At 38.0% G+C, this 57,671-nt stretch carries 41 protein-coding genes (1 of these 41 running past the window's edge); 19 read left to right on the plus strand and 22 right to left on the minus strand.

The genetic code is table 11. From position 1 onward, the window contains the following. The 11 genes from ABR854_RS23680 to ABR854_RS23730 all read left to right on the plus strand — a co-directional run. Positions 1-2,372 (plus strand): DUF3289 family protein (locus ABR854_RS23680; protein ID WP_350268332.1); only part of this gene is annotated, 2,372 nt, incomplete at its 5' end. A gap of 11 nt (positions 2,373-2,383) precedes the next feature. Continuing rightward, positions 2,384-2,947 (plus strand): hypothetical protein, encoded by a 564-nt coding sequence (locus ABR854_RS23685; RefSeq protein WP_350268333.1) that lies wholly within the window; start codon positions 2,384-2,386, stop codon positions 2,945-2,947. Positions 2,948-3,123: 176 nt separating this feature from the next. Continuing rightward, entirely contained in the window at positions 3,124-3,300 is a 177-nt protein-coding gene (locus ABR854_RS23690; RefSeq protein ID WP_350268334.1) for a hypothetical protein, read from the plus strand. A 20-nt stretch (positions 3,301-3,320) separates the two neighbouring features. Continuing rightward, on the plus strand, positions 3,321-3,695 hold the full coding sequence (locus tag ABR854_RS23695; RefSeq protein WP_350268335.1) for a DUF6155 family protein: 375 nt from the start codon (positions 3,321-3,323) through the stop codon (positions 3,693-3,695). A gap of 116 nt (positions 3,696-3,811) precedes the next feature. Then, entirely contained in the window at positions 3,812-4,252 is a 441-nt protein-coding gene (locus ABR854_RS23700) for a thioredoxin family protein (RefSeq protein WP_350268336.1), read from the plus strand. A 127-nt stretch (positions 4,253-4,379) separates the two neighbouring features. Then, positions 4,380-5,225: a dienelactone hydrolase family protein gene (locus ABR854_RS23705; RefSeq protein ID WP_350268337.1), complete on the plus strand. Its 846-nt coding sequence runs from the start codon at positions 4,380-4,382 to the stop codon at positions 5,223-5,225. A 224-nt stretch (positions 5,226-5,449) separates the two neighbouring features. Continuing rightward, positions 5,450-6,736 (plus strand): aminotransferase class V-fold PLP-dependent enzyme, encoded by a 1,287-nt coding sequence (locus ABR854_RS23710; protein WP_350268338.1) that lies wholly within the window; start codon positions 5,450-5,452, stop codon positions 6,734-6,736. Between the two features lie 128 nt (positions 6,737-6,864). Next, on the plus strand, positions 6,865-8,004 hold the full coding sequence (locus tag ABR854_RS23715; protein ID WP_502881234.1) for an acyl-CoA dehydrogenase: 1,140 nt from the start codon (positions 6,865-6,867) through the stop codon (positions 8,002-8,004). Between the two features lie 45 nt (positions 8,005-8,049). Next, positions 8,050-8,409 (plus strand): hypothetical protein, encoded by a 360-nt coding sequence (locus ABR854_RS23720; protein ID WP_350268340.1) that lies wholly within the window; start codon positions 8,050-8,052, stop codon positions 8,407-8,409. 205 nt (positions 8,410-8,614) lie between these two features. Beyond that, positions 8,615-10,363, plus strand: a complete 1,749-nt coding sequence (locus ABR854_RS23725; RefSeq protein WP_350268341.1) for a GMC oxidoreductase — start codon at positions 8,615-8,617, stop codon at positions 10,361-10,363. 119 nt (positions 10,364-10,482) lie between these two features. Continuing rightward, positions 10,483-11,118 (plus strand): gluconate 2-dehydrogenase subunit 3 family protein, encoded by a 636-nt coding sequence (locus ABR854_RS23730; RefSeq protein WP_350268342.1) that lies wholly within the window; start codon positions 10,483-10,485, stop codon positions 11,116-11,118. A 160-nt stretch (positions 11,119-11,278) separates the two neighbouring features. Here ABR854_RS23730 and ABR854_RS23735 read toward each other — a convergent pair whose 3' ends face one another. The 6 genes from ABR854_RS23735 to ABR854_RS23760 form a co-directional block, all read right to left on the minus strand. Further along, complete coding sequence (locus ABR854_RS23735; protein ID WP_350268343.1) at positions 11,279-12,061, minus strand: L-fucose dehydrogenase; 783 nt, start codon at positions 12,059-12,061, stop codon at positions 11,279-11,281. A 115-nt stretch (positions 12,062-12,176) separates the two neighbouring features. Next, the gene (locus tag ABR854_RS23740) at positions 12,177-13,730 is read right to left on the minus strand and encodes a serine hydrolase (RefSeq protein WP_350268344.1); all 1,554 of its coding nucleotides are present in this window, start codon (positions 13,728-13,730) and stop codon (positions 12,177-12,179) included. A 215-nt stretch (positions 13,731-13,945) separates the two neighbouring features. Then, positions 13,946-16,243 carry a hypothetical protein gene (locus ABR854_RS23745; protein WP_350268345.1) on the minus strand — a complete coding sequence of 766 codons (2,298 nt, stop codon included), beginning with the start codon at positions 16,241-16,243 and terminating at the stop codon, positions 13,946-13,948. Between the two features lie 193 nt (positions 16,244-16,436). Further along, complete coding sequence (locus tag ABR854_RS23750) at positions 16,437-17,834, minus strand: prenyltransferase/squalene oxidase repeat-containing protein (protein WP_350268346.1); 1,398 nt, start codon at positions 17,832-17,834, stop codon at positions 16,437-16,439. 60 nt (positions 17,835-17,894) lie between these two features. Then, the gene (locus ABR854_RS23755; protein ID WP_064197789.1) at positions 17,895-18,620 is read right to left on the minus strand and encodes a YebC/PmpR family DNA-binding transcriptional regulator; all 726 of its coding nucleotides are present in this window, start codon (positions 18,618-18,620) and stop codon (positions 17,895-17,897) included. Between the two features lie 172 nt (positions 18,621-18,792). Next, positions 18,793-19,479 (minus strand): hypothetical protein, encoded by a 687-nt coding sequence (locus ABR854_RS23760; protein ID WP_350268347.1) that lies wholly within the window; start codon positions 19,477-19,479, stop codon positions 18,793-18,795. A 175-nt stretch (positions 19,480-19,654) separates the two neighbouring features. Between ABR854_RS23760 and dinB the strand changes: the two genes are divergently transcribed. Together dinB and ABR854_RS23770 are read left to right on the plus strand one after the other, a co-directional pair. After that, on the plus strand, positions 19,655-20,695 hold the full coding sequence (dinB, locus tag ABR854_RS23765; RefSeq protein ID WP_502881233.1) for a DNA polymerase IV: 1,041 nt from the start codon (positions 19,655-19,657) through the stop codon (positions 20,693-20,695). A 72-nt stretch (positions 20,696-20,767) separates the two neighbouring features. Continuing rightward, a complete protein-coding gene (locus ABR854_RS23770; protein ID WP_350268349.1) occupies positions 20,768-23,827 on the plus strand; it encodes an aminotransferase class III-fold pyridoxal phosphate-dependent enzyme in 3,060 nt (1,019 codons plus the stop codon). 48 nt (positions 23,828-23,875) lie between these two features. Here ABR854_RS23770 and ABR854_RS23775 read toward each other — a convergent pair whose 3' ends face one another. Further along, entirely contained in the window at positions 23,876-24,361 is a 486-nt protein-coding gene (locus tag ABR854_RS23775; protein WP_350268350.1) for a hypothetical protein, read from the minus strand. A gap of 87 nt (positions 24,362-24,448) precedes the next feature. Between ABR854_RS23775 and ABR854_RS23780 the strand changes: the two genes are divergently transcribed. After that, the gene (locus ABR854_RS23780; RefSeq protein WP_350268351.1) at positions 24,449-26,281 is read left to right on the plus strand and encodes a sensor histidine kinase; all 1,833 of its coding nucleotides are present in this window, start codon (positions 24,449-24,451) and stop codon (positions 26,279-26,281) included. A 78-nt stretch (positions 26,282-26,359) separates the two neighbouring features. Beyond that, the gene (locus ABR854_RS23785; protein ID WP_350268352.1) at positions 26,360-27,031 is read left to right on the plus strand and encodes a response regulator; all 672 of its coding nucleotides are present in this window, start codon (positions 26,360-26,362) and stop codon (positions 27,029-27,031) included. Positions 27,032-27,127: 96 nt separating this feature from the next. On the opposite strand, the gene secDF is transcribed toward ABR854_RS23785, so the two are convergent. Continuing rightward, complete coding sequence (secDF, locus tag ABR854_RS23790) at positions 27,128-30,151, minus strand: protein translocase subunit SecDF (protein ID WP_350268353.1); 3,024 nt, start codon at positions 30,149-30,151, stop codon at positions 27,128-27,130. Between the two features lie 120 nt (positions 30,152-30,271). Continuing rightward, positions 30,272-30,634, minus strand: a complete 363-nt coding sequence (locus ABR854_RS23795; protein WP_350268354.1) for a hypothetical protein — start codon at positions 30,632-30,634, stop codon at positions 30,272-30,274. 233 nt (positions 30,635-30,867) lie between these two features. On the opposite strand from ABR854_RS23795, the gene ABR854_RS23800 reads away from it, so the two are divergent. Beyond that, complete coding sequence (locus tag ABR854_RS23800; protein ID WP_350268355.1) at positions 30,868-31,545, plus strand: glycosyltransferase family 2 protein; 678 nt, start codon at positions 30,868-30,870, stop codon at positions 31,543-31,545. Positions 31,546-31,551: 6 nt separating this feature from the next. Then, positions 31,552-33,036 carry a cellulose synthase family protein gene (locus ABR854_RS23805; RefSeq protein WP_350268356.1) on the plus strand — a complete coding sequence of 495 codons (1,485 nt, stop codon included), beginning with the start codon at positions 31,552-31,554 and terminating at the stop codon, positions 33,034-33,036. Between the two features lie 75 nt (positions 33,037-33,111). Here ABR854_RS23805 and cysS read toward each other — a convergent pair whose 3' ends face one another. Beyond that, positions 33,112-34,599, minus strand: a complete 1,488-nt coding sequence (gene cysS, locus ABR854_RS23810; protein ID WP_350268357.1) for a cysteine--tRNA ligase — start codon at positions 34,597-34,599, stop codon at positions 33,112-33,114. 311 nt (positions 34,600-34,910) lie between these two features. Here cysS and eat point away from each other — a divergent pair, with 311 nt between their 5' ends. Next, positions 34,911-36,227 carry an ethanolamine permease gene (gene eat / locus ABR854_RS23815; protein WP_350268358.1) on the plus strand — a complete coding sequence of 439 codons (1,317 nt, stop codon included), beginning with the start codon at positions 34,911-34,913 and terminating at the stop codon, positions 36,225-36,227. Positions 36,228-36,251: 24 nt separating this feature from the next. Here the strand turns inward: eat and ABR854_RS23820 are convergent, their stop codons facing one another. The 3 genes from ABR854_RS23820 to ABR854_RS23830 form a co-directional block, all read right to left on the minus strand. Continuing rightward, complete coding sequence (locus ABR854_RS23820; protein ID WP_350268359.1) at positions 36,252-39,506, minus strand: VCBS repeat-containing protein; 3,255 nt, start codon at positions 39,504-39,506, stop codon at positions 36,252-36,254. A gap of 95 nt (positions 39,507-39,601) precedes the next feature. Further along, positions 39,602-41,203, minus strand: a complete 1,602-nt coding sequence (locus ABR854_RS23825) for a SusD/RagB family nutrient-binding outer membrane lipoprotein (RefSeq protein ID WP_350268360.1) — start codon at positions 41,201-41,203, stop codon at positions 39,602-39,604. Positions 41,204-41,216: 13 nt separating this feature from the next. After that, positions 41,217-44,300 (minus strand): SusC/RagA family TonB-linked outer membrane protein, encoded by a 3,084-nt coding sequence (locus tag ABR854_RS23830; RefSeq protein ID WP_350268361.1) that lies wholly within the window; start codon positions 44,298-44,300, stop codon positions 41,217-41,219. Positions 44,301-45,007: 707 nt separating this feature from the next. Here ABR854_RS23830 and lpdA point away from each other — a divergent pair. Beyond that, positions 45,008-46,399: a dihydrolipoyl dehydrogenase gene (gene lpdA, locus ABR854_RS23835; RefSeq protein ID WP_350268362.1), complete on the plus strand. Its 1,392-nt coding sequence runs from the start codon at positions 45,008-45,010 to the stop codon at positions 46,397-46,399. Positions 46,400-46,522: 123 nt separating this feature from the next. Here the strand turns inward: lpdA and nagB are convergent, their stop codons facing one another. The 9 genes from nagB to ilvC form a co-directional block, all read right to left on the minus strand. Further along, positions 46,523-48,445, minus strand: a complete 1,923-nt coding sequence (nagB, locus tag ABR854_RS23840) for a glucosamine-6-phosphate deaminase (RefSeq protein WP_350268363.1) — start codon at positions 48,443-48,445, stop codon at positions 46,523-46,525. A gap of 290 nt (positions 48,446-48,735) precedes the next feature. After that, the gene (locus tag ABR854_RS23845; RefSeq protein ID WP_350268364.1) at positions 48,736-49,542 is read right to left on the minus strand and encodes a phytanoyl-CoA dioxygenase family protein; all 807 of its coding nucleotides are present in this window, start codon (positions 49,540-49,542) and stop codon (positions 48,736-48,738) included. Positions 49,543-49,644: 102 nt separating this feature from the next. Beyond that, positions 49,645-50,619, minus strand: coding sequence for a glycoside hydrolase family protein (locus tag ABR854_RS23850; RefSeq protein WP_350268365.1), 975 nt, complete (start codon positions 50,617-50,619; stop codon positions 49,645-49,647). 43 nt (positions 50,620-50,662) lie between these two features. Next, entirely contained in the window at positions 50,663-51,547 is an 885-nt protein-coding gene (locus ABR854_RS23855; RefSeq protein WP_350268366.1) for a class I SAM-dependent methyltransferase, read from the minus strand. Between the two features lie 73 nt (positions 51,548-51,620). Then, positions 51,621-52,280 (minus strand): acetyltransferase, encoded by a 660-nt coding sequence (locus ABR854_RS23860; protein ID WP_350268368.1) that lies wholly within the window; start codon positions 52,278-52,280, stop codon positions 51,621-51,623. Between the two features lie 51 nt (positions 52,281-52,331). Continuing rightward, the gene (locus tag ABR854_RS23865) at positions 52,332-53,102 is read right to left on the minus strand and encodes a WbqC family protein (protein WP_350268369.1); all 771 of its coding nucleotides are present in this window, start codon (positions 53,100-53,102) and stop codon (positions 52,332-52,334) included. A 50-nt stretch (positions 53,103-53,152) separates the two neighbouring features. Then, entirely contained in the window at positions 53,153-55,180 is a 2,028-nt protein-coding gene (locus ABR854_RS23870) for a hypothetical protein (RefSeq protein ID WP_350268370.1), read from the minus strand. Between the two features lie 72 nt (positions 55,181-55,252). Then, positions 55,253-56,524, minus strand: a complete 1,272-nt coding sequence (gene ilvA, locus ABR854_RS23875) for a threonine ammonia-lyase (protein ID WP_350268371.1) — start codon at positions 56,522-56,524, stop codon at positions 55,253-55,255. A gap of 123 nt (positions 56,525-56,647) precedes the next feature. Then, a protein-coding gene (gene ilvC, locus ABR854_RS23880) for a ketol-acid reductoisomerase (protein ID WP_350268372.1) crosses the window boundary here: on the minus strand, positions 56,648-57,671 show its 3' portion. It continues 20 nt past the right edge of the window; only the last 1,024 of its 1,044 coding nucleotides appear in the window; its start codon lies off the right edge, out of view — the gene reads right to left on this strand; its stop codon occupies positions 56,648-56,650.

The following is a 57,671-nucleotide window of genomic DNA, read 5'->3' on the forward strand; positions in this document are numbered from 1 at the left end:
AAGCAAAAGATGTTTCTGTAAAAGGTAATGAATATGAAATTCGGGCAGAAGTAAAACAAACATTCGGGCTAATAACTTCCAAGCAATTTGTAAATGCTTGTAGAAGTGGATACAGTAAAAGCCAATTAAAAAACTTTGAATTATTCAACCGTTCTACTACTGTAAATATCATTAGTGTTGATAAGACCTGTAATACAGGAGGCTCAATAACAGTTCACTTTAAAGCTCCAACCTCACCCCCATATTCTATTACTATAAGTGGTGGAACCAATAAAACCGTAACCACAGATGGAGATTATACATTTGACGGCTTGAATGTTGGAACCTATCACATAGCAGGTAAAGATGCCAATGATTGTCCATTAGAAATATTTCCTAAAATAAATGACCCATTTGAAAGCTATTTTAATAAAGATGGAAAACTTAACTACACCGCAGATATTGAGATTAAGGACAAAGTTTTGACATTAGAGACAATCATTAAGCAACCTTCGTGCTCAGATAGTAACGGGCAAATAACAGTTATAAGCACAGGTGGAGCATCTACATTAAGTTATCTTAATAAAAGCGTCTTATATATCAATGGAACCAAAGAGCTAAACTTTATTGATAAATCATATAATAATGAAAAAACAACGTATGAGATTTTAAAAAATGCAGGACAATACGAACTAAAAATTAAAGATGCTTTTGGGTGTTCTGTAAGCAAAACTGTTAGTTTAGTTGCTCCCCCCGCTCTAACAACGGTTTTTGATAAAACTGATATATCTTGTGATGGACTTACCAAGGGAATCATTAGATTTGTTGCATCTGGTGGTACACCACCCTATACATATCAGCTTACTGGCCATGCTCGCAGAGACTTTGTGTTGTCTAAAGAAGAACCGTATTTTGACAATCTTGATGTAGGAAGTTATGAAGGAAAGGTGATTGATAAAAATGGCTGTGAGGCTGTCTTTAATACAAGTATTATTTCAAATACAGTACCATTAACAGTTAATACCACCACTACTGATGCTACTTGTAGTACCAACGGAAGCATTACCGTTACGGCACAGGGCTGCACCCCACCTTATAAATACAGTATAGACGGCACCAACTTCCAAGACAGCAATGTTTTTGAAAACCTAATAGCAGGTAATTATACCATAACTGTAAAAGAAAGTATGGGAAATGTTGTTACGGTGCAAGCTCCAGTTACAAAAAATACTGATAACGAAGTAGAAAGAAGTACTTACGAACCACCAATATTAGGCATTGCCAACGCCCGCCTTGGTGGCGAACCCATTATTGTACAATGGGATGCTAACACTACCGCTTATACTTTTACCCCAAAAGAAGGTATTTCACTAACTCGTATAGCAGGTACTGGTAAATTTCAATTAAGCACCACTAATCCAGAAGATAAAAAATGGGAAGGCATTTATGGTGTTTATTTTAAGAAAAATGACCATAATTCATTTATTGGGTTTTATAACGAAACAATGATTGGCATTTGTACGCCGAGTGGTTATACGCTGAATTGTAACCCTATGTGTAAGGAACGGTGGTTGCCTGAGGAGGTTTATGATAGCCCTCCATTTGAATTTTTGATAGCAAAAAGAACAGACCATCGTCCAAGAATGAATTGGAGAAGTCAGACTGACCATACATTGGTTGAAGCAGAAGACATGAAGTTTGGCAACCCTCATTTTACAAAAGATGAGTTATTTGATATAAATTACTTAATGACAAGTAATTACATTGATAATATTCCAGAAAATCATTTTGAAACATTGAAAACTATGGCTGATTGGCTATTTACTATAGGTAATTTACAAATAAATGGAGATGCCATGATTGAGCATTTTAAAAATGGCAATGGCACTGATTATTCAAACCCAATTTTAACAGAAGCCGCCAAAAATCATCAAGCATCAAGAGAGTTTATTAACCGTTTTAAAATTATTTTTAATGCAGAATTAGGGAGAAATAATGGTAATTATTTCTATTTTAAAGACAATCCTATTGAGTTTCCTTCGGAAACTTCTAAACCACCAAGACCCGCCATTCGTCCACAATATAGCACATGGTCAGATAGAATTACAGGTCTTACTTTTGCTACCAATGATATTTGGAGTTGGGATATAAAACTACTGAACTTCAAGAAAGTAGGCAACACCTATGAAGCAAGAATTAAGGTAGTTCTATACGACCACTTTGGTTTAGACAGACCTGACATAGAAATTTCTTTTGAGAATTGGAAGCTACAAGCTAAACCTGCTTCGTTTTTTAATGGCTTCTTGTCATGGTTTATTTTGCAACATTATTATGGTTACAAGCCTTTTGTAACTGTTATAGAGTGGGAAGAAAGAATAACAGGAACATTTTAAAATCGTCAAACATGAAAAGAAAAATTATAATTATTATAGCTGTAATTTCTATTCTTTTTTTTAAAAAAGAGCTGAAATATTATACAAGATTTATCTTTGAAATGGGTAAAGTACAATTTTTCTCTATTGATTCTTACCCCAATGAATACATAATAACAAATGCACCAAAAGACAACAAAGAGTTATTAAAGATAATTACACCATTCGTATTATCAGAAATTGAACGGAGTAACTACCAAAAAGACAGCTTATTCGTGAGTTATTATTTCTATAGAGAAACTCCAAACCTCGACAGGGATTTTAAATATGTGGAGTATGATGAATGGGGATGGAATTGGAATGCAGATAATTTAATGAATCATATTGAAGACTTAAAATGTGTTATTAGTATTAACTATAAAAATAATAAAGAAATTCGTTTTGATTTTCACTCTTATAACCCAGAAGACTCTAATTTTTACAAATATGGAATACCTTTATTAGATATAAAGCAGCCAGTTTGGATGATAAATAAAAAGTACTTTGATACCACCGGTAGAGAAATACTTTTACCCCAAAAGAAAGTATTTCACTAACTCGTAAAGCAGGTACTGGTAAATTTCAACTAAGTACCACAAACCCCGAAGATAAAAAATGGGAGGGGACCTATGGTGTTTATTTTAAAGCAAATGACCATAATAATTTTGTTGGGTTTTATAAAGATGGTGCATCGCCTTGTAGTGCAAGTGGTTATACAGTTGATTGTAAAACTATGTGTAAGGAAGGTTTTTTACCTAAACCAATTTTCGATAAAAACACATATATCTTTAAAGCTTTTGAAGAAAATGAAATCAGAACGGATGATTTATCTTCTGAACCCTTGCAAGGAGATAATACACCACAGGTTCAATTTTATAGTAATTTGGGCGAATTAGCAACTAAGACCTAATGACCTAAGAGGAGCGGCAAGTGGTCTTGAAAACCTATAAAGAAAAAATTTATAAGCAATTTTGGACACCGAAAGGTAATCCTAAAATGGCAAATAACTCTCAAATTAGAAGCTTAATCACCAAATTTGAGAAAATTGCGGTTTTCCCCTACGATGTTATTGACTTACTAATTTATCGAGTCGAAACAACCACTGACCACGCCAACGATTTCGGTGGCACTTCTGATGCCGATTATAATGCTTCTATAACAGCTTTCAAAAAGGCAGTAAAACTTATTAACGATAATAATCTAAAATCTTATTTTGATGCTCGTTGCCGAAGAATCTTTCAAGCCAGTAATTTAGATTATTGGTACATTAAGCAATTAGAGTATTTATATGAAGATTTGGCCTAAATCTTGCTTTTTCGCTACCGAAGAAACTAAAAACTTGTTTCTGTACGTTATTAATATCAATTATTAACCTTTCACCTGAACGCCTTACGGGCGGGCGGGAAAAAACTAACACTAAAATGAAGAAAACCATTTTTGTCGCTCTCATTGGCCTATTTTTCAGCGTAGCAACTTATGCTCAACATAGTAAAAGTGCCACAGGTATAAAATTTACCGAAGCATCTTGGAAAAAAATTATTGAAAAAGCCAAAGCTGAAAAGAAACTCATCTTTATGGATGCCTACACAACTTGGTGCGGACCTTGCAAAATGCTTCAAGCAAGGGTTTTTCCAGATAAAAATTTGGGAGAGTTTTTCAACCAAAACTTTGTAAATGCAGCCATTGATATGGAAAGTGACGAAGGCGTAAGACTTTCAAGTGTCTATGAAGTGCAAGGTTACCCATCATTGTTTTTTATTGACCCAAACAATGGTAAGGTTGTAAAAATGTTTTTGGGTTATACAGAAATCGACCAATTATTGGATGCAGGAAAGAAATTAGTGGCAAAGAGAAAAGTTTAATCAAAATCAAATATTAGTTTTTTTAGAAGAAGAGAGGAGGCATTCGATGTTTTCTCTCTTTTTATTATAAACCTTTTGCCACGAGTTGTCGTTTATATATGTATATACATCTAATTTTAAAAATCAAATGAAAAAACTCTTATTAACCTTTGCTCTCGCAAGTATCTCAGCGTTTAGTTTCTCACAAAGTTGTTGCGAATTAGTTTTTGCCAGTAATGATGGAAACATGGGCATTTTTGCTTCCGACAAAGCCTTTATTGCTTCTCACTTAGCCCCAATCGTTTATAAGCATACCAGCGAAGTTGGCGGTAAAATGACCGAATTTGCAACTCCCGACGGTAAAAAAGCCAATGCTTACTTCGTAAAAGCTAAGAGAAAGTCAGATAAGTGGCTTTTTGTGTATCAAGAATGGTGGGGATTGAATGACCACATCAAACGTCAAGCCGATATTTTCTACAAAGATTTAGGTGGAAACGTAAACGTTTTAGCCCTTGATATGTATGATGGCAAACTGGCAACCGATGCAAGCGAAGCAGGAAAGTATATGCAAGGTGTGGTTGAGGCTCGTCTCGAAAACATTGTGCAAGGTGGCTTACAATTTGCTGGCAAAAAAGCCAAAGTTGCCAACGTAGGTTGGTGTTTTGGTGGTGGCTGGTCATTGAAATCGGCTATCATTGGTGGTAAGCAAACCGTTGGTTCGGTAATGTACTACGGAATGCCAGTAAAAGACGTTGAAAAGCTAAAAACTTTGAATACCGATGTACTTGGTCTTTTCGCAACCGAGCAATGGATTTCAAAAGCAGTAATCGAAGAATTTGCAGCAAATATGAAAACTGCGGGTAAATCTCTCAACTATAAAATCTTTGAAGCCGAACACGCATTTGCCAATCCAAGCAATCCAAAATACGATGAAGCAAAAGCCAAAGAAGCCTACGGTATGGCCATCGAATATTTGAAAAAGAAACTTTTGTAAAAATCAAGTGGCTAATTCTGGGCTACAGTTGCCAATTATTAGGGTAGCATAAATCGCCCAAGTAAACCATTCGAAATTCGATTAATTCGTAAATTATATTTCTAATGAGTTGTACTCAATTTTCGCTTTCGAAAGCAAAAAATTGAGTACAACTCATTTTTTTATCAGCATATTTCTATAAATTCACTTCCCTAAAATCATCCAAACTAAAACCTCCCTAAACCATGCCCTCACGCCGTAGTTTCTTGAGTAAGGCCGCCATGCTTGCCAGTACCTCACTCGTTCCATCATTAAAAGCTTTTTCAAAAGAAGAATTGCTGACTTTGGCTGCTTACAAACCCGAAAAATCAGCCATCGAACTGGCAACCGACGAAGATTATTGGTGGCAAATACAGCAGGCATACACCGTTTCTCCACAAATTATTAACCTAAATAATGGAGGTGTGAGTCCATCGCCAATGGTAGTACAAAATGCTGTTGACCGTTACAATAAACTCGCCAACGAAGCTCCCAGTTATTATATGTGGCGAATCTTGGACCAAGGCCGAGAACCATTACGTGAAAATTTGGCAAAATATGCGGGAGTTTCGCCCGAAGAAATAGCCATCAATCGAAACGCTACCGAAGCTATCGACACCGTAATTATGGGATTACCTTTACAACGAGGCGATGAAATTGTAATGACTCGCTATGATTACCCAAATATGCTACACGCATGGCGTCAACGAGAATTACGTGATGGTCTAAAAATCAATTATGTAGAACTTGATTTACCCGCCGAAGACAGTGAATTAATCGTCAAGAAATATGTCGAGAAAATGACGCCAAGCACCAAAATCGTTCATATTACGCACATTATGAACTGGAATGGGCAAGTTATTCCAGCCAAACGCATTGCTGATGAAGCCCACAAACGAGGTATTGAAGTGTTGATTGATGGAGCTCATTCGTTTGCTCATCTCGAATACAAAATTCCTGATTTAGGTGGCGATTATTACGGAACAAGTCTGCATAAATGGCTTTCGGCCCCTATCGGCTCTGGAATGCTTTGGGTGAAAAAAGAAAAAATCAGTAAAATCTTCCCACTCATTCCCAACGATAAACCCAATTCTGATAATATCCGAAAATTTGAAAACCTCGGCACTCGTCCATTTATGATTGAGCAAGCCATCGGACAAGCACTTAATTTTCAATTGGCGATAGGCAATGCAAGAAAAGAAGCTCGTTTACGTTTTTTAAAAGATTATTGGGCAAAAGAGGCAAGTAAAATGCCTAAAATAAAAATGAACACATCGCTAAAACCCGAATTTTCGGGGGCATTGGCTCATTTTAGCGTAGAAGGCTTAGAAGCAGGAAAAATGGAAGGCGAGCTATTTGCCAAGTTTAAAATACATACATCGCCAACCAAATGGGAAAAACTCGACGGCGTGAGAGTTACCCCGCACGTTTACACCTCACTTCGAGATTTAGACAGACTCTTAGAAGGAGTACAGCATTTGACGAAATTATAAGACTTAAACCATAAAAAGCTCAAAATATTAGTATGCTTGCATACTAATATTTTTTTATATAACTTTGATTCATCAACAACATTAAAACAAAACCAAGTAAAACTATGGCAGCAACTACAATAGAAGGAATCAACTTTAACTTAACCGAAGAACATTTGGCGGTGCAAGCCGCTGCTCGTGATTTTGCCCAAAACGAACTTTTACCTACTGCCATTGAGCGAGATACCCATTCGGTATTTCCGTATGAGCAAATCAAGAAAATGGGAGAGCTGGGTTTTATGGGAATGATGGTTTCACCCGAATACGGTGGCGGTGGAATGGACACGATTTCGTATGTGCTGGCAATGGAAGAAATCTCGAAAGTGGATGCTTCTGCTTCGGTGGCGATGTCGGTTAATAACTCTTTGGTGTGTTGGGGTTTAGAGGCTTTCGGAACAGAAGAGCAAAAACAAAAATATTTAAAGCCACTCGCATCGGGTGAAATAATCGGAGCATTTTGCTTGTCCGAACCTGAAGCTGGTTCAGATGCCACTTCACAAAAAACAACGGCCGAAGACAAAGGCGATTACTATTTAGTAAATGGCACAAAAAACTGGATTACCAATGGCGGAACGTCATCGGTTTGTTTAGTAATTGCCCAAACTCACCCAGAATTGAAACACAAAGGAATTAACGCCTTGATTATTGAGAAAGGCACAGAAGGTTTTGTGGTTGGAAAGAAAGAAGATAAAATGGGGATTCGCTCATCAGATACACATTCATTGATGTTTTCTGATGTGAGAGTGCCAAAAGAAAACCGAATTGGAGCCGATGGTTTTGGGTTTAAATTCGCCATGACAACTCTCAACGGTGGAAGAATCGGTATTGCTGCACAAGCTCTCGGAATTGCAGCAGGTGCATACGAACTGGCCGTAAAATATTCAAAAGAACGTAAATCATTTGGAAAAGCCATCAGCGAACACCAAGCGATTCAGTTTAAATTGGCCGAAATGGCAACCAAAATTGAAGCGGCTCGTTTGTTAGTTTATAAAGCCGCTCGCCAAAAAGATGAAGGAAAAGATTACGTAGAATCGGCGGCAATGGCTAAACTTTTTGCATCAGATGTAGCCATGTGGGCAACTACCGAAGCCGTACAGATTCATGGTGCATATGGTTATGTAAAGGAATTCCACGTAGAACGCCTCATGCGTGATGCCAAAATTACACAGATTTACGAAGGGACTTCTGAAATTCAAAAACTTGTGATTGCACGAGAGATTTTGAAATGATAGCTTTGTATAAAATTATCATTTAAGCCATTTTTAAAAATCAACATGAAAAATCTATTTCTGATATTATTCGTTTGCATTGGTTTCTCAGCTTTTTCGCAAGAAACCATCACGGCCTCGCAAGCCAAAGATTTTGTGGGTAAAGAAGTTTTCTTAACTGGCAAAGTTGCTGGTTCAAGACTTTTTCAAAGACCAACGGGAGATATGCTTTTGTTAAACATTGATAAACCTCACCCAAGCAATGACATTACTATTGTTGTTGAAGGTGAAGTAATCTCAAAAGGAAAATTCTCAGAAGCTGCTTTGCAAGGGAAATCAATAAAAGTAAAGGGAATTGTGAGTATTTATAAAGAAAAAACCCAAATAAAGCTCGAAAACGAAGCAAATCTAACAATCATAGAGTAGCATAATTTTTCAAATTTGTAAATAGCAAGTTAGAAACTTGCACTATAAAAAAGGCTCAGTTTGAGCCTTTTTTAATATCTATATTGTATAAATTAAATTTTTTTAAAAATAAAATGTGTACTTCTTAGCAAAATAAAAATAAAAATTTCTATTTTAGTAGTTTGATTCTAAAAGCAATTAATTTCTATTTCATCCCTAATAAAAAATGAACTTATTCGAGATTAAAGAGCAGGCTAAAGTGTATGATGTTGTCATTGTTGGCTCGGGAGCTGGTGGTGGTATGGCAGCGTATCAACTCGCAAAAGCTGGTGCTAAAGTTTGTTTGTTGGAAGCAGGTGGCTACTTCGACCCCGCTGACCCAAAGTACATTACCCAAATGAAAAACCCTTGGGAATCGCCTCGTCGTGGAGCAAGTACTCGTCATCGTCCGTTTGGAGATTTTGATGCTGCTTGGGGTGGCTGGGACATCGAAGGCGAGCCATATACGGCCGCTCAAGGTACGCAATTCCGTTGGTTCCGTTCAAGAATGTTGGGTGGACGTACCAATCACTGGGGACGTATTTCGATGCGTTTCGGTCCTGATGATTTCAAAAGAGGCTCTTTGACTGGTATCGGCGACGACTGGCCAATCGACTACGAAGACCTCGCTCCGTATTACGATAAAGTTGATAAAATGATTGGCCTTTTCGGTACAAAAGAAGGTATCCGAAACGAGCCAGATGGTCATTTTTTACCTCCTCCGAAACCACGTTTGCACGAATTAATGCTTAAAAAAGCGGCTACTGGTATCGGAATTCCTGTCATTCCTTCTCGTATGGCCATGCTTACGAAGCCAATCAACGATTCTCGTGGTTCGTGTTTCTATTGCGGTCAATGCGGTCGTGCTTGTCAAGCTTATGCTGACTTCTCGGCTTCTTCGGTGTTGTGTATTCCTGCGGCAAAAACAGGTAACTTGACTTTGATAAACAACGCAATGGTGCGTGAAGTATTGACCGATGCAAACACAGGTCTAACAACGGGTGTTTCGTATGTCAATAAAATGGATTTGAAAGAATACACCATCAAAGGTAAAATAGTGGTTTTGGCTGCAAGTACTTGCGAAACTGCTCGTATTCTTTTAAACTCAAAATCTTCAAGATTCCAAAAAGGATTGGCCAACGATAGTGGCGTGGTGGGTAAATACCTCAATGACTCGACTGGTGCGAGCCGTTCGGCATTTATTCCTGCATTAATGGATAGAAAACGCTACAACGAAGACGGTGTTGGTGGTATGCACGTATTTACACCGTGGTGGTTGGATAACAAAAAACTCGACTTCCCACGTGGATATCACATCGAATATGGTGGTGGTATGGGAATGCCAGGCGGTGGATTTGGTGGTGGAATTGAGCGTGTAAACGGACTTTATACTGATAAAAATGGTAATAAAAAACGTGCAGGTGGCTACGGTGCAGCGTTGAAGGAAGACGTGATTCGTACGTACGGTGCGTATATCGGTATGGCTGGGCGTGGAGAACCTATTCCGTTGGAGTCAAATTACTGCGAAATCGACCCAAATAATGTTGATAAATACGGCATTCCGACGCTTCGCTATAATTACAAATGGAGCGAAAACGAAATCAAGCAAGCTAAGCACATGCAGGATACGTTTGAGCAGATTATCCACGAAATGGGCGGTATTGCTTTAGGTAAAAAGCCAGATGCGAGTACTAATTATGGCTTAGCACAACCTGGTGAAATTATCCACGAAGTTGGAACGGTTCGTATGGGCAATGACCCTAAAAAATCGGCATTAAACAAATGGCAACAAGCACACGATGTGAAAAACTTGTTTGTGGTTGATGCAGCTCCGTTTGTTTCGCAAGGTGATAAAAACGTTACTTGGACAATCTTGGCAAGTTCGTGGCGTACTTCAGATTACATCATCGACCAAGTGAAAGCTAAGAATTTATAATTTAGACATGAGATTTTAGATTCGAGATATGAGATTTTTTAATTGTTTGATTATCAATAGTTTATAGATAAAATCCCGTATCTCGAATCTTGTGTCTCGCATCCAAATAAAGAAAAAACATGAAACGTAGAGATACATTAAAAGCAATATCTTTAGGCACTTTCGGGATGGCTGCTTTACCAACTACCGATTTGGTAGCGGCTGCTCCAGACCCAAAGCCTTTTAAAACCACGCCAGCACGTGTACCCGAAGAAATTGAGCGTGATAAAAAATTAATGGCCGAGAAGTTTTTCACGGCAGCCGAACTAACAACTATCGGTATTTTGTGCGATATTATTATGCCTGCCGATGCAAAATCGGGTAGTGCTACGCAAGTAGGTGTGCCTGCTTACATTGAGTTCATGGCAAAAGACCAACCTGCGTATCAAACTCCACTTCGTGGCGGTTTGAAATGGTTGGATAATGCTTGTTTGAAGCAATTTGGAAAGGTTTTTTCTTTGTGTTCGGCAAAAGAACGAATTCAGATTGTTGATGAAATTGCATATCCAAACGATGTAAAACCAGAATATACACAAGGAGCGGCATTTTTTACACAAATAAGAAACCTAACTGTATCGGGTTATTTTACAACACAAACAGGTTTTGAGGTATTGGGTTATGTAGGAAATCGCCCGAACCAATGGGATGGTGTGCCACAAGATGTATTAGACAAATACGGCTTGAAGTACGACCCAATTTATGACAAAAAAGATTGATTTTTTTAGTCACCGGTCGATAGTTAATTGACGATAGTTTAAAAGGCTCGGTAGATTTTTTCTGCTGAGCCTTTTAGTTTATATACTTTAAATAAACGAACGTCGGCATGGCTCGAAGCCATGCCGACGTTAAATTAAAAGTGAAGCTATTTTCTGTTTTTTACAACAAAGCTCTATCTAAATGCACATAACCACCATCAACGTGAATCAGTTGGCCAGTTGTGTGGCTTGATTTGTCAGAAAGTAAGAAAACTACCATATTGGCGATTTCTTCGGCGGTTGTCATTCTATTGCCCAACGGAATTTTTGAATTAATTTTTTCCAAAGTTTGGGCTGGATTTGGCAATGTTTGTACCCATTTTTCGTAGAGAGGGGTATAACATTCGGCCACAATTAAAGAATTTACTCTGATGCCGTATTTCAATAATTCAACCGCCCATTCACGCGTGAGGGCATTCCTACCACCGTTGGCTGCTGCGTATGCCGATGTGCCGCCTTGACCAGTTTCGGCAGTTTTTGAACCAATATTTACAATCGAACCTTTTGAGGCTTTCAAAGCTGGCAAAGCGTGCTGAACGATTAGGTAATAATGCACCAAATTTTTATGCAAAGATTCTATAAATCTTTCATAATTACCATTTTCGAGTCCGACACCATCATTTACACCTGCATTATTTACTACGCCATCAATTCTGCCAAATTTTTGATTGATTTCGGCAATGGCTTTTTCACATTCACTTGGCTGCGAAAGTTCCGCCACAACGTGCTCACATTTTTGACCTAAAGTAATTATTTCGTTAACTAATTTTAAATTATCGGCTTCATTACGGCCAATGATTACAGGAATTGCTCCTTCATTTGCCAACACTCTCACGATGCCTTCTCCGATGCCTTTTGCTCCGCCAGTTACGATAATTACTTTGTCGCTTAAATTAAGATTCATTTGTTTTAAAATGGATTTTTGAGGTTGAATTATATACTAAGAAAATAGATTTTAGACAAAAGACAAGAGATATGTCATTGATAATAAGCATAATACAAATCTCTTTTTTTAAAAACTATTTGACTACATGAAATTCTAAATCTTGAAAATCGAAGCTAAAATCAGTCAATGGAGAAATCGCTTCCATGGTCATTCCTGCGGCTTTGCCTTCGGTATCTAAATTAAATTTTACATAGGCATCAGCATCGAGACTTCTATCGTTCCATTTTGCAACAAATGTATTGCCCTTGTAATAAAGCATTTCGCCCGAAATTTTGGGTGAACGCTTTGATGCAAACATTAATTTGTCGTTTTTCAACGAAATCGTTACATCGCCAAACCACGCATCTTTGTACGTACCAACAAATTGATTGAGGTCGATTTTTGTGTTATTTTTTTGCTGAGCATCAATGGCTTTCCAAATATCATCGGTGATTTTCTTAGCATTTTCGTTGCCAGCCACTACACGGGCGTGATATTCAGCCACACGGTCAACTTTTGGCATTCCTAAGTAGCTATCTTTAATTGTGTTCGTAATGGCCGTAAAAGCTGCACCGACTTGTTGGTTAGTGAAAACAATGATTCCGAGTTTTAATTCAGGCAAAATCGTTATTTGTGTTACTACACCAGCCAAGCCGCCTGTGTGGGTAGCTTGCTTGTAACCTTTTACATCGCTCAAAAACCAACCTAAACCGTAAGCCGAAAAGTGAGTATTATAGGCCGTTGGCCCACGAACGGGGATAATCGTTTGCGGTGTCCACATTTCTTCGTGAACCTCTTGGCTGAAAAGTCTTTTTGAACCATCGCCATATTTGCCGCCATTTATTTGAGCAATCACCCATTTGCTCATGTCCGAAACACTGCTGCAAATTCCACCTGCTGCATTGGCGGTTTCGCTCCAATCAATATCAATGGCTTGTACTTTTCCGTTTACTGGGGCGTGCGGAGAAATTATATTCGATTTGTCTTTCAGTCTGCTAATAGAAGCTGCGGTTTTGGTCATACCGAGCGGTTGCATGATGCGTTTTTCAACAAAATCTTCCCACGAAGTTCCCGACACACGAGCCACTACTTCGCCCGCTACGATGTAAAGATTATTGTCGTAATCATATTTTGAACGAAAACTTGATACTGGTTTTAAATAACGAAGATTATGGATAATATCGGCTTTGGTAAAATCGCTCGAATCGGGCCACATCATTAAGTCGCCTGCACCTAAGCCCATTCCGCTGCGGTGACAAAGCAAATCTCTGATAGTAAACTCTTCGGTTACGTAAGGATTGTATAATTTAAACTCAGGAATGATGTCGGTCACCTTTGTGTCCCACTTAATCTTTTTCTCATCAACCAACATTCCCAAAGCAGCGGCGGTATAGGCTTTGCTATTGGAAGCTACACCAAAAAGCGTGTTTTCATCAACTTTTTGCTGGGTTCTTAACGAACGAACGCCATAACCTTTGGCATGAATTACTTTGTCGTCTTTGATAACTGCTACGGCAATTCCTGGCACATCAAAGGTTTTTAGGGTTCGCTCAACCAAGGCATCAATTTCGGCCGAAGTAATGGTTTGGGCTTGGCTCGAAAAAATGCTTGATGATAAAATGATAAAGACAAATAGGATTTTTTTCATGGGTAAAGAATGAAGATGAATATAATGCCCGAATTTATCTTAATTTGGGGAGAAATACAATTTATGATATTTCTGATAAGCCATTGCGACCAAAGCAGTTGTGTGGGCATCAAATGTGAAATAGAGTTGTAGAATGAGTTAAATTAAAGCTCAGGACAAAATATTTAGAAAAAGGTTCTTACTTACATATTCTTCTTACAAAATTACCAACCCTATCAACTTCTTTCAGTTGTAAATGGAACTACATCATTGATAGAATTTTGAATCCCCAGTTCTCTAAATTCTGAATCTATATTGATTTGGATGATTTCTCTCACATTCTTCCAATGAATAACGCATTTAAATGCTAATGCAATTTGAACCTGTAATTCTTGTATATTAGATTCAGTTTTCTGAGAAAATTCATCATTTAATAGTTTGTTTTCGGGTCTATTGATATCAATAACCGACCCAAACAAATGTAGCTTTTCATTTAATTGTACAAGTTGTAACTTCTTTATTTCACTTGCATCTAAATCCAAGTGCTCTATGGCTGGTAGATGTTTGTTCCTCAAAACAAAAAATGTGTCGTAAGAATTGTAACCTATTGATGGTATATAGACAATTAAGTTCTGATAATTACTTGTTTTAATAATTTCTTTCAACTCAAAGTTTATTCCAACCCCAATAATAACAGCATCTGTTTCTTTTTTGATTATTTTAGAAAATGCTTCTAAAAAATTCTCTTTGTTCAATAAATAACTTTTAGTTTTTGTAATAAATAAACCAGAAGGTATTATCCTATTAATTTTATTGCTTACTATAGAATTTGCAAGTATACTTTCATAGTTTAAAAAAGGCATGTCGTTATCTATAAATGCTGATTTAGGCATTAAAAAACGTTCGCCATTGACGGTAAGCTTAAACTCTCCAGATAAATGTTCATTGTCTTTCTCAATAAATATGGGTTTAAATTCTTCAAATGCATTAGTAATTATTGCATTAGATTCTTCATAAAAACTATTGACCTTTATTTCTGACAAACTCTTGGATAACTTTTGTTGGCCAATTGTACCATTTATAGATTCTCTTAATTTTAGGATGAATTCGAAAAACTCATCAGTTTTAGTTTTTATCAACTCTTCAAAATTAAGTACTTTAATTAGGCTTTCATTTGAAAAAATATTTTTTAAATGTTTTTCAAAATTAGAAATACTATTAAGCCATCCATATAGTTCTGAAATTTCTGTTGGTAGGTGTGGTGATGCTTTAAAGTCTTGATAAGTATAATACTGACTTAATGTATATTGTCTTAGAAACAAAATTGTTATGTAACTACATATCCAAAAGTTTACCTGTCTTCTATTTCCTAAATTATCTAATTCTGGGAAATAATAAATTAAGTCAATGGGTGTTGGGTGTTTAAATTCATTATCGAAATGTTCAAACCAAAAAAAAATGTCTGTCATTGAATCCGGCAGTAATGCATAATTTGGAGGTGAAGATTGTGAATAAGTAAAAATATAACTAAGAGTTTCGTATTGCCCTCTATATAATAGGAGTCCACCTAAAGCATAATGAAATTCAAGAAACCTATTTCGTTGACTATTTCGTTTATCCACATGGGCTTGGTTGATAATTTGGTGTTGACCATTATTGAATGAATACTCAATGTTAATTTGTTTTAAGCCTATTAAAAAAAATTGATGGGTGTTCCCCCAAAACTTTTTAACCAATCGAGGATTGTCACATATTGTATAAATGTTACGCCAAAGCCATCCATAAGTATTTTCAGAAATAATAATTTCTTGGAGACCATTTCCAATAAGCCAATTTCCACTAACGGCTCCATATACGATTTCTTTGAGCTTTTTTTCCTCTTTTGCAACTATCTCATGTATTTTATAGATTAAAAAGTATAGGTCAATAGGATATTCTAATGGTTTAGATATATCATGATTCATTTTTATACTACTAAAAACTGATAAATAAAACTCAACTAACGTAGTTTGAAGGTGTTCGTCTTGTTTTTCGATAGCATAATATGTAATTTCATTAATTGCTTTTAAATGGTAATTTTTGATTTCGTTTTCATGCTTTAAATTGTTATATCGTTTAATTATATAAGTTAAGAGTAGTTTAGATTTTCCATTGAATAGTGCAACTTTATCTAACCATATGAAAAAGAACACAATTAATATAATTGTAAATGTAATTACTATAAGTTTTGCCGAGTTGCTAATAAACCAATTGTTCTCCCAATCAGGATTAGGTTCAGTTTTAAAGATAAGAAAGATGAATGAAAAAAGGGTTGCGAAGAGTGCTAGTTTGAAAAATTGAACCTCAAAAGTCTTTTTAAATACATTAATTTTTACTCTACTTTGAGGAAATTCACTATTAAATATTACAGATAAATATTCTGATGAATATTTATCTCCAATATTTGATATCTTATCTATAATTATAGGATAGGATATACTTAATATTGCTATATCAATTGCGATACAAATTTCATTTATATTGTCAATAACCATAGTGGTATAAATCTTTTACAAAGAATAATAAATAATAAAAGTTTTTAAATTACAAAAGAATCAATTCACCTCCAAAAATTTATGTATGAAGTAGTTATGCACCAATTGCACTCCTCTGAAGGTATGAAGGATATCTGTTTTTAGGAAACGGATTGATAGCATTTTGCACTTTTAAATCAGAAAATATTGTTTTTTACCTGTCAATTTGTCTTAGATATTTCTGATAAGCCATTGCTACCAAAGCAGTTGTATAAGCATCAGAAGTAAAGTAGAGAATATTCCGAACAACTGTCCCGCCAGAAAAAAATACACCGCCTGTCCAATAGGCTTGGTTTTGCTCGATTTTCTTTTGAGAATCTATAAATGAAATGGCTCTGCTGATTGATTCTTGCGGTACATCCAAACCTGATTCTTTCAGATAAAGCATTGCCAGCAGGGCATAAGTAGTTGATTGTAAGACATCTCGCTTATTTACGTGCTTCCAGCTTTCATAACTTCCGTCGGGCTTTTGACTTTTTTGTAGGTGAACCAGAAGTAATTTTGCAGAGTTTTTCAGAGCAGTATCGCCCGCCGCTAATGCTCGTCCAACTGCAAAATGAAAATGATAGCGATTTGGGTAATAAATGCCCATTCTATTCCAGCGTCCACGTTTGGTGTGTTTTTCTATCAGTTGGTGGGCCGCTTTACTGCCTTTACTCTTATCGATTGAACCTTTTTTTGTTAAATAAGTAAGCACATTGGCGTTTACTACCACATCAACATCATTTGTTCCCCACGGAATATACGGTACATACGGGTGTGGATAACACACACTAAAAGGTAGAAAAAACACTAAATTGTGCATCACGGTTTTGTGAAAACGCCAATTTTCGAAAGTAGATTCTTGAGCAAGCCAAGTCATATAAGCTCCCGATTTCTTGAAACCATGATACATATAATTATACCAATGTCGGTTCTGACGATTTTTATCAAGAAATTGGTCGAAAATGCTGTGTTTTATGAGATTTATAGAATCTTTTGTGCCAAAAATCTTTTGGTGATACCAAATCGCCAAATTTCCGAGGGCTGTATCATCGGCATCGTTGGCTACATTTGCGGCATTATTGATGAAGCGTTCTTCGAGGTTGAAAGTTGTTGGTCGCCTGACCAACGGAACAGGATTCGGTTCTTTTCCCCAACGTAAATCTCGACGAGGTGGTAATTTCTTCCAAAAATTAAATTCATAGCCAGATGACGTCGGAGTACCGTAACTCAGAATTTCGGGGTAAACCTTTTGTAACATTGGCAAAATATGCTTTTGACTCGTATCTGCCAAATACATTTCGGCCAAAATATTATGGATGCCCGCCATCGTGAAGCAGTTAGAATCTCGGTAGCGATTTTTGGTGCCGAGCAAGAAAAAAAAGCCTTTCATTTGCATGTAGGCTATCCATTCGCCTGCATACTGTTGGCCTTCGATGGTTTGGGTAGTTTGGTTTTGAGCTAAATAATATAGACTTCGCTCAATATCTTTTTGCAGAGAATCGGGCGAAGGTTGCTGAGAAAAAGCCGTAAAGTTTATCAGAAAGAGTAGAAATAGAGCGTTTTTCATGGTTTTACAAAAAAATAGCCTCCGTGAAAGAGGCTATTTGATATAGTTTGATGCAATTGACTATTCTTTCACAACCATGTTATGATAGATATTCTGCACATCGTCGTCTTCTTCGAGTCTTTCAATGAGTTTTTCAATGTCGGCGGCTTGCTCTTCAGTGAGTTCTTTGGTGTCAGTCGGAACTCGCTCGAAATCGGAATGAAGTAATTCATAGCCTTTTTCTTCGAGGTGTTTTTGTAAAGCACCAAAGGCCGTAAATTCGCCATAAATATTGATTTGGTTGGCTTCTTCATCTAAGAAAACCTCTTCCGCACCAAAATCAATTAATTCAAATTCTAATTCTTCGATGTCGGTCTTTCCGTCATTCGCAATCTTGAAAACAGATTTACGGTCGAAGATAAAATCCAACATTCCCGAAGTGCCGATGCTTCCTCCACATTTCGTGAAATGACTACGAATATTGGCAATCGAACGGTTAGTGTTATCTGTAGTACATTCCACCAAAATCGCTACACCGTGTTGGCCGTAGCCTTCATACACCATTTCTTTGTAATCTTCTTGGTCTTTTGATGAAGCACGTTTGATGGCATTATCAACCGTTGCTTTGGGCATATTAGCTGCCTTTGCATTTTGGATTAAGGCACGCAAACGAGAGTTACTACTTGGGTCTGTACCTCCAGATTTTACTGCAATCGCAATATCTTTACCAATTCTTGTGAAAGTTTTTGCCATCTGCCCCCAACGTTTCATCTTGCGGGCTTTTCTAAATTCAAACGCTCTTCCCATTATTTATGAAAATTCTAATATTTTGTATGTCTTAATTTTGCTGCGAAATTATGAAATTTTACGCAAAAACGCACAAATATATTTTATGTTGGATGTTAATACCATTACTTTCAACGTCTGCAAGGTTAAACCCACAGTGGAACTGCTTGCCGACGTTCTGCGACAACAAAAACTACTTGGTTCGATAAGGTAAATTTTTAGCTACTTGATGGAGCAAGCTCGTAGAAAGTTGGTGTGGCGTATCCATTCTGTTGTTGGGGTGATTAGAAAGAACCGTTGACCAAACCAATTCTCCACTGGCAGCATCAAAAAGTTTTATATCGGTTTCTACACCATCGTTGAATCTCGTATTGTTCATCATTACGGGCGAGATTGACATCGAGCGGTCGGTTGGGCGACTGATTTTAACCACCAATTCGCCAAAAATAACAGCATCAACATCTAAGAGTTTCGCCAAATCTGCTTTATTCTGAAACCTTACATCTTCTAAACGAATACCATTTGCTGCCAAAACTTTGTTGGTGCGAGTAAAATCTTGAAACGCAATTTCGTAACGCCCTTTTTCTACCTGCTTCGCAACAGTCATAAAAAACTCTTTTTGGGCATCAAGGCTTGCTTCTTGTTCTTGCTTGCTGAATGGGCGTCTTACCTGCTGAACTGGACTTCCTTTTTTCTCTTTTGAATAATCAAGTGGATTCTGAAACTGAACCCCAAAAGGCAAAATTGCTATTTTTTTATGCGTATTTTTGATAGTAGCGAAGTTTTCGGCAACAAAATCTTTTGACGAAGCACAGCCCGATAAAATCAAGGCGATAATTCCGAAAGCAAAAATGCTTTTATTTATGCTGAACGTTTTCATTTTTAAAATTGGTTTTATGGTGGAAGGAAAACTTCGCTGGGCGACACTCGCTCAAAGCGAAGCCTTCCTTAGAAAGATACTTTGTTTATTATTAATGAAATTTATGACCCAAAAGTTGTATTGAAAAATAAATAATTGAAGCAAGCCTTTGCAGCGAAAAATCATACATATTGATATGGACGCATTTTTTGCGTCGGTGGAACAGCGTGATTTTGTAGAATTGCGTGGCAAACCTGTGGCCGTAGGTGGAAGTAGTGAGCGTGGCGTGGTGGCAGCGGCCAGCTACGAAGCCCGAAAATTTGGTGTTCGTTCGGCCATGTCTTCACGGATTGCCAAGCAAAAATGCCCAAATCTGATTTTCGTAAAACCTCGTTTTGAGGTTTATAAACAAGTTTCAAGAGAAATTCGTGAGATTTTTCTGGAATATACACCTTTGGTTGAGCCGTTATCACTTGATGAAGCTTATTTAGACGTAACTGAAAATTTGAAAGGAATTTCGACAGCCACCGAAATTGCCCAAGAAATAAAAGTCAGAATCAAAGAAAAAACTACTCTTACGGCTTCGGCGGGAGTTTCGGTCAATAAATTTTTGGCAAAAATCGCTTCTGATTATCGAAAACCTGATGGACTTTTTGTAATAAAACCTTCACAAGCCGAGGCTTTTGTAGAAACGCTCGAAATCAGTAAATTTCATGGAATTGGTAGAGTTACGGCCGAAAAAATGCACAAAATGGGTATTTTCAACGGAAAAGATTTACGAGCAAAAAGCGTAGAGTTTTTGGTCAATAATTTCGGAAAAGTGGGGCGGTATTACCATGATATTGCTCGTGGAGTGGATAATCGAGCCGTAAACCCCGACAGCATCAGAAAATCGGTAGGTGTAGAAAACACATTCGACCGAGATTTGACCGAACCCGACGACCTTTATCTCGAACTCGATGATATTATCGAACAACTGTGGCGAAGAATGCAGCGAGCCAATGCCTTCGGTAAAAGTATTACGCTAAAAATAAAATTTGCCGATTTTGAGAGCATTACTCGCAGCCGTACGACGCAAATTGCTGTTTTTGAAAAAGATTTTTTGGCGAAAATCGCTTACGAAATGCTCAATAATTTGCTTCCGATGCCCAAGGGTGTGCGTTTGATGGGCGTATCTTTCTCGAACCTCGAATTTGCCGACGAAATGATTGGTCGGCAGCTTACGCTAAGTTTCTGATTCTTTGCTCAAAATCTTCGAGTTTTAAATCTAAACCATTTAATTTGTGCGGTTAAAACTCTAATCTATCCAATGACCGAATCAACTTATCAACAACTACAAATATCAACCTCACTTGCCGAACAAATTGCTTTTGAGTTTTTCAATATTAAAGGAATTGCAAGCCCTTTGGCGGGTGAAATTGACTTTAATTTTAAAATCACCACTTCCGAGAAATCGTATATTTTAAAAGTGAGTCGCCCCGATGCAGCTCTCGAATACCTGACTTTTCAAGATGCAGCTCTCGAATACCTGACTTTTCAAGACGAATTACTGAAACATCTCGAACAAAAATCTCCAGATTTTAAGTTTTCAAAATCGTACAGAAATGCTGATAATCAAGGTATTTTCGACTATGTTGATGCCCACCGAAATAACAGAAAAGTACGACTTTTGGAATGGATTGAAGGGCATTTGTATTCTGCCATAAATCCCAAAAGTGAAAATCTGAGGTTTTCGCTTGGCCAAAAATGCGGACAAATAACCAACGCACTTTTAGATTTTAATCATGCGTTGGCACATCGCACTTTCGACTGGAATTTGGCCGATGCTCTTTGGGTAGAACAATACATTGGGCTATTTTCGGAAAAAGAACTCGAAATTGTCAGTTTTTTCATCGAAAAATTCAAAGCTATTCAGCCACAGTATCAGAATCTCAGAAAAAGTACGATTCATAATGATGCCAATGATAATAACATCATCGTTTCGCATCAATTACAAAATCCAAGTGTTGAGGCTATTATCGACTACGGCGATAGCGTTTATTCGCAGATTATCAATGATTTATCGGTCGTTTTGGCTTACGGAATCATGGATTTTGAGCAACCTTTGGAAGCCGCAAAGGCAATCATATCGGGTTATCATCAACAGTTTCCGCTTTTAGAGGAAGAATTGCAGGTGCTTTATACCACAACCGCCATGCGATTGGTGATTAGTGTTACGAAATCGGCTATTAATAAAAAGAAAGAACCTGAAAATGGCTATTTGCTGATTAGTGAAAAGTCTGCGTGGCGACTTTTAGAGCAATGGAAAAATATTTCGGAAAATTATGCCTATTACACGTTTAGAAGTGCGTGCGGTATGACACCTTGCAGCAGCTACGAAGCGTTTGTTAATTATGCCCAAAACTCTAATTGGACAATTGAAGATTTGATTCCCGAGAGCAAAAACAAAACTATCGTTCCATTTGATTTATCCATTGCTTCGAGTTTTATTGGCAACTTCAGTAACTACATCAATTCGGCGGCACTTGATGATAAAATCAGTCGGAAAGTGAAGGAGGAAAACGTGCTTTTGGTGGGTGGTTATGGCGAAGCAAGACCGATTTACACAACCGATGCGTTTAAGATAAAAACCAACGAAGGCTACGAGCATCGCACAATTCATATCGGAGTAGATTTTTGGATTTTGGCTCATACAGCCATTCATGCTTTAGAAGATGGCGAGGTTTTTAGCTGCCACAATAACGACCACCCAAAAGATTACGGCCCAACGCTTATTCTGAAACATCAACTCAACGATTTGGTGTTTTATACGCTTTATGGACATCTGACAAAAGAAAGTTTAGCCGATAAATTTATAGGAAAAACCATCAAAAAAGGCAAAAAAATAGCTGAGATTGGCGTTGAAGCTGAGAATGGAGCATGGTCGCCACATTTACATTTTCAGATAATTTTAGATATGTTGGGGCATGAAAATGATTTTATTGGCGTGTCGAGTCCGAGTAATTGGCCGATTTTTTCGAGCATTTGCCCTGACCCAAATCTTCTTTTCAAAACACCATTACTTAACTCAAAAAAACGCACCGACGAACTCGACCAAATCAATTATCGTAAACAGCATTTGGGCAAAAGTCTGAGTTTATCTTACGACAAACCGCTGAAAATAGTCAGAGGCGAAATGCAATATTTGATTGATGAATTTGGGCAAAAATACCTCGACACGGTTAATAACGTAGCTCATGCAGGTCACGAACATCCAAAAGTTGTAGAGGCTGGGCAGCAACAAATGGCAGTTTTGAATACGAATACTCGTTATTTGAATGATGAAATTTTGGAATTTGCCGAAGAATTGCTCGCTACTTTTCCCGAAGAATTATCGGTGTTGCATTTTGTGAATTCGGGTAGCGAAGCCAACGAACTGGCTCTCCGAATGGCCCAAGCAATGACTGGTGAAAAAGACATCATTGCCTTAGAAATTGGCTATCACGGAAACACGCAGGGTTGCATAGATATTAGTTCGTATAAATTTGATGGAAAAGGCGGTAAAGGTTGCCCCGAAAACACGCACATTGTGCCGCTACCCGATGCTTTCCGAGGGATTTATCAAGGCGAAAATACGGGAGAAAAATACGCCAAGCACGTGCAAGAAGCAATTTTGAAAATACAATCAAAAAATAGAAATGTAGCAGCTTTTATTGCCGAGAGCATTGTGAGTTGCGGCGGTCAAATAGATTTACCCGAAGGCTATCTAAAAGACGCTTACCGATACGTACGTGAGGCGGGCGGCGTTTGTATTGCCGATGAAGTTCAAGTTGGTTTTGGGCGAGTTGGTAAAGCCTTCTGGGGCTTTCAGTTGCACGATGTAGTGCCTGACATCGTTACGATGGGCAAACCAATCGGCAACGGGCATCCACTGGCGGCCGTTGTCTGCACAAGAGCGGTGGCCGATGCTTTTGCCAATGGCATGGAATATTTCAATACTTTTGGTGGAAATCCAGTTTCGTGTGCCATCGGGCGACAGGTTTTGCAGGTAATCAAAGAAGACAAACTCCAAGAAAATGCCTTAGAAGTTGGCGAATACTTAAAAAAACAGCTAAAAAGCCTACAAATGTCTTACCCAATTATAGCCGATGTGAGAGGCGAAGGTTTGTTTTTGGGAATAGAATTAGTTGACGAAAACAAAACGCCGCTACCCGAACAAACCAATTATTTGGCTAACCGCATGAAAGATTTTAAGATTCTGATGAGTGTAGATGGCCCGCAGCACAATGTACTTAAAATCAAGCCACCCATGTGTTTTTCAAAAGTCAACGCCGATTACATGCTGGAGGTTTTGACACAGGTTTTGAACGAGAGTTTTATGGAATTTTAAGCAAAAACAGCAATGTCAATATTAAACGACATTGCTGTTTTTATATCATTAGCGACTAAAACTATACCCAAATGTGTAAGTTTTACCACTTTCTGTATAGGTTTCAACAACTTTTAGCGAGGTTGATGTTAGCTCATTTATTTGCCATATCGAATCATCGCTTGAATTAGAACTTGTTTTTATTCTGATAACATTTTCGCCTGTTTCAAATGCCCAAGTGCCTTGCGAGTATATTTGTGGGTCTGCGGGGTCGCATTTGGTAGCACCTTCATCGTGCGTAAATTTATTGGCAGACGTAAACGTATAAATATCATCTTGCCAGCATTTAGGAGCTTTAGTAAAATAATCACCGTTGATGGGTTTTCCATCGCCAAAAATATCATAAGCAGGAGTAACCGTCCCAGCCACCCATTTCCATGTACCTCCCGTAAGCATTTCTGTACGAGTTGGAGGAGTAGGTTCTGTGGGTTTCTTACAAGCAGCAGCAAAAAGCAGTATTGAGAAAGTTACATAAAGGGTAATTTGTTTTTTCATGGTTTTACGAATTTTGATTAATGCAACAAAATTCATAAATTCACCATTCGGCTTCAATACGGCAAATAACGTATTTTGTTTTTCTACATGAAAAATCCTGTTCTATTTACTCTATTTTATTTGCTAAACTGTCAGTTTGTTTCGGCTCAAAAAGAACAAAAAATTTCGGTTTGGTACTTAAAAGATGTTCATTCAAACTATACGATTGATAGTTTATTGAAGAAAGAAAAAGATTTTAAATTACTTTCTAATAATAAACTCAGTTTTGGTCACGGAAATAATCCTTTTTGGCTCAAGATGTCATTCAAAAATGAAGATTCGGTGGCGTACAAAAAATTATTAGAAGTAGAATATGCCTTTCTGGATGAAGTAAATCTATTTCTGGAAAATAATGGAAAAGTTGTTTACAAATCAGACACACTCGGCTGGCAACACCCATACAGCGAACGAGTTTTTAAGCACTACAATCCAGTTTTTCCAATTACCATCAACGGTAACAGTACTCTAACCGCCTATTTTCGTATTTATCGAGGTTCATTGTCAATGATTCCACCAATTAAGATTTGGAACGAAGACGTTTTTTATGAAAATGAAATCAAACGGAAATTTATTTGGGGCGGTTTTGGTGGAATTTTACTTTTTGTAGCTATTATTGGAGTTTTTCTTTTTCTATATTTTCGCAAGAATCTTTATCTTTTTTATGCAATTTATATTCTGATGTCGTTGTTTTATGTTCTTTTAAACAAGGGCTTTTTCTTAGAATATTATCAAGATGGCTTTTTGATTTTTTACAGCAAAAACATTCGCCAAGTTTTTTTGATTTTGAATATTCTTTTTACACAATTATTTATCAGAGAATATTTATTTTCAAACTATAAATTCCCTAAATGGCTGCTGCTTTTATTCAGAATCAGTATTGCTATTTGCTTGTTAGGGGTTGCCATGCTTGGGTATGAAAAATATGCGGGTGAACACCAAATTCTGATTCCGTCCAAAGCAAGAGTATTGTTTCCATTTACTTTATTACTACCGATTTTCTTTAGTTTTTACCTTGTTTTTTATAGTTATTTCAAAAAAATAGATACTGTTGCCAGTAAATTTTACCTAATCGGTATTTCGCCCATCGTGATTTTTGCAACTTTATCAACGGCTCGAAACTACGGAATTGTCTCGAATCATCTACTGCTCGAAACCGAAGGCTCAATGCTTTGTTATCTTTTTGATATTCTAACATTGGCTGTTGGTTTGGGCTATCGATACAAAATACTTCGAGATGAAAAAGAATACCAGCAAAGACTCGCTTATGAGGCAAAACTTCGTCTTCTTTATGAGCGAGAAAGCATCTCCCGTGATTTGCACGATAATGTTGGTTCTCAGCTTTCAGTTATTTCGTCGAGTTTGGATAACATCGGTTTTTTAGCTGAAAAACAAAAATTAACTTCCGAAAAAGTAGAAATTGTCAATGAATTTGTGCGTGAAGCCATTCAAAGTTTAAGAGATACCATTTGGGCTACTAATCAAGAAACCTTTTCTTTGGCTGAGTTTCGGGCGAGAGTGCAGCAGTATATTTTGAAGTACTATCAATCACTTGAAAAATGCCAAATCGTTGTGAATTTTGATGAAACTGAAAAAACGCTGAATTCTTCAAAAACCCTTAATCTTTTCCGAATCATTCAAGAAGCCCTTAATAATGCTGTAAAATATGCTGATTCTACGCTTATCACAATAAATCTGAAGATAATTAGAAGTCAAGTTCATTTAGAAATCATAGATAATGGAATTGGTTTTGATGTGGAGGCAACCAAGAATGACCCTCATTATGGCTTACTAAATATGCAAAAAAGGGTAAATGAAGTAGAAGGAAAACTAGGCATAAAATCGATAGTTGGTGAAGGAACAAAAATAGAAGTGATTCTTTAAATACGATAAATGACGTATTGAGTTTTGTTCATTAATTGTTGAGTTTTGTAAAATCAAAACACAGTTAAAATAGAATAAATGCCAATCAGAATAGCCATCATAGATGATAACATCAATTTGTTGCGAAGTATTTCTCAGAATCTCTCAAATTTTGAAGAAATTACACTCGTCTTTAAGGCTATGAATGGGCGTGATGCCGTTTCGCTTGCCGAAACCGAACAACCCGAAGTGATTTTGATGGACATCGAAATGCCTGATATGGACGGCATTGAAGCCACACGGCAGATAAAAGCGAAGTTTCCGAACATAAAAATAATCATGGTGACGGTTTTTGACCGTGATGATAAAATTTTTGAGGCAATAAAAGCAGGAGCATCGGGCTATTTGATGAAAGATGAAAAACCTTCAAGAATTGTGGCTGCCGTCGAAGAAGCCGTTGAGGGTGGAGCACCCATGTCGCCTTCAATCGCCCTAAAAACGCTCCAAATCCTACGCCAACAGGTAGTTGTTGGTGAAAAAACTATTCAAAACCTTGAAGCGATTTCTTCTCCCGAAACATTCAATTTATCGAAACGTGAGTTTGAAATCTTGGAAAAAATTGCGGAAGGCATTACTTATCAACAAATTGCCGATAAGTTGTTTATAAGTGCGAAAACCGTGCGAAAACACATCGAAAATATCTACGAAAAACTCCAAGTACATACAAAATTTGAAGCCATAAAACTCGGACAACAAAACCATTGGTTTTAAACTAAAAATGCCTCTCACAATTAAGTAAGAGGCATTTTTGTTTACTTGTCATTGTTTTAACCGCCATTGTCAGTGTCTCCACTGACAAACAGCATATTATGACTTTTTACCTTTTTTCACTTCTTCAGTTGCTACAACTGGCACTGCTGCCAATTTAGCATCTTCTTTTTTCATATCGCTCTGCATCGCATCAACAACGATTGGAGTTGCTACGAATAATGATGAGTAAGTACCCACGATTACCCCTACAAACATTGCAAATACAAAACCACGGATAGTTTCACCACCGAAAATCAATAATACTAAGAGTACTACCAATGTCGAGAAACCAGTTACGGCCGTACGGCTCAATGTACTATTCAAGGCGTTGTTGATAACCGTTGGGATGTCTTCTCTTATGCCACGTTTTTCGGTCAAATATTCACGCACACGGTCAAAAACAACGACCGTATCATTCATTGAGTAACCCATGATTGTGAGTACCGCACCTACAAAAGCTTGGTCAACATCAAGTGAGAAAGGAAGAATTCCACGGAAAATTGAGAAAATACCGAGAATAATAGCAACGTCGTGGAATAAAGCAACTAACGCACCATAACCAAACGCCAATCGACGGAAACGAACAAATATATAAGCGAATACTAATACTATTGAAAGTAGAACTGCCTTGAAAGCACCGCCAATGGCATCGTTGGCAATTGTTGGACCAACTTTCGATGAACTTGTTACTTTACCTTTATTACCATTTACGTTAGCTAAAGCAGCATTAACACTTGTTTCAATTTGTTTTTCAACTTCTGGATTTGTGTTTTCAATCTTGTAAGGAGTTGTGATTTTTACTTGATCGAATCCTCCGTAAGTTTTTATTTCGGTTGCTTTTCCTTCAAAAGTTGCTTTCAAGGCCGCATCAATCTCTTCTGTATTAACTGTTTTTTCAAATTTCGCTACATACGTACGCCCCCCTAAAAAGTCAACTCCCAAACCAAATCCTTTGAAGAAAATAGAAACAATACCTAAGATGATAATCGCACTCGAAATTGTGTAGTACAATTTACGTTTCGAAACGAAATCAAAGTTTGAATCTTTGAATAATTTCTCTGTCCATTTTGTGAAGAAAGAAACTGTTTTTCCTTTGCTAATATAGTATTCAAACAATAATCTTGAAACGAAAATCGCCGAGAATAATGATGTGAAAATACCAATTAAAAGCGTAGTTGCAAAACCAAGAATCAAACCCGAACCAAAGATAAATAATACAGCACCAGTAATTAAGGTTGTAACGTTTGAGTCAATGATTGATGACATTGCATTTTGGAAACCATCACGCACCGCAACTGGGAATGTTTTACCCAACACTAATTCTTCTTTAATACGCTCGTAAATCAAAACGTTCGCATCTACCGACATACCAACCGATAATACTAAACCTGCGATACCAGGCAATGTAAGTGTAGCACCAAAAGATGCCATTACACCCAACAACAAAAATAAGTTTACAATAAGGGCGATATTAGCAATTAAACCAGCTTTGTTATAATAAATCATTACGAAAGCCAATACAAACAATACGCCGATTACTGACGAAAGGATACCTGCACGAGCCGCTTCAGAACCTACAGTTGCACCCACGATACCTTCTGAAATAACGTTTGTAGGAGCAGGAAGTTTACCCGCTTTCAATACGTTTGCTAAGTCAAGGGCTTCTTCAACCGTAAAGTTACCGCTGATGCTTGAGCGTCCACCACCAATTTCACCGTTTACGTTTGGAGCAGAATAAACGAAGTTATCAAGAATAATAGCAATCGGACGACCAATGTTTGCACCAGTCAACGCTTTCCATTTTCTTGCACCTTCTGCATTCATTTGCATCTCAACTGCTGGCTTGCCTCTTTCGTCAAAATCTTGTGTTGCATTAGTTACAACATCACCTTCCAACGGAGCTTTACCTAAGTCTTTCACGAAATACATATCAACGATTTCCTCGCTTGCGTTCGTACCATTAGCACGTGGTTTTACATCATATAATGCACTTGCGTTTGCTGGGAAAAGTGACTGTACATCTGGGCGACGCATGATTTGATTGACACGCGAAGTATCTTTTACACGTACAGCCACACCGTAGCCAGTTCCGATAAATAAATTACTAAATGCGTTTGTTTGACGTTGTGCCAAAGCAGCCGAATCTTTCTTTGAAGTATCTGATTTGCTTCCACCAGCCAATTTAGCCGCTAAGCTGTTTTTTGAAGTATCGTTGGTTGCAGTAGCTACGTTATCGCCTTTTCCTGCGGCAGGCGTTCCTGCAATTTTGCTTAAACTTGACTTATCTGCTGCTTTTGCATCAGCATCCATTTGTAATAAAATAGCCGCCAAACCATCAAATGCTGGAGCGATTTCTTGCATTGTATAAACTTCGCAGAACTCCAATTTTGCAGCACCCGAAAGTAATTTACGCACACGTTGTGGATTGTCAACACCTGGTAATTCAACTTGGATACGGTTTGTGCCTGACAAACGTTGTAAGTTAGGGTTAGCAACACCAAATTTATCAACACGAGTTTGGATGATACGGAACGCACGGTCGAAAGCACCATCCACTTCTTTTTTGATATAACTAATAACTGCACCATCAGAAGATTCTAAACTCAATACACCACGGTTAGAGCTATTTGAGAAAATGCTCGCTAATTTCGTATCTGGAGCAACTTTCTTAAACTCATCAGCAAATAAATCAACGAAGTTTGTGCTACTTGTTGCTGCTCTTTCTTGTGCTTTCGAGATAGCTGTCGCTACTTTCGGGTCACGTGAGCCTGCCAATGCACGAACGATTTCGGTAGGAGAAACCTCCAAAATAACACTCATACCACCTTGAAGGTCAAGACCTAAACCTAATTCTTGTTTCATTAGGTCTTCAGTCGTAGTCATTCCTAAGAAAACAGGTTGTTTCCAAAGTGAATCTAAGTAGCGTTGTTTTTTTGTATAATCAACTTTGCCAGATTTATCTGTTGCATACGCTTCTGCGTCTTTTCTAATATCGTTGGCTTTCCAAGTTCGAGCCAAGAAATAAATACTAATTGTTAAGAAAGCCACCAATAGAGCGACTATACCACCTTTGTTTCTCATTTTAGGGAAATGTTTGTAATAAATAAAATTTGATAGAAAATAATACATGGAATCACGAAGAACTCATGATTCAAGCAATAAAAGGAAAGAAAAAATTATGTTTCTTTCGTTCTGAAAGAATTATGGGGCGTTGGGAGCAATAAAATGCTCGTAGAGATTCTCGAAATAAGAAAGTACGAAAATGGGCTTGGTGAAAACTTTAGCCTTTTTTTCGATATTTAGATAAATAACTTGCGGAGTAGGTAAAATGAGGGCGTCGTGGTTGAAGTCGAACGCATGGCTGGGTACAACCACCTCCAACGACAACTCGCTAACAACTGTTTGGTTTTCGGGTTGTTGCTTTTTGTCGGTTTTTTCTTGCTTTGGTTTATTGGGCTTATCATGTTTTTGTTGGGGTAGCTGCTTGCCGAAAACGCTCGTCAGCATCACCATCGTGAACATCAAAAGTCCAAAAGCACGTGATATGTAGGAGTACTTCTTCATTTTAGGAACGCAAAGCTACAAGAATTTCTCGAAATAAGTCAAATCTTATGCCAAAAATTCAAAAAAGTGAGTTTAGGTTATGATTACGAAGCAGCTCTTCAAAATTAATAGCTAAGATTTGGAGATTAAGACATTAAATAATTTAAAGAGTTTCTAAAATTCACATACTTTGTCGGCTTGCATACCTTTGTGTAAGTAGAAAAAGCCTAAATTGCAGTCGAAATATAATTTTAATGAAAATAATCGTCATCATTCCAGCTTTCAACGAAGCAAAATCTATTGATAAAGTAATTGCCGAAATTCCAAAAGATATTGTTGGAGAGGTAGTTGTTGTTAATAATAATTCGAGCGATGAAACCTCAAAAGTTGCTCGTCAAGCAGGAGCAACGGTTTTAGACGAGCCCCGACAAGGCTATGGCTTTGCATGCTTAAAAGGGATTGATTACGCAAAAAAACAAAAACCTGAAATTGTAGTTTTCTTAGATGCTGACTATTCGGATTATCCTGAAGAAATGCGAGAATTGATAAAACCCATTACTGAAGACGGTTATGATATGGTTATTGGTTCACGAGCTTTGGGTGAGCGTCAAGCTGGCTCAATGACCATTCCACAAATTTTCGGTAATTGGCTGGCTACAAACCTTATGCGTTTGTTTTATGGTGTGCATTATACCGACTTAGGTCCCTTCCGAGCGATCAAGTTTGAGTCGCTTTTGGCCTTAAATATGCAAGATACAACCTATGGATGGACAGTAGAAATGCAGCTAAAAGCCGCTAAAATGAAAATGAAAACTACCGAAATGGCCGTCAATTATCGTCGTAGAGTAGGAAAGTCAAAGATTTCGGGCACTATAAAAGGCACTATTTTGGCTGGTTATAAGATTATTACTACTATTTTTAAATATTTGTAAAAGTCAATGGAGTTATTCATTCTTGTCATTTACGCCATTCCGTTGGTTTTTATTTTTTCTTATAGCTTGGTGCAGTTGAGTCTGATTATTAATTATTTAGGCAAAAAACAATTATCAACGGTCGGTGGTACGATTATTAATTATCAACGGTCGGCGGTACGATTATCTATTGCCCCCCCCCCTTTCGTAACGATTCAACTTCCTATTTATAACGAATTGTATGTTGTTGAGCGATTGATAGAAGCAGTAGCTAAATTTGATTATCCAAAAGACCGTTTTGAAATTCAAGTTTTAGATGACTCAACCGACGAAACAGTAGAGATTATTGCTCGAAAAGTAAAAGAAATACAAACATCTGGCATAGGTATTCAGCAGATTAGACGAGAAGATAGAAAAGGATTCAAAGCTGGAGCTTTGGCTTATGGAATGAAAATGTGTAAAGGTGAATTTATCGCTATTTTTGATGCTGATTTTGTTCCACCAGTCGATTTTCTTCAACAAACAATTCCTCATTTTGCAGCACCGAATGTTGGAGTAGTACAAACTCGCTGGCAACACCTCAACGAAGACTATTCTTTACTGACTCAGCTTCAAGCCTTTGGCTTAGATGCTCATTTTACGATTGAGCAAGGCGGACGAAATGCTAAAAACCATTTCATAAATTTCAATGGCACAGCAGGAATTTGGCGAAAAAGTACAATTGAAGACGCAGGAGGCTGGTCGGCTGATACTCTGACCGAAGACTTAGACTTGAGTTATCGAGCTCAAATGCGAGACTGGAAATTTGTATATTTAGAAAACGTTGGATGCCCCGCCGAACTGCCCGTGACGATGAGTGCTGTCAAATCTCAACAATATCGTTGGACGAAAGGTGCAGCTGAATGTGTGTCGAAAAATATAAGTAAGCTATTAAAAGACAGTCATTTAAGTGTTTCGACGAAATTACACGGTTTTTATCATTTGATGAATAGTGCGGTTTTTGTTGCAGTATTTTTCCTATCGATTCTGAGCTTACCTGTAATGCTTATCACTTCAACCTCTGATAGATTCGATGTGTTTTTTCGATATACTGCTCTATTTCAAGTAAGTTGGGTGATTTTGGGGGGCTTCTACTGGATTTCTTTCCGAAAAACTGGACTTGGTTTTTTTGAATTTGTGAAGAGATTTGTACTGTTTTTGTTATTTATGATGGGACTTTCTTTTCATAATACTATTGCCGTAGTTGAAGGTTGGATGGGTCGCAAAACACCATTTGTGCGTACACCAAAGTTTAATGTAAACAAACAATCGGATTCATGGCGAGGAAATAAATACTTGACTAAAAACCTTGGTAAAAGCACTTGGATTGAGCTTTTATTGATGCTTTATTTTATTATAGTTCTGGTTATTGAGATTTATCTAAACAACTACGGTTTAGTGCCTTTTCATCTGATGCTAATTGTTGGTTATGGAAGTGTGCTATTTTACACTTTTAAGCAAATGAAAATTTAGTTCTATTACAAATCGGAAATAAAAAAGGTCGGAATTACGAATTCCGACCTTTTCAAAATTATAAAAAGGAGTAAACTACTCTTCCCAAGCCCAGTCAATGCGATGTTTCATATCTTTGATTGACATGCCGTTGGCTTTGAAATAGCTTCTGATTTCGTCAACTTTATCGTATTGTTGAGCGGCTTTGTATTCTCGGTAAAGATTCAACATACCATTCAGAACTGCATCTGAGTTTTCGGCTTTTTCTTCTTTCAAACCTAAGATTCCTTCAATGAAAAGCACAAATTTGTCTTTCAGCTCGTTGAAAGTTTCTTCACCGATAGCGGCAGGTTGCAACTGGTTCATGTAAATCATGTTTACATATTTCAGTAAATTGAACAATTGAGCAATCGCAACGGCTGTATTCAAATCATCGTTCATGGCATCATAAAAAGCCACGATTGATTTTTCGATGTCTTGTTTTTTCTTTTCGTCGGTGGCTACTTCAGATTGCTCAAATGTAAGTGTTTTCGCAATTCTTAGTCCATTTGTTAAACGTCGGAAGCCTTTTTGTGCTGCTTTTAGGGCATCATTCGAAAAATCAAGTGTGCTTCTATATTGCGATTGTAGCATAAAGAAACGCACCGTCATGGGGCTGTAAGGTTGCTCAAGTAATGGGTGATTTCCTGCAAAGAGTTCGGCTGGTAAAAACGAATTTCCCAAAGATTTTGACATCTTTTGTCCGTTTACTGTAAGCATATTTGAGTGCATCCAATATCTTACTGGCTCTTTGCCTGTGATACCTACGCCCTGTGCAATTTCACATTCGTGGTGCGGGAATTTTAAATCCATGCCACCGCCATGAATATCAAAAGTGGCTCCTAAATACTTGCTACTCATGCAAGTACATTCTAAGTGCCAGCCTGGAAAGCCCATTCCCCACGGACTTTTCCATTGCATGATATGCTCAGGGTTTGCTTTTTTCCAAATCGCAAAATCAAGCGGATTGCGTTTTTCGGCTTGCCCGTCCAACTCACGAGTTTCGTTCAGAAGGTCTTCCAAAATTCTACCCGAAAGTTTGCCGTAGTCGTGTCCGCCTTCGTTGTATTTATTAATATCAAAATAAACCGAACCGTTCGATTCATAAGCTAATCCTTTTTCTATCAGGGTTTTAACTGCCTCAATTTGTTCGATTAAGTGACCAGTAGCTGTTGGTTCGATGCTTGGTGGTAGGAAATTGAATTGCTCCAAAACCGTGTGAAAATCGTTGGTGTAGCGTTGTACGATTTCCATTGGTTCGAGCTTTTCGAGCTTCGCCATTTTACCAATTTTATCTTCTCCTTCATCGCCATCGCCTACTAAGTGACCAACATCAGTGATATTACGCACATAACGAACTTTGTAGCCAATGTGGGTAAGATAACGATAAAGCACATCGAAAGTCATAAACGTGCGGACATTGCCTAAGTGAACATTATTGTAAACTGTTGGCCCACAAACGTACATTCCTACGTGGTTGGGTGTGATGGACTTAAATTCTTCTTTTTGACGAGTTAGCGTATTATAAATTTTCAGATTTTGCATAAAAAAATCAATGATGAATTATTGAGTGAAAGAATGATTGAATGTTATCAACATTCTTTTGAAAGTCTTTATGTTAGAAATAAGGAGAAATGAACTATCCGATTAATAAATAGTTAGCAGAAACAGCAGCAACAACAACATCGAAAAGCAGAGGTATGAGACATTTCTTGGGTCTTTTTTACAAAATTACAGAACATATACGAAAACATAGCAGGATTTATAAGATTTTTAGATTAGCGAGGTTTATCACTTGATTTTTTGCGATTAAAAACCTTACTTTAAGGATATTAATTCAACACTAAAACCTTGCCATGTCGAACCCTAACGAACAAAAACTTCAAAAAAGCCTTACGCCAACACTCCTTTGGGGCTTGGGTGTTGGATACGTTATTTCTGGAATGTATTTTGGGTGGAATCTCGGTCTTGAAAAGGGCGGTACGTTCGGAATGGCTCTCGCAACTTTCTTTGTTATTATTCTCTACGTTACTTTTTCGTTGAGTTATGCCGAACTGGCTTGTGCGATTCCACAAGCGGGTGGTGCTTTCGATTATGCAAACCGTGCTTTGGGGAAAAAATGGGGATTTCTGGCTGGAATGGCTCAAAATATTGAATTTTTGTTTGCTCCGCCTGCTATTGCGGTTGGAATTGGGGCTTATTTCAATGCCGTTTTTCCGCAGCTTTCTATTTTAGGTGTGGCCATTGGAGCATATTTGGTTTTTACTTTACTCAATATTCTTGGTACCAAACTCGCCTCGGCATTTGAGTTGGTCATCACGGTTTTGGCGGTTTTGGGTTTGATTATTTTTTGGTATTTTACTTTTACGAAATTTGAAGTAAAAAACCTATTGACCAATAATTTTCCGAATGGTTGGAGTGGAGCTTTTGCGGCTTTGCCGTTTGCGATTTGGTTTTTTCTGGGAATTGAAGGTTTGGCAAATGTGGCCGAAGAATCGAATAATCCACAAAAGGATATTACGTGGGGATTTGGCTCAGCAATGGCCACTTTGGTGGTTTTGTGTGTGCTGACTTTCATTACGGCAGTTGGAATAAACGGCTGGGAATCAATTGTTTATAAGGTTGATGGAAGCGTAACTGACTCGCCTTTACCGATGGCTATGAGCAAAATTATGAGTGATACGAGCGGGGTTTATCAATTAATAGTTGGCATTGGCACTTGCGGACTCATTGCGTCGTTTCATGGCTTAGTTTTGGCGGCAGGAAGAGCAACTTTTGAGTTTGGTAGGGTAGGAAATGCTCCAAAATTTATGGGCAATGTTCACCCAAAATTCAAAACTCCAGCCAACGCTTTACTGTTGAACATGGTTTTCGGAATTGTGGCACTTTTGAGCAATTCAACGGCAGATATTATCATTCTTTCAGCTTTTGGTGCTTTGACAATGTATATTTTTTCGATGGTTTCGTTATTGGTTTTACGCAAAAAAGAACCAAAACTTAAACGTCCTTTTCTTGTGCCGTTTTATCCAATTTCGCCAATTATTGCTTTAGTTATAGCTTCGGTGGCTTTGGTAGCTATGATTATTTATAATTTCAACCTTTCGCTGGTTTTCTTCGGAATTTTGATCGGTAGTTTTATCATTGCAAAAATGCTTAAAACTGATTGGGAATAACCAGTTTTAAGCAAGCACTGAAAGCTATTTTCGTAGTTGATAAAACTTCATGGGAGCATTGTTGATGCCACAGAGCAGTTTATCGCCCGCAAAAGCTATGTTTTTAACATCGCCACGAATATTTAAACCCGATTTTGATTGCGGTACGAACTCGAAAACCCCTTTTCCTTTATTTACGAAAACCTGTCCGTGGTTGGCATCTAAATTACCGATTCGTACTCGCATTTTTGAATTATTACCTGCTAAAATTAAATCGGGTAATTTATCGTTGTTGATGTCTTTTAGGCTGATAGCATTCACCATCGAAAACTGAGCTTGAACAGGAAGTTTCATAAAACTCAATTCTCCACCTTGATTCAGCAAAACACCCGAAGCCAATTCATGAATTTTGTTAGTGAAAGAATCTTTTTCATCTAAAAAAGTCAGAATATCGCTCGTTTGGGCTTCTGAAAAGGATTGATAGTTGGTATATTTTTTTCGGACATTAGGCAATTGAGCTGCCAGTTCATCTAAACTGTAAGCTGGGTGACTTTTACCTTGAATGTAGTAAGACATTATCGGGTCGATGAGTCCATTTCCATCAAAATCCTTTACCGTTTGCGTAAAAGGCTCACTTACCGAAGCTTTATACTGAGAATTTAGCCCCAGATTTCCCAAAACAAGGTCTTGGTCGCCATCGTTATCGAGGTCAGCGGCTTCGATGCTTTGCCAAAAACCATTCAGGTTTGGTAATTCTTTTTTCTGAAAACCACCTTTTTGATTCATCAATAGCGTTACGGGTATCCACTCGCCAACTAAGGCAATATCTTTTAGGCCATCTTTGTTTATATCAATCGCCACGGCATCGGTTACAACACCAAGTTTGGTGAAAACTTCGTTGGAAACTTCTTTAAAAACACCTTTTTCGTTGAGTAAAAACGAGCAAGGGTTATAAGCAGGATAATTGTGCGGAACTACATAACCCGTCAGAAATAAGTCTAAATCTCCATCATTATCGGCATCGAACGGCACAACTTTACTTTTTGAGTTACGAATTGGCGGAATTCTATCTTCTGACTTGGTGAAGTTTCCTTTGCCATCATTCAGATAGAGGCGGTCTTGGAGCAGAAAATCATCAACCAAATATTCATATCCTCCACTTACTACGTAGAGGTCTTGGTCGCCATCTTGGTCAGCATCAAAGAATGCGGCATCGGCATCCGTACAAAGTTCGTTTTGTTTAAAATCGGCTTGTTCTTTTTCGCTGAAAGTCCCCGTTTTATCTTGCAAAAGTATTTTTCCTTTGAAACCTTTTCCGCCGCCCAAAAACACATCTTCCAATTTATCGCCATTGACATCGCCAACTGCCAAAGCTGGGCCTTGATACGAGTACATTTGTGGTAAAAGTACTTGTCGGCTAAAATCATTTAAGGGCATTTGTCCGTGACTAAAAGCTACATTTTGGAATTCATCAAAGTACTTATTTGGCTCAATGCTTGGCTGAAATTCGATGCCTTTTTGATAATTTATCGTACAGATTTTATTAACCGCAAGGTTGGTAATGAGTTGCGTTGTATTATCGTTCCAAACGATTCGGACGCTATCAATTTTCTGATTTTTACCTAAGCCAAAATGTAATGGTGCAACCACACTACTCTGAAAGCCACGAAGATTCGATGCTTCGATGTATTGTTTCAAACCTCCCGAATAGGCATATATTTTTGTGCCTTCTATGCTTTGATTATTCTTTTTTAAGCTAATCGAAACAAAATTTTGTGGGTCGTTTTCTTGTTGAAGGTTTTTGTAAATACTGGCTTCTTCGTTCATGTTATTAACAATCAGTTCGAGGTCACCATCGTTGTCTAAATCGGCATAAATTGCTCCGTGAGAATTGACAGGGTGTTCGATTCCCCAATCTTTGGTCAGATTTGAGAAAGTCAAATCGCCATTATTCTTGAAAATATAGTTTGAGTTGAGCGAAGAAGGCATTTCTTTGATAATCTCTAAGATGCTTTTGGACGGCATTCCGTTTTCACCGCTATTTTTTTGGTCGGCATAATACTTCATGAAATCCATGTTGGTATAATCACGCAGATAACCGTTGGTAACGAATAAATCTTTGTAACCATCATTGTCATAATCGGCAAAAAGAGCTGACCAGCTCCAATCGGTATTTGAAACGCCTGATACTTGTCCGATTTCGCTGAAAGTTCCGTCACCGTTGTTCATTTGAAGCATATTTCGCATGATTTCGGGATGAAAACCATTTTTCAGCATTGATAAATACGCCTCATAATTATCGGGGCCAAAGAGGAGTTTTTGGCGTTTATTATCTTCGGGAAGCATATCAAGCGTGAAGATGTCGGGCAGTAAATCATTATTGAAATCGGCTACATCATTTCCCATCGAATAGTAGCTTGTGTGGTCGGTCATTTGGGCGATGTTATCGCTAAAAGTGCCATTTTTATTATTGATATACAGATAATCTGATTCGATATAATCATTTGAAACATAAATATCTGGCCAATTATCATTGTTGAGGTCGGCAATATGAAGCCCCAATCCAAAACCAATCGGATTTCCTTTGATTCCTGCTTCAACCGAAACATCAATAAATTTCCCGCCTTCATTTTTGAGTAATTTATCGCCTGCAAGTGAATCTCGCATGGCATGAACCGCCTGCACATCGAAGCGGTTAAAATCTTTTACATTATGATTCATGACGTAGGCATCTAAATCGCCATCTTTGTCATAATCAAAAAATGCTGTTTGTGTGGTGTAACCGTTGCAATCAAGGCCAAGTTCGGCCGCTTTTTCTGTGAATGTTAAGTTTTTATTATTGATATAAAGTTTATTTTTTCTAAGAGCAGGATTATCAATATTGCCCGAAACCGATACATAAATATCATTCCAGCCATCGTTGTTGATATCAACCACCGAAACGCCCGTTTTCCATTCTCCATTATAGCCAATTCCTGCCGATTCCGTAATATCTTCAAACTTCAAAGATTCTCCACCTTTGTTGATGTACAGTTTATCACTCGAAAGATTTGCTGTAAAATATAAATCAAGCAAACCATCATTATTGAAGTCGGCCGCTGCAACGCCACCTCCATTATAGAAATATTCGTAATTCAGCACATTTTGAGTTTCGCTTTCCTCAATTTTGTTAATAAACGTTACCCCCGTTTTGGCTGAGCTAAGTTTATCGAATTTCTTATTTTTTGAAGAGCAAGAAGCAAAAAAAAGTGTACTAAGAATAACGAGTGATTGTATGAAAATTGATGAATGACGATTCATGGTTTTGCTCGAAAAACATTGGGTTTGGAACTAAACAAAAGAAACGGAGCAAATATAGCTCCGTTTCTACTAACTTCTATATGAAACAAATCTACTTATTTATCCCACCAAACTCGTGCAGTGAACGTATCTCCACCGCTGATAGCTGCTACTGCAGTTTTATAATTCTCAGGATTGTAAGATGGTTCAGATGATTTGTACGGAATTCTTCTCGGAATTGTTCCATTAGAGAATCCGTTTGGATATACAACTGGAGTCAAGGTAGGGAAACCCGAACGACGCCAGTTAGACCAGTTTTCGATGAAATTGAAAGTGATACCAGTTGCTACCCAAATTTGCTCGTTGATTTGCTTCAAAGAAGCTTCAGTTGAGCTAACGTTTAATGGATTTTTAGTCAAATAATCATCCATTGCCGCTACTGTTTTTGCGATAGCTGCATCTGAGCCTGCAGTTGGGTTAAACTGTGCTAATGAAGCAGCAGCAGCTTTCACGCCATTTTTGTAGTGGTCCGCCGCAGATGTTGCACCTACATTCCAACCTTTCACTTTAGCCTCAGCTAAAAGCAATTCGGTTTCAGCGTAAGTCATCACGAAGTTTACACCACTTCTATCAATAAAAACAGAAGTGCGTGGACGTGAATACTTTCCAACACGAGCTACATCAGCACCTGTGCCAGAAGCACCAGGATATTGTGGATGTTTAGCAATATCAGTATTGCCACCACTCAAATCATAACCATTTGGAAGACCGATTTGGATTGACTCAGTGTTATCACCAGCTAATGCTTGGTTGGTGTTGTTTGCATAACCTGCTTGTGCTACTTCAGCAATTGCACCCAAACGAGGGTCAGCAGTTGCTTTTAAGTAATCAATGAAAGTTTTGCTCCAACGAACCTCACGGTAATCGTCAGGCACTCTCAATGCACCACTTGTATTATTTCCGTTAGTTGCATTATCAGTCAAAACTTTAGCGTTGTCGTCGATACTTGTAAAAACACCACCTGCAAAAGCTTTTTCAGCCCAAGTTTTGGCAGCAGCAGCATCTACTTTAGATAAACGCATCGCCAAACGTAACATCAATGAATAACCAAATTTTTTCCATTTTGCAATATCACCACCGTACATCAAATCTGCACTTGGTTTTGCCTTAGATGTGCTAAGAGCAGTAATTGCGGCATCTAATTCGGTCAACATTCCAGGATAAATGCTTGATTGCGTATCGTATTTTGGAAGCGTGATTCCTTCTTTTGCTTTTAGAGCTTGAGAATAAGGAACATCGCCATAACAATCGGTAATACGAGCCATGCAAAGCACTTTCATGATTGTACCAACATTGTAAAGATTCGACATTTCTGGCTTATCTTTTACCAAATTCATCATTTCGTAAGATAATGAAGCGGCACGATAGGTCTCTTCATGTACACGACCTTGGTACGCAACAAAGCTACCAGAAGCTACATATTTATCACCATTGCCATAATACGAGAATGTAGAGGCTAAAACTTGCGTCCACATACTTTGAAATAATAGCTGTGAATAGCCAGTATTTCCGTATTCAAATTGCGACTGAGACAAAAGGTAGTTAGGGTTGAAAACTGCCGCACTTGTGCGGTTCGGGTCAGTATTTATTTCTTCAAAGTTATCAGTACATGAAGAGAAAAATACGGTCAGAATTAATATATATCCTATTTTTTTCATTTTAAGCCTAATTTTAGAATTTAACATTTAGGTTCAAGCCATACGTGCGAGTCGATGGTAAACTATTTCCTTCAATACCTGCATAATTAAGAACGGGTGAGAAACCAGCCTCTGGGTCGATGTTGTCCGTGCGTCTCAACAACGTGAGGAGATTTCTTGCCACCAACGAAAGCTCAACCGATTTGATAGGTGTTTTGCCTAAAAATTTAGGATTCAAAGAGTATCCGAGCGTAACTTGACGAAGCTTGATGAAACTTCCATCCATTACATTCAATGCTGAAATTCTACGTGCCAAGTTTTGGTAGTAAGTTTGAGCTGGTACATTTACTGTGTTTGTTGCACCATCTTTTGTTACCCCAGCAGCTACTACACCTGTTTCACGACCTTCGAGTGTCATTTGATTCAAACCACGGAAGATTGTATAATAGTTTGTAGCCGAAAGCACTTTATTACCAAAACGATAGTCTAACAAGAATGATAGGTTAAAGTTTTTGTAGCTAACTTCGTTATTGAAACCACCATAGAACTTAGGTAAAACCGAACCCATTGGCTTACGAGCTGATGCTTCAGGAATACCAGTTGCGTCAACCACAATTCTGCCTTGTGCATCATACACGTAGTCATTAGCCATGATTTGTGGGCCAGGTAAACCTTTAATCAAAGCAGTATTAGCATTTAATGGGCGGTAAGTTCCTAAACCTAACTGTTGATCAGCCGAGCCAGAACCATTGATTTCAACGATTTTGTTTTTAATCCAAGTGAAATTGAATGAGGTTGTCCATTTCAAACCACCAGTTTCAACAGGCACACCCATTACTAAGGCCTCTAAACCTGAGTTTTGCGTTGAACCAGTACCGATTTGTTGATTACTGAAACCTGTTGCCTCTGATAACGAGCCACTGATGATTTCGTTTTTAGTTTTACGGTTGAAGTAAGCTAAATCGAGACCTAAACGATTTTTGTAGAATTTCAATTCTGTACCAAGTTCAAATTCTGAAAGTGTATATGGTTTCAAGAATAAGTTTGGTAGTGTACTGCTAAACGACCCCGTTGTGATGCCTTGAATGGCACCTCCTACACTGTAATACTGAGATGTGCTGTACGGGCTTGCTGGTTCACCGCTTACTACTGCATACGAAGCTCTGAATTTACCATAGCTTAATTTTGAAGAATTAACGAGTTCTGTAAAATCATAGCTCAACGAAACCGATGGTGTAAAGATTCCGTAGTTGTCTTTTGGTAAAGTTGAGAATGCATCATAACGGCCAGTTGTTGATAAAATCAATTGATTTTTGAAATTAAAATCGAGCGAGTAGAAAGCCGAATTGGCTTGTCTTTCATTATAGCCATAGTCACGGTTGAATGATAAAACGTTGTATGGGCTGTAGAAGAATGGAATCACGAATGGCCCCCCACCTACACGAAGCATATCGTATTTGTTTTTACGAACAGCTGCACCAGCAATTGCATCAATTGAAAAGTCATCTACAACTTTGAAACTACCACCCAAGATAGCCTCGGCATTTAATTCAGAAGTTGTCGATTTCGATAAATCATCTAATCCACCTTTTTGTCCATTTGAATAAGCTGTACCAGTTGGTGTTACCTTAAATGTTCCGTCATTCAATAGGTCATAACCTAAACGTACTTGTCCATAGATATTTTTTGTAATATCATATTTAGCCGTAATAGCCGAAAGAATACGCTTACGTTTTACGTCATTTCTATAACGATTTACTACAAACCAAGGGTTGGTTACGTAAATATCGTCGTTATACTGAATTTCATTACCATTTTCGGTACTTGCGTCAAAGCCAGGATTTAAAATTGATTGGTCAACGTTGGTTGCCAAGAAATTTACGTTGTTGGCATTCATCGGGCCATCGCTCAATTGTGGTTTGTTGGTGTTTTTCTCATCAACATAATTCACCATCAAATCTACTTTGAGCTTCTGACCAAATTTCTGCGAACCGTTAAAGTTGAATGTCTTACGGTCAAGGCCACTATTACGAAGAATAGAGTTATTGTCAAGGTTTGCAAGTGATAAACGGAAGTTTCCAGTTTCATTCCCACTGGCAATAGCCAAAGAGTTAGTGATTGAAGACCCTATACGATAGAAATTGCTAATATTGTTTTTTACGGCAGAATATGGGTAGTTTTTGCCATCGAATTGGATAGTTGAAGAACCATCTAATTTTGAACCCCAGCTCAACATTCCACTATTCAATGCACTAACTGTGTTGGTTGGTTTTTGTCCATTTAAACCTTGACCATATACATACTGATAGTCTGTAAAGTTAATTGCTTGTTCGGCAGCAGTATTGAGGTTATAGTCAACTGACATTTTGCCTTTTTTACCAGATTTAGTTGTGATCAAAATTACACCGTTGGCTGCTCTTGCACCATAAAGTGCCGATGCCGAAGCTCCTTTCAAAACCGACATACTTTCGATATCATCAGGGTTTAGGTTTGAGATACCATCACCGTTATCTGCACCACCCCACTCACCTGCACTACCTCTTTGTGTATTGTCAATCGGCACACCGTTTAATACAATCAGAGGAGAACTCGCAGTGAAACTTGCCATACCTCTCAATAAAATTCTTGCTGAAGACCCCGAACCACCATTTGTACCCGAGATATTCAAACCAGCTACACGACCAGCCATGGAATAAGCTACGTTTGTTTCACGTGCTTTAGTCATTTGATCGCCACTTACAGTTGTTACAGCGTAACCAACTTTACGAGCTTCTTTCGAGATACCCAAAGCCGTTACAACAACTTCATTCAAAGCACCTGCTTCAGGAGTTAAACTTACATTAATAACACTTGAATTTCCAACAGTTACGTTGCTTGGAGCAAATCCGATATAACTAAAAGTTAGAACACTTCCTTGAGCTGCCTCAATTGTGTATTCACCTTTGTCATCTGAAATTGTTCCTTTTGTAGAACCCTTTACGGATACGTTGACACCATAAAGTGCAGAACCTCCATCATCGGTTACTTTTCCTTTAATTTTCATGTTTTGGGCAAAACCCGCAAACGCTGAAAGAGAAAAGATGAAGGCATAAAAAAACTGTCGTAATGTTTTCTTCATACTTTTACTTAGGTTAATAAATTAAAATAAAATTTTGTTTTAAAACTCTCCGATAAATGTATTAACACCTCAATAATTTTTTATTAATTTTTAATTAACGGCTAAATGTTTTGTTAATGTTAAATAGTTCATTTTTTTAAGCAAATGGCATAAAATAGAACAAAAACAAGGGTAAATTAAACAAAATCATGTTTTTAAATTTTTTTAATAAATATACATAGGTGCTTGTTTTTTTGTGATTACACTTTAAATAGACTTCGATATAAAGGTTGAATTAAGTTACTCAGCATAAATTTTAATAGATTACCAACGTTATGAAAACAAAACTTCTTTATAAATGACTGCACTATATTGTAGTTTCTCATTGCCATTTAGTTTTATAAAATCTACAAAACTAAATTTTAGGACCCTGTTTGAACTGTCACTAAGAAATGTACCTATGGTGTACCTACAATGCTTTCCAAGTGCTTTATCAATATTCTTAAATATTTCCTTTTTACTATTTCAATAGAATGTGCATAAGTATAGATATAAGCTTATCAAAGTCCAATCACTTTTAGAAGGATAATATTTTAAATATTTTACCAACCCTTATAAACTTATTCAATACTTTTTTGCCTCATTTCTAACATATTCTGCCCTACCTTTTGAGTATCAGCTATTTTGTCTAATTTTGCACCGAGTTTTCAATTAACAAGAAACATTTTATGGCACAATACGACGTTGTAATACTTGGAAGTGGGCCGGGCGGCTATGTAGCTGCTATTCGTGCATCACAATTAGGCTTGAAAACAGCCATCATCGAAAAAGAAAATTTAGGTGGTATTTGCCTCAACTGGGGTTGTATTCCAACAAAAGCGTTGTTAAAATCGGCTCAAGTATTTGAGTACATCAAACACGCAAAAGATTACGGTATTGAAGTTGGCGAAGCCAATGCAGATTTTGGTGCAGTTATCAAGCGTTCACGCAGCGTTGCCGAAGGTATGAGCAAAGGCGTAACTTTCTTGATGAAGAAAAATAAAATTGATGTAATCAATGGTTACGGAAAAGTAAAACCGGGCAAAAAAGTAGAAGTTACTGATGCCGAAGGTAAAAAAACTGACGTAGAAGGAAAGCACATCATCATTGCAACGGGTGCAAGAGCAAGACAATTGCCAAACGTGCCGCTTGATGGTGAGAAAGTAATTGAATACCGCAAAGCAATGAGTCTCGAAAAACAACCAGCTTCGATGTTGGTGATGGGTTCGGGTGCCATCGGTGTTGAGTTTGCGTATGTATATGCAAGCATGGGTACGAAAGTAACCATCGTAGAGTTTATGCCAAACATCGTTCCAGTAGAAGACGAAGATATTTCTAAGGAATTGGCAAAAATTTACAAGAAGTTGGGTATAGAAATCTACACAAGTTCAAGCGTAGAGAAAGTTGACACTTCGGGAAGTGGTTGTGTATCAACTGTTAAGACTCCAACGGGCGAAATCAAAATCGAAACGGATGTGGTGCTTTCAGCAGCAGGTATTGTAGCAAATATCGAAAACATTGGTTTAGAAGATGTAGGTATTGCTACCGACAGAGGCAAAATCTTAGTAAATGGCTATGCTGAGACAAATATCCCAGGATATTATGCTATCGGTGATGTAACTCCAGGACAAGCACTGGCTCACGTAGCATCGGCCGAAGGTATTATTTGTGTGGAGAAAATTGCGGGTCACCACCCACAACCACTTGACTACAAAAATATCCCAGGTTGTACGTATTGTTCGCCGGAAATCGCTTCAGTAGGTTATACCGAAAAAGCTGCTAAAGAAGCGGGTTACGAAATCAAAGTTGGTAAGTTCCCATTCTCGGCATCGGGTAAGGCAAAAGCTGGTGGCGTGCCAGAAGGTTTCGTGAAAGTTATTTTCGATGCTAAATACGGCGAGTGGTTAGGTTGCCACATGATTGGTAATAACGTAACCGAAATGATCGCCGAAGCAGTTGTAGCTCGTAAACTCGAAACAACAGGTATGGAAATCATCAAGTCGGTTCACCCACACCCAACCATGTCAGAAGCCATCATGGAAGCGGCTGCCGCTGCTTATGGTGAGGTTATTCACTTGTAAGATGTTTAATGGTGAATGATTAATGGTAAATTGTTTATACAAAAACGGTCGTAAGATTAATTCTTACGACCGTTTTTGTATGATGCATAATTTAACATTCACCATTTAACATTAAACATTATCTTAGAATTTCCATCTAACAAACGCTTCCATTGCTTCGTACTCTGCCAAGCCAAGTTTATTATAAAGTTGAGCCGTTCCACGGTTACGCTCTTCAGCACGTTGCCAAAACTCACGAGCATCTGTTCCTTGGAACACCACACCATCTTTTTGAGATTGATGCTTAAAGATACCCATACGTTTTTGTAAAACTTGGTCAGGCGACATCGGTACCGCCATTTCGATTTCGTGAATATCCCACTCTGCCCAAGCACCACGGTACAACCAAACCCAACAGTCTTTCATGAAGTTTTTGTGTTTGAGTTGCTCAACTGCCGCAAAAATAGCATCTAAACATACTTTGTGCGTGCCGTGCGGGTCAGCTAAATCGCCAGCGGCATATACTTGGTGAGGTTTTATTGATTCAATTAAATTGGCAACTATTGCTACATCATCAGCACCCAATGGTTTTTTCTCAATACGTCCAGTTTCATAAAAAGGCATATCCATGAAATGCACGTTTTCTTCTGGAATACCCACAAAACGGCAAGTGGCTTTTGCTTCACCCCTACGAATCAAACCTTTTACATATCTTACTCCATCAGTATCAACATCGCTATCTTTTTTATTCTTCAAAAATTCTTTTGCATCAGCAAAGAGTTGTTGCGTTTCTTTGTTTTCGATGCCAAATTTATTATTAAAATCAACTACAAAGTCAATAAAACGAATAGCTTCATCATCTGCTACGGCGATATTTCCCGAAGTTTGATAACCAATATGTACGTCATGTCCTTGGTCAACCAAACGTTGGAAAGTTCCTCCCATCGAGATAATATCATCATCTGGGTGTGGACTGAATATAATTACACGTTTTTTAGTAGGTAAAGCCCTTTCTGGACGATTGGTGTCATCAGCATTAGGCTTTCCACCTGGCCAGCCCGAAATACTGTGCTGTAATTGATTAAATACATCAATGTTTATCTCATAAGCTTGTCCGTGGCGAGCCAATAGGTCACTTAAACCATTATCGTTATAATCTTTATTAGTCAGCTTTAAGATTGGTTTACCGAGCGTCAGAGCCAAATTCGTAACAGCCTTCTTAACCATCTTGCTTGTCCACTCAACATCTTCTACAACCCATGGTGTACGCATACGAGTAAGCTCATGAGCAGCACGTTCGTCAATGACAAACATCGCATTTGGGTGAGTTTGCAAGTACGAAGCTGGAATTGTCTCGGTTACACGACCCTCAACCGCTTCGGCAATAACGGGTGCTTTTCTTTCACCCCAAGCGAGCAAAACTACTCTTTTGGCACTCAAGATTTTCGCAACCCCCATCGTAATTGCCTTCTTTGGCACTTTTACCAAACTACCACCAAAGTCAGAAGCTGCCGCTACACGAGTAGAGTGGTCGAGCATCATCAAGCGAGTGCGAGAATTTACTAACGACCCTGGCTCATTAAAACCAATGTGTCCATTTGCACCGATACCCAATAATTGAAAATCTAAACCACCAACGGCATCTATTTTACGCTCATATTCTTCGCTAAAATCTTTTACTTTGCTTGCAGGAACTGTTCCATCTGGAATAAAATAATTCTCTTTTGGAATATCCACATGGTCGAAAAGTTGTTCCTTCATGAACCTTACGTAACTCTGCAAAGAGTCTGGTTCCATCGGAAAATACTCATCTAAGTTGAAAGAAACCACGTTTTTAAAGCTTAAACCTTCTTCACGGTGCATTCGGATTAACTCTGCATAAACCGTTTTAGGCGATGAACCCGTAGCAAGACCTAAAATACAATTTCGGTTTTGGCGTTGGCGTTCTCTGATTAATTCGGCTATTTCGTGAGCCACGGCATTTGATGCTTCCTTTGAATCTTTAAAAATCTTGGTTGGAATCTTTTCGTAGGCAATAGGGTCAGTTGTAATAAGCTGTTGCTCCATTATTGTCGTAGTTTTTGGTTTTATTCGCTAAAATAAAAATATTTCACAAAGGTAAAAATTATTTATTTCAGTACATCATAATTAAGGTTGAAAGATATAATATTTTATCATAATTTAATTTATTAAAAAATATTTTTTTAATAAATATTCAATCAATGAAAAACTATAATGGCGAAAATACACAAAAAGCGTATCAAATCAAGAAGTCCCATCTGAAATAATGGTTTTATTCTTAATTTGATACGCTTTGCTTTTATGTGGGGCGAACATCCATGTTCGCCGATGATATTTTATGCGAAAACCTCTTCGAGTTGTTCTTTTTTCGGGAAGTCAGGAGTTACCAAGTTTTCTTCTGGTTTGTAGATATATGGCATCGGAAAACCTCTTTCTTTGAAGGTCGGCTCTGCCATATTATTATAACGCAACTGAATCGACCAACGAATGTTTTTAGTAATATTTTCGCCCGAACGGTGAACTAAGAATGCCGAGAACACTAATAAATCACCCACTTCAAATTGAGTTTGTACATAATCTTCTTCTGGAATAGCCTCTTGAATACTTCCTAAATAGCCCGAAGTATCTGCTTTCAATAGACCGATTGTATGGCTCGCAGGTACGATTTGTAGAGCACCCAAATCGGCACCACAATCAACCATCGGAAACCACATAACTATACTATCAAGTGAACCTTGACCAGTTCTCCAATCTTGGTGAGCTCCCAATTTCCAGTGGCTACCACCTTTTGATAAATATCGGCTGTTGAATTGCATCGCAGGACGAACGCCAATCATCGGGAATTCATAACCTAAACCTTTCAAAACATTGATGATTTTAGGGTCAGTACCTAAATGATGCAACGAAATCAGGTGTTGAGCTTGTTTTCCTGTATTCACAAAAGTTGTAAAATCAGCTTCGAATAAATCGAACATGGCTTGCTCGAAAGTATCACGGTCGTTGATGTCAACTTTTTTGCCCAAAACCCGCTCTATTTGTAACGCAAAAAGGCTACGTGCTTCGGTGTAAATTTTATTAATTTCTTCTTTTGAAAAGAAGTTTTTGATGATAATATATCCGTCTTTGTTGAATTGTTCTTTCATAATTCCTAACGATTACGCATCCCGCCCTAAAGGGGGATTTTAATTTTCAGTAAAATTAGATGTTACTGATTGAGAAAATAATGATAATTGTCAGTAATTGATTTATTTTTCCAAAACAGCGTAGGCAAAACCTGCTGCTCCGAAACCATTACCATTATACAACAAATATTTCTTACCATTATGTTCATAACAGTGAGCATAATTTATCATTTGGTAGTCAAAATCGGCTGGATTTTCTGATTTATGAATACCAACTAAACCATCTTTACGCTCCCATTTGTAGCCATCAATCGACTCAGCATAGCCCAGACGATAACTTTGGTTACGGTCGGTGCGATAATCTCGGGTATGACGATAAGAGTAATACATCTTGAAAATACCATCTTCGTGAAATACACTTGGGCGACCCACAGCATGTAGGAAATCATCAAAAGGAAGGGCAACATCACCTGTTGGAGTCCAATTGATACCATCATCTGAAACAGCAACTCGGCAATCGTAGAATGGCTCTGGGTAGTCATGAATATACTCGCATTTCTGACCTGAAATATGCCACATCATCCATTTTCCGTTGACAAACATCACCGAAGGTTGTGCTGCCCAAATTGGATTATGAATTGAGCGGTCCATAATTGGGCCACGGAACATTTTCTTGAAATTCAAACCGCCATCGGTACTTACTGCCAGTCCCATCGAAAGGCGATATGAGTTGTGAGTTCTGTTCCAACCTGTATAATACAACCAGATGTCTCCATTTGCTTGCGGTACAAACCACGAAGGCATTGCACCTGTTTCGTCGTACTCACCTGGGCCTCCTAAATCCAATACAAAAGTATCGTGGATGTAAAGAATCTTCGTTGGGTCGTCGTAATCAACATCAATAAATGTTGGGCGAGAATAGCCGTTATCGTCTCTTGAAGAGAAATAAACTCTCAAAAAATCTTTATGCTTGTAAGCATACGGTACTTGGGCATGCGAACGACTGTGTGATAAACTACCATCGGGCTTGTAAACGAGGCCCTTTTTCTGCCATACACCCCCAGTTTTAACTAATTCTTTGTTATCTATATTACTCATTATTTCGGTATAATTCACTCCTTCACCCTTTTGGGGTTGGGGATTATTTATTCTTACGATTTCTCTCGGCTCTGATTTTCCAGTTATCTTTAAAATCTTTGTTTGGAATTTGAAGATTTACATTTACCGTTGGAGCTTTTTTAGTTTTCTTAAAGTCAAGAACGTAATATCCATTTCCGAATATCCATTGGAGTTTTACGTCTTTGATGTTTTTCGGTAAATCTTGCATTGGAACTAAATCAGCAAACATTGGATTAGCATCCATCAAGATTTGATATGTTTTTTGGTCACGAAGCCATGCTCCTACGCTTTCATCGCCAACAACTACTCTTCCGCCTACTTTTACAACACGGTTGAATTCTTCAAAAGCTTTGGCTCTTTCTGAGAATGTATTGATTCCACCGAAATGGAAAAGTGCATCGAACGAATTATCATCAAATGGTAAATAAGAGCCATTTCCGATGAAATAATCAATCGTAACGTCTTTTTTATCAGCAAACTTTTCTTTTGCGTGACTCAACATCGCTGGCGATAAATCAGACAAAACAGCGTGGCCACCTGGGGTAATTTTATCAATAATATAAGCTGAATCTTTGCCAGTTCCTGCTCCAACTTCCAGCACTTTCATGCCTGGCTTTAATTTCAATAAGCTAATCATTTGCTTACGAGTAGCAGCTTCATTGGCGTGAAGTGATTCAAAAACCCATGAAACCCCACGGTCATAGCGAGCGTGAGCGTCATTGTAGGCCACTTGTTCTTTGCGGTCTTGCTCGAAAAGCTCTCTTGGGTAAACCAAATCAACGATGTCGTTTACGTCGTAGCTTACGGGTTCTTCGGTTGAAGTATTATTGAGGGTTTTGCCATCGGCCGATAAAACAAGCTTTGTATGTGTTTTTGGGCAAATTAACTGGTCAAAAAATTGATTCATTATCAGAAATATTCAAAGATTAAGGCTCAAAGTTCGAGTTTTTGAGCGGTTTTTAAAAGCTATCTACGTTTTATTATAAATTAATGTCTTTGCTCGACACCTCAGATTTTACGGCTGGGTTTCCTTTCCAAATGCTCCAAGGCTCGGTTTTTGCCTTGGTTACGTTGGCTCCCATCGCTACGAGCGTACCTTCACCGAGCGTACAGCCATCTCTAATAGTAGCGTTTACACCAAAGAATGAATATTCGCCAACTACGCAACGACCAGATAAAACTACGTGCGAAGTAAAGTAAACGTGGTCTTTGATTTCACCGTGGTGGCCGATATGATTCCCGCTCCAAAGCACTACATTATTACCAATTTTTACGAATGGTTGAATCGTATTATCTTCTAAAATAAAACAGTTTTCGCCAATTTGGTCGGTCAAAACTGTTGCTTTTGAGCTGATGTATGAAATAAAAGAATAACCTTTTTCTTTGGCTTCGGCGTAAACTTTTGCACGAACCATATTCATTTTACGCTCGCTCAAAGGGGCAAAAAATTTGTAGTCGGTGGGTGGATAAAGTGTAGTTACGTCTTCAAATGGCACAACTGGCAAGCCGCAGAAATTATCTTCCTTGATATATTCTTTATTGACAGTAAATGCTACGATTTCGTGTTCTGAATCATTTGTGAGGTAATAATGGGCTAATTCTGCCACCAGTTCTGTACCGAAAACTACTACTTTTGCCATTTCTATTTTTAGTTTTTAGAATTTTAAACACTACTATGGGCTATCGACTTATCAGACTAATTCAAATTTATTCAAATGTTCGTTGATTTCTTCGACCGAGCAAAACATTAGTAAATCTATTATCGAAAGCCACGGCACAAAAGATGCTTCGTCTTTATTAAATTGCTTATATTGAATGGGCTTTGCTTTGATAAAATTAAGTAAGATTTCGTTATCTGCAAAAAGTTGTTTGTCGTAGATAGCCATTCCACCAATCGGATTGATATAATGATTAGCTTTTTCTTGCAAACAAATATCCAAAATTCGGCCTTGAGCTTTTAGGTCTTGGTTATTGTAAATCGTTGAACTTTCTATGACTTCGGTTTCGATATTTAAGTATTTGCAAGTTTCTTTCAGGCTATTTACTGCTAATTCTGCAATATTCGCTGCGGGCAAGTTGAAAACTTGCTCTACTATTGCGAAGCCTTCTTTATAAAACGGAGCTTTTTTGTAGGATTGCTCAATAGTCTTTAAAAACTTTTTGCTCCAAGCAGCCAAATTATCAACTTCAATGTCCAGAATCAAGCGATTTTGACTTGCACCAATCAACGGAATCGTAAACATGGAGGCTTTGCCGTTGACTAAAATGTTATTTCGGTTTATCCACCCTTTATTGATAAATGCTACATCATCATACACTACAAATTTATCAACCGCTTTAATGAGTTGAAAATAGCCAATATAAGGAAATACGTAGGGCTGCATGATGCCAAGTACCCGACCACCCCCAGCCCCTAAAGGGGTGTCACTATTAACGCTATTTTTTACTATATCTTTTATCATAGTATTTGAAACTCCCCTTTAGGGACGGTGCGACGGTTCGCTTAGGGGTGTTAGGGTTTTAACTTTCTTAAATAAAACTCACTATCATTGACAAGTATATCCGATTTGCTATTGATTGAATTAAGCCGAATATCGCCTTCTTGATATGGAATAACCCCTTTTGAATAGAATAAGTACTGTGCTTCGGCAGGAATCGGTTTCACTGCACTTCTGAATGGATGAATCGGAATCAGTTTTCGCTTAAAATCTGCTCCCCAAAGCGGATACTCAAAATCTTCGTGTTCTTGCTGAGTTCCGAGTGCCACGATAGCATCTTTAGGTACGATTTCATCAAATTTTTTGTAGGCTTCGTAAACATTTGGTCGGGCAATCGTGATGAGTTCTAAACGATTGGCATTAAAGATATTTTTCTCTCCAAAAACAGGATGTATTCGCATGAATAGAATCGTCGGAATGGCAGAAAGTACAATCAAGAAACTGATGCTTGTAAGAAAAACCTTATTAAAAATAGATTTTTTTTGTAGCCATGATAAACTAACCAAAGCAAGCATAGGCATACACCAAACCGCCATATTCAGGAAATAACGAGCCTTAATGGGGTCGTAAGGTGCTGAATAACAGAGCGATAAAAAGTGTAGTGTCGCCGCAAAAGCAAGTACTGAAAGGCTTTTTTCAACGCTATTCAATTTCTTGAAATTTCGTAAAATCTTCCAACCCAAAATGAGCATAATTGGTAGTATCAGACCAAAACCTATAAATCCCCAAAAGGGTCTTTCAAGATAAAATCTTACTGGATGTTCAAAAGAAAAATACGAAACAACCGTAAAGTGCTCACCTTCAAGATCCAGTTTACTAAAGATTTTATTAGGCCAATATCGTACAATCTCATTCAACTCTTTCCCCAAAGGAGAACTTCTGAGGCCATCCATATTCAAAAAATCAGAAGAGTATCGAGCAATATTGAAGGCTAAATTTTTGATTCTTTCTTTTCCTGTATAATGCTCAACACCGTGCCATTGCATCACCATTTTAGGAGCAGAAAGGCTTCCGAGACTAAATTTCTTCGATTCTCTGATATTACCGATATAGCCAGTTGGTAAGGCATAAATGCTAATTGCAGCTACAAAAACAATGATAAAAACCTTAATTTGTTGATAGAATTGCTTTTTCAGCAACACCGTGTGGAATACCACAACTACTGCTGCGGGAGCAATAAGCAAGAATGTAACTTTATGACCAATCCAGATACCTGCCATCAATGCAATGAGCGAAACGTTGAGGCGAGAAGGGTTGGTTTTAAACGAAAACATGAAGTAAGTCAAACAACCTAAATAGGCTGACAAAACGATGTCGGTTTCGGTAGTTGTTGCTTGTACCAAAGCCGTTGGGAGTAAAGCCGATAGCAAAAAAACGAGTAAAGATGCTGCCTTATTAGCGGCTATTTTGAAAGCTATTCCGTAAGCTGAAATTGCAAAAAGCCAGTAAGATAGGTAATGTATAACCTTAAAGCCTTGTTCACCAAAAAGATGAAACCCAAACATTTGCAAAGTTGGTAATGAATTTGGGTAAAAATCAATCGTCCAAGTGGTGCCTTGTAGGCGATTCATGTTGCCATTTTGGAGATACAACGCACATTTTACCAAATGTCCTGTCATACTATCCCATTCATTGGGATAAGTCAAGAAAAACATTCCTACATTTAAAATGCTGACAATCAGCAAACCTATGCCTAAAATACCAAACACGGATTTTCCTAAAAAGCTTTGTTCTTGCCAGATTTCAGTCAGATTTTTGGGAAGTGTTTTTAATGAATTTCTGAGCGAATATTGATGATTTTCGGTGACTTTCTTGAAAAAGAAATAAAACAAAAAAGCTAAAACGTTTACGCCAAAACCCCAAGATACGGCGTTGCTAATCTGATTGAGTTCAGACAAAAGGAAACCTGTTGGAATAATACAAGAAACCAATCCAACAAAAAACTTGATTAGATAATCATTGAGGCTTTCTGAAATATACGAAGTATTCCGATGAATTTGCCAAAGAAAAACAAGAAATAATACTATAAAAAGTAGATACATTGAATCAGAATAAGGGCTTTCACGGTGCAAAGATAATGAAAGCCCTTCTTTTATTATGCTTTTTGGAATAAACTATATCAAAAACTCGAAAAGTTCGGGTTTATCGTTGATGTATTCGAACTGAACGTTGTTTTCTTTCATGCGTTTGATAAGTGGCTGGAAGTCAGATTGTTGCTTCAATTCGATACCGACCAATGCGGGGCCACGTTCACGAGCGGTTTTCTTGGAATATTCAAAAAATACAATATTATCGGTTGGGCTTAGTACATCATTCAAGAAAGTTTTGAATGCCCCAGCACGCTGTGGGAAACGAATAATGAAGTAATGTTTGAGCCCTTCATAAAGCAACGAACGCTCTTTTATTTCTTCGGTTCGAGTAATATCATTATTTCCTCCACCGATGATACAGACCACATTTTTGCCTTTTATTTCATCTTTTATAAAGTCGAGAGCTGAAACTGATAATGCTCCCGCTGGCTCGGCTACTATGGCTTCTTCGTTATAAAGTTGAAGAATCGTAGAGCAAACTTTCCCTTCGGGAATCAACAAAATTTCGTGATTGAGATTTTGTTTACAAACTTGAAATGTCAAATCTCCTGCACGTTTTACGGCCGCTCCATCTACAAATTTATCAATTTCTTCGAGCGTAACTACTTGGTCTTGCTCCAAGGCGGTTTTCATGGTTGGTGAGCCAAGCGGTTCAACGGCCACGAGTTTGGTTTTGGGCGAAAGTTGCTTAAAAACCGTCGAAACACCTGAAGCTAAGCCGCCACCACCGATGGCAAAAACCAAATAATCAATTTTGAAATTAGAATCTTTGAAAATTTCTAAGCCTACTGTTCCTTGTCCTTCCATTACCTGCAAATCATCGAATGGATGCACGAAAGTAGCGTTTTGCTCTTCGCAATATTTTTTTGCGGCATAATAGGCATCGTCGTAAGTGTCGCCTACGAGTTCGATTTTCACAAACTCTTTTCCAAACATACCCACTTGCTTGATTTTCTGAGCGGGTGTGGTGGTAGGCATAAAGATTGTACCTTTTACTTGCAGTTTTCTACACGCATACGCAAGCCCCTGTGCGTGATTGCCCGCACTGGCACACACAACACCTTTTTCAAGTTGCTCTTTTGGTAAAGCCGCCATTTTATTGAAAGCCCCTCTGATTTTGTAAGAACGTACTACTTGCAAATCTTCACGTTTGAGGTAAATATTTGCTCCATAACGCTCCGAAAGATTCAGATTGTGCATCAAAGGTGTGTGAACGGCCACTCCTTGCAGACGCTCGGCAGCAAGATAGATATTGTCTAAATCAGGAAATATGATTTCTGACTTTATTTTGGTCATGTGATGAAGGCTTATTTTATGAAATTCAAATATACAAAAAGCACAGAGATTTTGCCCCTGTGCTTTCTGTAATAAATATATTTTTGAAACTGTCGTCCGTCGTCTATCGACTTTGGACTATCATTAGTTTCTCTCTGGACGTAAGCTACGAACAGTTTTACCTGCTTGCCACATTTCCGACTCACGAAGTTCAGCTAATTCAACTTCCAATTTCTCACGGTAATCTGGCTCAGAGTTACGAGAGATTGATTGAGCAGCTTCTTTTTGTGATTTTACACTTTGATACAATTTCTTGAAAACTGGTTTTGTAGCATCGTGGAAAGGTTTCCACCAGTCTAACGCACCACGTTGTGCAGTTGTTGAACAGTTGGCATACATCCAATCCATTCCGTTTTCTGCAACTAATGGCATCAATGACTGAGTTAATTCTTCAACAGTTTCGTTGAAAGCTTCTGATGGAGAGTGACCATTTTCACGCAATACTTCGTATTGAGCAGCGAAAATACCTTGGATAGCACCCATCAACGTTCCACGCTCACCAGTAAGGTCAGATGTTACTTCACGGTAGAAATCTGTTTCGAATAAATAACCCGAACCTACACCGATACCCATTGCGATGGCCGTTTCACGTGCGTGACCCGAAGCATCTTGGTAAACAGCGAAAGATGAGTTAAGACCTTTTCCTTCAACGAACAAACGACGAAGTGAAGTACCCGAACCTTTTGGAGCTACCAATACAACGTCAACGTTTTTAGGTGGTTTAATACCCGTTTTTTTGCTGTACGTGATACCGAAACCGTGAGAGAAATATAAAGTTTTACCTTTTTTGAGGTATTGTTTCACTGTTGGCCATAAGGCAATTTGAGCTGCATCTGACAAAAGGAAACAAATAACTGTACCTTTTTTCAATGCGTCTTCGATATTGAAAAGAGTTTTACCTGGAACCCAACCATCAGCAACTGCTTTGTCGTAAGTTTTACCAGGGCGTTGTCCAACGATTACGTTGAAACCATTGTCACGCATGTTCATTGCTTGACCTGGGCCTTGTACACCGTAGCCAATTACTGCAATAGTTTGTTTTTTCAAGAACTCTCTCGCTTTTTCGAGTGGGTACTCTTCACGGGTTACTACTTCTTCTTCAACACCG

It is taken from the genome of Emticicia sp. W12TSBA100-4 (assembly GCF_040253585.1).
GTDB lineage: Bacteria > Bacteroidota > Bacteroidia > Cytophagales > Spirosomataceae > Emticicia.

Excerpts from the sequence above, each read along its gene's own strand:
- ABR854_RS23755 (WP_064197789.1), bottom strand. The coding sequence starts at position 18,620 with ATGGGAAGAGCGTTTGAATTTAGAAAAGCCCGCAAGATGAAACGTTGG.
- secDF (WP_350268353.1), bottom strand. The coding sequence starts at position 30,151 with ATGAGAAACAAAGGTGGTATAGTCGCTCTATTGGTGGCTTTCTTAACA.
- ABR854_RS23730 (WP_350268342.1), top strand. The coding sequence starts at position 10,483 with ATGAAACGTAGAGATACATTAAAAGCAATATCTTTAGGCACTTTCGGG.
- ABR854_RS23860 (WP_350268368.1), bottom strand. The coding sequence starts at position 52,280 with ATGGCAAAAGTAGTAGTTTTCGGTACAGAACTGGTGGCAGAATTAGCC.
- ABR854_RS23805 (WP_350268356.1), top strand. The coding sequence starts at position 31,552 with ATGGAGTTATTCATTCTTGTCATTTACGCCATTCCGTTGGTTTTTATT.
- ABR854_RS23725 (WP_350268341.1), top strand. The coding sequence starts at position 8,615 with ATGAACTTATTCGAGATTAAAGAGCAGGCTAAAGTGTATGATGTTGTC.
- ABR854_RS23795 (WP_350268354.1), bottom strand. The coding sequence starts at position 30,634 with ATGAAGAAGTACTCCTACATATCACGTGCTTTTGGACTTTTGATGTTC.
- ABR854_RS23720 (WP_350268340.1), top strand. The coding sequence starts at position 8,050 with ATGAAAAATCTATTTCTGATATTATTCGTTTGCATTGGTTTCTCAGCT.
- ABR854_RS23820 (WP_350268359.1), bottom strand. The coding sequence starts at position 39,506 with ATGAATCGTCATTCATCAATTTTCATACAATCACTCGTTATTCTTAGT.
- ABR854_RS23700 (WP_350268336.1), top strand. The coding sequence starts at position 3,812 with ATGAAGAAAACCATTTTTGTCGCTCTCATTGGCCTATTTTTCAGCGTA.
- ABR854_RS23870 (WP_350268370.1), bottom strand. The coding sequence starts at position 55,180 with ATGTATCTACTTTTTATAGTATTATTTCTTGTTTTTCTTTGGCAAATT.
- ABR854_RS23745 (WP_350268345.1), bottom strand. The coding sequence starts at position 16,243 with ATGGTTATTGACAATATAAATGAAATTTGTATCGCAATTGATATAGCA.
- ABR854_RS23845 (WP_350268364.1), bottom strand. The coding sequence starts at position 49,542 with ATGAAAGAACAATTCAACAAAGACGGATATATTATCATCAAAAACTTC.
- ABR854_RS23735 (WP_350268343.1), bottom strand. The coding sequence starts at position 12,061 with ATGAATCTTAATTTAAGCGACAAAGTAATTATCGTAACTGGCGGAGCA.
- ABR854_RS23705 (WP_350268337.1), top strand. The coding sequence starts at position 4,380 with ATGAAAAAACTCTTATTAACCTTTGCTCTCGCAAGTATCTCAGCGTTT.
- ABR854_RS23760 (WP_350268347.1), bottom strand. The coding sequence starts at position 19,479 with ATGAAAACGTTCAGCATAAATAAAAGCATTTTTGCTTTCGGAATTATC.
- ABR854_RS23690 (WP_350268334.1), top strand. The coding sequence starts at position 3,124 with ATGTGTAAGGAAGGTTTTTTACCTAAACCAATTTTCGATAAAAACACA.
- ABR854_RS23865 (WP_350268369.1), bottom strand. The coding sequence starts at position 53,102 with ATGATAAAAGATATAGTAAAAAATAGCGTTAATAGTGACACCCCTTTA.
- dinB (WP_502881233.1), top strand. The coding sequence starts at position 19,655 with ATGGACGCATTTTTTGCGTCGGTGGAACAGCGTGATTTTGTAGAATTG.
- ABR854_RS23825 (WP_350268360.1), bottom strand. The coding sequence starts at position 41,203 with ATGAAAAAAATAGGATATATATTAATTCTGACCGTATTTTTCTCTTCA.
- ABR854_RS23780 (WP_350268351.1), top strand. The coding sequence starts at position 24,449 with ATGAAAAATCCTGTTCTATTTACTCTATTTTATTTGCTAAACTGTCAG.
- ABR854_RS23855 (WP_350268366.1), bottom strand. The coding sequence starts at position 51,547 with ATGAATCAATTTTTTGACCAGTTAATTTGCCCAAAAACACATACAAAG.
- ABR854_RS23775 (WP_350268350.1), bottom strand. The coding sequence starts at position 24,361 with ATGAAAAAACAAATTACCCTTTATGTAACTTTCTCAATACTGCTTTTT.
- nagB (WP_350268363.1), bottom strand. The coding sequence starts at position 48,445 with ATGGAGCAACAGCTTATTACAACTGACCCTATTGCCTACGAAAAGATT.
- ABR854_RS23750 (WP_350268346.1), bottom strand. The coding sequence starts at position 17,834 with ATGAAAAACGCTCTATTTCTACTCTTTCTGATAAACTTTACGGCTTTT.
- cysS (WP_350268357.1), bottom strand. The coding sequence starts at position 34,599 with ATGCAAAATCTGAAAATTTATAATACGCTAACTCGTCAAAAAGAAGAA.
- ABR854_RS23850 (WP_350268365.1), bottom strand. The coding sequence starts at position 50,619 with ATGAGTAATATAGATAACAAAGAATTAGTTAAAACTGGGGGTGTATGG.
- ABR854_RS23740 (WP_350268344.1), bottom strand. The coding sequence starts at position 13,730 with ATGAAAAAAATCCTATTTGTCTTTATCATTTTATCATCAAGCATTTTT.
- ilvA (WP_350268371.1), bottom strand. The coding sequence starts at position 56,524 with ATGACCAAAATAAAGTCAGAAATCATATTTCCTGATTTAGACAATATC.
- eat (WP_350268358.1), top strand. The coding sequence starts at position 34,911 with ATGTCGAACCCTAACGAACAAAAACTTCAAAAAAGCCTTACGCCAACA.
- ABR854_RS23830 (WP_350268361.1), bottom strand. The coding sequence starts at position 44,300 with ATGAAGAAAACATTACGACAGTTTTTTTATGCCTTCATCTTTTCTCTT.
- ABR854_RS23785 (WP_350268352.1), top strand. The coding sequence starts at position 26,360 with ATGCCAATCAGAATAGCCATCATAGATGATAACATCAATTTGTTGCGA.
- ABR854_RS23800 (WP_350268355.1), top strand. The coding sequence starts at position 30,868 with ATGAAAATAATCGTCATCATTCCAGCTTTCAACGAAGCAAAATCTATT.
- ABR854_RS23770 (WP_350268349.1), top strand. The coding sequence starts at position 20,768 with ATGACCGAATCAACTTATCAACAACTACAAATATCAACCTCACTTGCC.
- ABR854_RS23710 (WP_350268338.1), top strand. The coding sequence starts at position 5,450 with ATGCCCTCACGCCGTAGTTTCTTGAGTAAGGCCGCCATGCTTGCCAGT.
- lpdA (WP_350268362.1), top strand. The coding sequence starts at position 45,008 with ATGGCACAATACGACGTTGTAATACTTGGAAGTGGGCCGGGCGGCTAT.
- ABR854_RS23685 (WP_350268333.1), top strand. The coding sequence starts at position 2,384 with ATGAAAAGAAAAATTATAATTATTATAGCTGTAATTTCTATTCTTTTT.